Source organism: Sphingomonas sp. CFBP 13720 (genome assembly GCF_014842075.1).
Lineage (GTDB): Bacteria > Pseudomonadota > Alphaproteobacteria > Sphingomonadales > Sphingomonadaceae > Sphingomonas.
In genome coordinates, this window is sequence record NZ_JACYVA010000003.1 from 342,385 (window position 1) to 400,055 (window position 57,671).

Below are 57,671 nucleotides of genomic sequence, written 5' to 3' on the forward strand. Positions count from 1 at the left end.
CCTCGTCGGCGACCTCTTCGGCAAGCGCGACGGCCTCGGCGGGCGAGATCGGGCGCGGCACCCCCTTCTTCACGCGCGGCCCGCGCAGTCGGGGAACCGCTTCCGCCCCGGCGGCGAAGGTGACGAACCCGCGTACCGCCGACAATTCGCGCGCCGCCGATGCGTTGGACAGGCCGTCCGCACGCCGGGCAGCAAGGAACGCGCGCAGATCGGCCGCATTCAGCGCACCGAGCGCCGCCGCGTCGACCGGGCCGCCCCAATGATCCTGCAGGAACGCCACCAGCCGCTCGGCCGTCGCGACATAGGCGCGCACGGTATGCACCGACCGCCGCCGGTCGCGCGACAGATGCGTGGCATAGGCAAGGGGCAGCGGCGGGGTCATGGACACGGTGGTAGCGGCCGTCGCACGGCTGTCACGCGCTTCCTGCGTGAGAGGGAGCTTGGCGCGAGCCGAAGATTGCGGAAGGCCAGTCGGTCGGTTCCTGTCGGCGGTTTCGGGCGAGATCAGCTCGCACCGGAATTGGCTTCAGGACCCGGTGCGGGCTAGGCGTATTTGGGCAAAGCCGGGGTGGCAGCGATCGCGGCGTCGCCGGTTCCCGAACGGGTCCGGGGAGACGGCATCGCAACGGCAGACGCGCTCCTGCCGATCGCAGGAGCGCGCGCCGACGTCAGGCGATCGTCTGGCCCGACTTTGCCCAATCCGCCATGAAACCTTCGATCCCCTTGTCGGTCAGCGGATGCTTGACCAGCGCGCGGATGACCGACGCCGGGGCCGTCATCACGTCCGCGCCCATCTTCGCGCTTTCCAGCACGTGGATCGGGTGGCGCACGCTGGCGACGAGGATTTCGGTCGCGAAGTCGTAATTGTCGTAGATCAGGCGGATATCGCTGATGAGGCCCATGCCGTCGAACCCGATATCGTCGTGCCGACCGACGAACGGCGACACGAACGTCGCCCCCGCCTTTGCCGCCAGCAGCGCCTGATTGGCCGAAAAGCACAGGGTGACGTTCACCATCGTACCGTCGTCGGTCAGCGCCTTGCAGGTTTTCAGCCCGTCGATCGTCAACGGCACCTTGACCGCGACGTTGTCGGCCAGTTTGCGCAGGATCTCCGCCTCGCGCATCATGCCGGCATGGTCCAGTGCCACGACCTCGGCCGATACTGGCCCGGGGGTGATCGAACAGATTTCGCGCACGACCTCAAGGAAATCGCGGCCCGATTTGTGGATCAGCGACGGATTGGTCGTGACACCGTCGAGCAGGCCGGTTTCGGCCAGTTCGCGGATATCGTTGGTATCGGCGGTGTCGACGAAGAACTTCATGGTGGTTTCCCAACGGCTCGCTGCGGTTGCCGCCCCATCGCCGATCCGGCCCGCCGGGGCAACCTTTCGGTAAGGGGGATCAGATAGGAATATACCATGAATTATTTTACCGGCACGCTTCACGATCCGCACGCGGCGGCCGACCGGCTGCTCGAATTGCTGCGTGCCGCGCCCGATGCGCAGTTCGCGCCGATGGCGGTGATCGCCCGCGCACTGTTCGGGGCATCGTTCGCCGCGATCCGCTTGCTCGACCGGTCGACCGTCTGGACCAAGGCGTCGACGGGAATCACGCTGCCGCCGCAGCCACGCGAAATCGCGCTGTGCCATCACGTGGTAATGGAGGACACGCCGATCATCGTGCCCGACGCGCGGCACGATGCGCGCTTCGCGGAACTGGAGTCGGTCGCGTCCGGCGGCCTGCGATTCTATGCCGGGGTTCCGCTGCACGTGCAGGACCCGCAGAACGGGAAACGCATCACGATCGGCACGGTGTGCGTCGGCGACGGCGAACCGCGCGTGATCGACGAAACGCTGTTCGCGGCGCTGATCGCGCTGGCACAGCTTGCCGAAACCGTCCTCGCGGCACAGATCCATGCCGACCACGCGATCGATATCGCGATCGACGCCAATGCCGAAGCGGCGGTGCTGGCGCGGCAGGAACGGGTGTTCGGTCACGCCGAACGCATGGCGATGATCGGGTCATGGCGGATGACGCTGCCCGATCGCGGCATATACTGGTCGCCGGGGGTGCGGCGCATCCACGAAACGCCGCTCGACCACACGCTGCCGTTGGAAGAGGCGCTGACCTTCTATCCGCCCGCCGCGCTGGCGACGGTGACCGCAGCGATCGAACATACGCTGGAAACCGGCGAACCATTCGATATCGAAGTCGATTTCATCACCGCCACCGGGCGCGAACGGCGGGTGCGGTCGATCGGGGAACTGGAACGGCGCGGATCGCGCGACATCGCGATGACCGGCGTGTTCCAGGACGTGACCGACCGGTTCCGGCTGGAACAGCAGTTGCGCCAGTCGGCCGCCACCGATCCGTTGACCGGGATCGCCAATCGCGCCGCGTTCGACTCGGCGCTGGATCACGCGATCGGCCGGGCGGCGCAGGACGTGGCGCCGTGCACCCTGGTGCTGCTCGACCTCGACCGGTTCAAGGCGACCAACGACGCGCATGGTCATCTGGCGGGCGACGACGTGCTGCGCGCGATCGGCGAACGGCTGGGCGCGCCGTGGCTGGAGGGCAGTTTCGCCGCGCGGCTGGGCGGTGACGAATTCGCGCTGCTGCTGACCGACCGCGCAATGTGCGACGACATCGACGCACTGTTGCCGCGGCTGACGGCATCGCTGGCGCAGCCGGTGGCAAGCGGGGAGCACGACCTGCCCTGTTCCGCGACGATCGGTCATGCCGCCTTCGGTCCCGGCATCGCCAATGCCCGCGAACTGATCCACGCCGCCGACACCGCGCTGTACGACGCCAAGCGCCGCCGCCACGCCGCCGCCGGATGGGACCGTCGCGCGCGCTGATCCGCCGCCGCAATTCCCAACCGGCCGATCGCTCCCTATCTGGGGGCCATGTCCCGCGCCCGCGTCCTCGTCCTCAATGCCGCGCTCGGCCCGCTCGACTATCGCGTGCCGCACGGCATGACGGTCGAGCCGGGGTCGATCGTCGTCGCGCCGCTGGGGCCGCGTCAGTTGCTGGGCGTGGTGTGGGATGCCGACCGGCTGGCGGCGGAAGAGGTCGGTGACAACCGGCTCCGCCCGTTGCTGTCGGTCGCCGATGCGCCGCCGATCGCCGCGCCGCTGCGGCGGCTGGTCGAATGGACCGCCGGCTATTACCTCGCCGCGCCTGCATCGGTGCTGCGCATGTGCCTCGCCTCCACATCCGCGCTGGAAGGTGCGCGGCTGGCGGTCGAATATCGCCTGACCGGCCATGTCCCCGACCGGCTGACCCCGCAGCGACAGCAGGCGATCGACCGGATCGGCGAGCGGCGCGGGCTGGTGCGCGAACTGGCGACGATCGCCGACGTGTCCGATGCGGTCATTCGCGGGCTGGTGAAGCTGGGCGCGATCGAGGCGGTGTCGGTCGATATCGACCAGCCCTATGCCGAACCCGATCCCGGCCACGGCGCGCCTGCGCTGTCCGACGACCAGCGTGCCGCATCCGACGCGCTGGTCGCGGCGGTCGATGCGGATGATTTCCACCCGTTCCTGCTCGACGGGGTCACCGGATCGGGCAAGACCGAGGTGTATTTCGAAGCCGTCGCGGCCGCGATCCGGCAGGGACGACAGGTGCTGGTCCTGCTGCCCGAAATCGCGTTGACCGAACCGTTCCTCAAACGCTTCACCGCGCGCTTCGGCTGCGAGCCGGTGCCGTGGCACAGCGACCTTCGATCGACCCAGCGTCGCCGGGCGTGGCGCGCGATCGCGACCGGTCAGGCGAAGGTGGTGGTCGGCGCGCGATCCGCGCTGTTCCTGCCCTATGCCAACCTTGGGCTGATCGTGGTCGACGAGGCGCACGAAACCAGTTTCAAGCAGGAAGAGGGCGTGCATTATCACGCCCGCGACGTGGCGGTGATGCGCGGGCTGTTCGAAAAATGCCCGGTGATCCTCGCCAGCGCGACGCCGGCGATCGAAACCCGGCAACAGGTGGCGCAGGGGCGCTATACCGAACTGAAACTGCCCGGCCGTTATGGCAAGGCGCAGTTGCCCACGATCGAGCCGATCGACCTGATCGCCACCCCGCCGGAACGCGGCCGGTGGATCGCGCCGACGCTGGTCACCGCAATCGACGCGACGCTGGCGCGCGGCGAACAAGCGCTGCTGTTCCTCAACCGGCGCGGCTATGCTCCGCTGACCTTGTGCCGGACGTGCGGCCACCGGTTCCAGTGCCCCAACTGCACGGCGTGGATGGTCGAACACCGGCTGATCGACCGGCTCTCGTGCCATCATTGCGGTCACATTATCCCGACCCCGCGCGCCTGCCCCGAATGCAAGACGGAGGATTCGCTGGTCGCATGCGGTCCCGGCGTCGAACGGATCGCGGACGAGGTCGCGCTGCTGTGGCCGACCGCGAAGGTCGCGATCGTCACGTCCGACACCATCTGGTCCCCGGCCAAGGCGGCGGAATTCGTCGGCCGGATGGAGGCACGCGACATCGACATCGTCGTCGGCACGCAATTGGTGACGAAGGGATATCATTTCCCCGACCTGACCTGTGTCGGGGTCATCGACGCCGATCTGGGGTTGCAGGGCGGCGATCTGCGCGCGTCCGAACGCACGTTCCAGCAGATCATGCAGGTCGCGGGTCGCGCCGGTCGCGGCACGAAGCCCGGCCATGTCTATATCCAGACCACCGCCCCGAACGCTCCCGTGATGCAGGCGCTGGTGTCCGGCGACGCCGAAAGCTTCTATCTGGCCGAAACCGAGGCGCGGGCCGAAGCCGAAGTCCCGCCGTTCGGCCGCTATGCCGCGATCATCGTGTCGTCGGAGGACAAGGGCGCGGCCGATGCCACCGCCCGCGCGATCGGCCGTGCCGCGCCCGACGTGCCGGGGATGCACGTCTATGGCCCCGCCCCCGCCCCGCTGGCGATGCTGCGCGGTCGGCACCGCTTCCGCCTGCTGGTCCATGCCGCGCGCACCACGGCGGTGCAGGACGTGATCCGCGACTGGCTGGACGGGGTCGAATGGGGCACGAAGGTGCGCGTCGCGGTGGATATCGATCCGTATAGTTTCCTGTAAGCGGCAAGGGGCAGTCCGTCCGGCAAGGAACTAGACGTCCCGCAGGCCCTTCGCCCCTGCCAATGGGTTCGAAAGGACGAACGCGATCCTGCTCCCGTCGCTTGGCGCACCGTCCGCACCACCCTAACGTCGACGCGGGACCTGCCGGGGGATGGTATGATTCGGACGTTGTTGACGGCGCTGCTGCTGATGTGGCCGATGGCGGCGCACGCCGAATGGCATGAGGCGCAGTCGGACCATTTCGTCGTCTATGCCGACGACCGCGCGACGAATGTAGCGCGCTTCGCCGAACGGCTCGAACGCTTCGACACGACGCTGCGTTTCCTGACCAAGGCACCCGCGACGCCGATCGCGCCACCCAACCGCGTCACCGTCTATGTCACCGGCGACATGTCGAGCATCGCCCGGCTGGCGGGGTCGAGCAATGTCGCTGGCTTCTACATCCCACGCGCCGGTGGATCGGTCGCGTTCGTTCCGAAACGCGCTGGCGACGGCGGGCGCGACGGGATTGACGAGGAACAGGTGCTGTTCCACGAATATACGCATCATTTTATGCTGTCGCACTGGTCCGACGCGGCGTTCCCGGCATGGTTCGTCGAAGGGTTCGCGGAATTTTTCGCCACCACCCGTTTCCAACCCGACGGCACGATCGAGATCGCGCGCGCGCCGATGTATCGCGCGCGATCGTTCGCCAACGGCGTACCGGTATCGGCCCAGGCATTGCTGACCGGCGATCCCGCCCGAATCGAACGCAGCGACCTGTATGCCGGCGGCTGGCTGTTGACGCACATGCTGATCCTTGATCCCGCGCGGCGCGGGCAGCTCGACCGGTACATTGCTGCGATCGCGGCGGGAAAGACCAATGCGACGGCGGCGGAGGCGTTCGGCGACCTGCGCCAGCTCGACCGCGATTTCACGCGCTATGTCCGCACCGGGCTGCGCTACTCGAAACTGCCTGCCGCATCGGTTCCCGCCGCCACGGTCCGGGTCCGGGCGCTGCGTCCCGGCGAAGCGGCGATGATGCCGTCGGTTATCCGGTCGAAGCGCGGCGTGAGTCGCAAGGCGGGGCTGGCGTTGCTGCCGATGGTACAGCGTGCCGCCGCCCCCTATCCCGACGATGCCGCCGTGCAGGTCGAACTGGCCGAAGCCGAGTTCGATGCGGGCAATTACGCCGCCGCCGAAGCCGCCGCGTGCCGCGCCGTGGCCGCCGATCCGACGTCGATCGACGGCCACGTCTATATCGGTCGCGCACGGATGGCGGCGGCGCGCGCCGCGAAGAACGCCGATCCGCAGCTGTGGCGCGATATCCGGCGATCGTTCCTCGCCGCCAACGCGATCGAGGCCGACGACCCCGAGCCGCTGATGCTGTTCTATCAAAGCTTCGACATTCCCGGCCAGACGCCGAACGCCAACGCGCGCGACGCGTTGTTACGCGCCCACGTGTTGGGACCGCAGGACCGTGGGTTGCGGATGCAGGCGGCGCGCGTGCTGCTAGAAACCGATCGCGGGGCGGAAGCGCGGCGCATCCTCGGACCGGTGGCCTATGCGCCGCATGGCGGAGCAGCCGCGACCTTCGCCGCCGAACTGATCGCGATCATCGACCGCGACGGTGCCGCCGCCGCGCTTGCCCGGTGGCGGGGCGGTCCGCAACGCGAAGCGGGCGACGACAGCGACGCGTGAGGACAGGTTGAGAAACACGCGAACGGGCGCGCTTGCGACGGACGTCGTGACACCGCCCGCCCTTGCACCGTACGCGGCTTTGGTCGAAACGGCGCGCGTTAACGGGGAAGGACACCGATGGTTCGACTGGTGATCGCATGGCTGCTGAGCGCGACGCTGTTCCTCGCCGGTCCCGCCCATGCCGACGACGTATCGGCCGCTGCGCGCGGCGTGGTCCGTGTCGTGGCGATCGCCAGCGCGGACGGCGAAGTGGTGGAGGTGGAGCACGGCACCGGCTTCGCGGTCGCGCCCAACCGTATCGTCACCAACGCGCATGTCGTCGAACTGCTCGAACGCTTTCCCGGCGAATCGGTCATCGCGCTGGTCCCGTCCGAAGGGCAGCGATCCTATGAAGGCCGGCTGATCCGCATCGACACCGCGCGCGACCTTGCGTTGATCGAGGTGGTCGGCGTCCGCCTGCCCCCGCTGACGCTGTACACGGGCACGCTGGGCGAGGGCGATCCGCTGATCGCGCTGGGCTATCCCGGCAATGTCGATCTGGCGACGGTGCGGTCGGCCGAGGATTTCGTGACCCCGACCGCGCCGGTCCGCTCGCAGGGCGTGCTGTCGGGCAATCGCCGGCTGGAAGGGACGGCCGTGATGGTCCACACCGCCAGCATCGCGCGCGGCAATTCGGGGGGGCCGCTGCTCGACCGGTGCGGGCGCGTGCTGGGCGTCAATTCCGCGCTGACCCGCGGCGACGAAGGTGACGCCAGCTTCGCCTTCGCCATCGCCGACAGCGAGCTTGCCGCGTTCCTGCGCGAGGCGCAGCAGCCGGTGGCGACGATCGCCGCGCCGTGCGTGACGCTGGCCGATGCCGATGCGCGCGACCGGGCGGAAACCGAACGGCAGGCGGTCGAGGACCGCGAACGCGCCCGCGCCGCCGCCGAACGCGCGCGGGAAGATCGGCTGGGCGCGCTGGAGGCGGCGCGCGCCAGCAACGTCGAGACGCGCGAGAACATGATCGCGGGCGCGGCGCTGCTGCTGGCGCTGGCGGTGCTGGCGGCGGGGGGTGCGGGGTTTCTGGCATCGCGGGGACAACGACGCGGTGCGACGCTGGCCGGGATCGGCGGCGGCGTGCTCCTGACCGGTGCGATCGCGTTGTTCGTACTGCGGCCGACCTTCGATCCGACATCGGTCCCGGAAACGGAGGCGACCACCGCCGACACGCGCAGCGCGCCGCTGGCCGGGTCGCTCGAATGCGCCCTCATTCCCGAACGCAGCCGAATCATCGTCTCCCCGGTCGAAACCGTCCGGTTCGACTGGCGGAACGACGGCTGCATGAACGGCCGCACGCAATATGCCGAGGCACCGGGCGGCGGATGGGAACGAATCCTCGTTCCCAATGGCGATGCCACCGTGTCGGTCCTGCGCTTCGATCCCGCCAGCGGCAGCTATACCAACACACGGTATCTGCTGTCGGCCGACGCGATGAGCCGTGCGCGCACCATGCGCGGACAGGTGCAGCAGAAATCCTGCGCCGCCGACACGGGCGCGCGCGCCGCGCTGGCGACGCAGCAGTCCGCGCTGCGCACCGCGCTTCCGGCCGAAGCGAACGAGCGGCTGGTCTATCGCTGCACGCCGCGCGGGAAGTAGCGGACTGTTCCACGTGCCGAATCCGCAATGCTTGCGAAAACGTGACACCAATGCTAGCGGCCCCGACGACCCATCGGGGGCGAACGGGCCGAATCCATTGACGACATGTGTCGCGACGGTGGCCGGCGTGCCGCCCCCTTTCCGCATGGGACGGCGAAGTTGACCCCAGACTAAGGAACCCGCGCGCGTGGAGATATCCGGCGGAAACAGTGGCAGCGTTTCGATCCAGGCCAGCCTGAGCGGTCGTTATGCCACCGCGCTGTTCGATCTCGCCCGCGAACAGGCGGCGCTGACCCAGGTCGAATCGAGCCTGAAGACGCTGACGCAGGCGCTGGGCGAATCGGACGATCTGGCTGCGCTGATCCGCAGCCCGCTGGTCGGGCGCGAGGCGGCGGGCAAGGCGATCGCCGCCGTCGCGCCGATGCTCGGCCTCGATCCGATCACCACCCGGTTCCTCGGCGTGCTGGCGCATAATCGCCGCCTGTCCGATCTTCCCGCGATCATCCGCGCGTTCCGCGATCTGGCTGCGCGCAGCCGGGGCGAGATGAACGCCGACGTCGTCTCCGCGCATCCGCTGGACGACGCGCAGGTGGACGCGCTGCGCCAGCAGTTGCGCCACCGCGTCGGCCGCGAGGTCGCGATCGACCTCAAGGTCGACCCTTCGCTTTTGGGCGGCCTGATCGTCAGGATCGGCAGCCAGATGATCGACAGTTCGATCAAGACCCGTCTGAACACGCTCGCGCACGCGATGAAAGGTTAAGTCATGGATATCCGCGCCGCAGAAATCTCGAAGGTCATTCGCGACCAGATCGCCAATTTCGGCACCGAAGCCCAGGTTTCCGAAGTCGGCCAGGTGCTGTCGGTCGGTGACGGCATCGCCCGCATCCACGGCCTCGACAACGTCCAGGCGGGCGAGATGGTCGAATTCTCGAACGGCATCCAGGGCATGGCCCTCAACCTCGAGGCCGACAATGTCGGCGTCGTGATCTTCGGCACCGATGCCGAAATCAAGGAAGGCGACGTCGTCAAGCGGACCGGCACCATCGTCGACGTTCCCGTCGGCAAGGGGCTGCTGGGTCGCGTGGTCGACGGTCTGGGCAACCCGATCGACGGCAAGGGCCCGATCGTCGCCGAAAAGCGCAGCCGCGTCGACGTGAAGGCACCGGGCATCATCCCGCGCACCTCGGTCCACGAACCGATGCAGTCGGGGCTGAAGGCGATCGACGCGCTGGTGCCGGTCGGCCGTGGCCAGCGCGAGCTGATCATCGGCGATCGCCAGACCGGCAAGTCGGCTGTCGCGATCGACACCTTCATCAACCAGAAGGCGGCGAACGCCGGCGACGACGAGAAGAAGAAGCTGTACTGCGTCTATGTCGCGGTGGGGCAGAAGCGCTCGACCGTCGCGCAGCTCGTCCGCACGCTGGAAGAAAACGGCGCGATGGAATATTCCATCGTCGTCGCGGCCACCGCATCGGACCCTGCCCCGCTCCAGTATCTGGCGCCCTATACCGGCACCGCGATGGGGGAGTATTTCCGCGACAACGGCATGCACGCGCTGATCGTGTTCGACGATCTGTCGAAGCAGGCGGTGGCGTATCGCCAGATGTCGCTGCTGCTGCGCCGTCCGCCGGGCCGCGAAGCCTATCCGGGCGACGTGTTCTATCTGCACAGCCGCCTGCTCGAGCGCGCGGCCAAGATGAACGACGCAAATGGCGGCGGATCGCTGACCGCGTTGCCGATCATCGAGACGCAGGCGGGCGACGTGTCGGCCTATATCCCGACCAACGTGATCTCGATCACCGACGGCCAGATCTTCCTCGAAACCGACCTGTTCTTCGCCGGCATCCGCCCCGCGATCAACGTCGGCCTGTCGGTCAGCCGCGTCGGTTCGGCCGCGCAGACCAAGGCGATGAAGAAGGTCGCCGGATCGATCAAGCTGGAGCTGGCGCAGTATCGCGAAATGGCCGCGTTCGCGCAGTTCGGATCGGACCTCGACGCATCGACGCAGAAGCTGCTGAACCGCGGCGCGCGCCTGACCGAGCTGCTCAAGCAGGCACAGTTCAGCCCGATGCCGTTCGAGGAACAGGTCGTGTCGATCTTTGCCGGTACGCAGGGGTATCTCGACACGGTGCCGGTGAACGACGTCACGCGCTACGAACAGGCGCTGCTGTCGGACCTGCGCGCCAACCATCCGCAGGTGCTGGCGAAGATCCGCGACACCAAGGATCTGGGCGACGAGGCGAAGGCGGGGCTGAAGTCCGCGCTGGAAGCGTTCGCGAAGACGTTCGCGTAATCATTGCAACAACCGTCGCTCCAGCGAAAGCTGGAGCCTCCCGGTAACGGAGAGACCCCGGCCCGTGCCGGGGTGACGCAGGTGGGAAGACCATGGCAAGCCTCAAGGCTCTTAAGGTCCGCATCGGCTCGGTGAAGTCGACGCAGAAGATCACCAAGGCGATGAAGATGGTCGCCGCCGCAAAGCTGCGTCGCGCGCAGGAGGCGGCCGAGGCCGGTCGCCCCTATGCGCAGCGCGTCGAGTCGGTCGTCGCCAGCCTGGCCAGCAAGGTGCAGGTCACCGAGGGCAGCTCGCCGCTGCTCGCCGGCCATGGTCGCGATCAGGTGCATCTGTTCGTCGTCGCGACGTCGGACAAGGGACTGGCGGGCGCGTTCAATTCGAACATCGCCCGGCTTGCCCGTCGCCGCGCGCTCGAGCTTCAGGCCGAGGGCAAGACCGTCAAGTTCCTGACGATCGGGCGCAAGGGTCGCGCGGTGCTGGCCCGCCAATTTCGCGAAGGCTTCCTGCCGCCGGTCGAACCCGGTGATCTGGGCAAGCTGACCTTCGCCGACGCAAAGCGCTATGCGGACGACCTGATCGCGCGCTTCACCGCGGGCGAATTCGACGTCGCGCACCTGTTCTATGCCACGTTCAAGACGGTGCTGACGCAGGAGCCGACCGAACGGCAACTGATCCCGGTGCAGATTCCGGTCGCGCCGGTGTCGGCCGCGCCGACGTCCGACGCGGTGGTCGAATATGAGCCGGACGAGGAATCGATCCTCGCCAGCCTGCTGCCGACCAACATCGCGGTGCAGATCTATCGCGCGATCCGCGAGAATGCGGCGTCGGAACAGGGGTCGAAGATGACCGCGATGGACAACGCTACGCGCAATGCGGGCGATCTGATCCAGAAGTTGACGATCCAGTACAACCGCACCCGTCAGGCCGCGATCACCACCGAACTGGTGGAAATCATTTCGGGCGCGGAAGCGCTCTAAAGTATCGACACGCAAGGAAGCGAAACGATGGCAACCGCCGCAGAAACCTACGCGCCGCAGGGCAGCACCAACAATACCGGCCGCATCAGCCAGGTGATCGGCGCGGTCGTCGACGTGACGTTCGACGGCGAACTGCCGGCGATCCTGTCGGCGCTCGAAACCGACAACAACGGCAACCGGCTGGTGCTGGAAGTCGCGCAGCATCTGGGCCAGAGCACGGTCCGCACGATCGCCATGGACGCGACCGAGGGGCTGACCCGCGGACAGGCCGTGCGCGACACCGGATCGCAGATCCGCGTGCCGATCGGTCCGAAGACGCTGGGCCGCATCATGAACGTCATCGGCGAGCCGATCGACGAGCGTGGCCCGATCGGCCATGAGAATACCGCCCCGATCCACGCCAAGGCCCCCGACTTCGTCGACCAGTCGACCGAAGCCGCGATCCTCGTCACCGGCATCAAGGTCATCGATCTGCTCGCGCCCTATGCGCGCGGCGGCAAGATCGGCCTGTTCGGCGGCGCGGGCGTGGGCAAGACCGTGCTGATCCAGGAACTCATTAACAACATCGCCAAGGGCCATGGCGGCGTGTCGGTGTTCGCGGGCGTGGGTGAGCGCACCCGCGAAGGCAACGATCTGTACCATGAGTTCCTCGACGCGGGCGTCATCGCCAAGGATGCCGAGGGCAACGCCACCAGCGAGGGTTCGAAGGTCGCGCTGGTATATGGCCAGATGAACGAGCCGCCGGGCGCGCGCGCCCGCGTCGCGCTGTCAGGCCTGACGATGGCGGAATATTTCCGCGACGTCGAAGGGCAGGACGTGCTGTTCTTCGTCGACAACATCTTCCGCTTCACCCAGGCGGGTTCGGAAGTGTCTGCGCTGCTCGGTCGTATTCCGTCGGCCGTGGGCTATCAGCCGACGCTGTCGACCGACATGGGCGCGTTGCAGGAGCGCATCACGTCGACCAACAAGGGGTCGATCACGTCGGTCCAGGCGATCTACGTTCCCGCCGACGATCTTACCGATCCGGCCCCGGCAACGTCGTTCGCGCATCTCGACGCGACGACCAACCTGAACCGCGCGATTTCGGAACTGGGCATCTATCCGGCGGTCGATCCGCTCGATTCGGTCAGCCGCGTTCTGGAACCGCGGATCGTCGGTCAGGAGCATTACGACACGGCCCGCGCCGTGCAGTCGCTGCTCCAGCGGTACAAGTCGCTGCAGGACATCATCGCGATCCTCGGCATGGACGAGCTGAGCGAAGAGGATAAGGTCACGGTCGCCCGCGCCCGCAAGATCCAGAAGTTCCTGAGCCAGCCGTTCCACGTCGCCGAGGTGTTCACCGGCATCAGCGGCAAGTTCGTCGCGCTGGAAGACACGGTGAAGTCGTTCAAGGCGGTGGTCGAGGGCGAATACGACCATCTGCCCGAAAGCGCGTTCTACATGGTCGGCGGCATCGACGAAGCCGTCGCCAAGGCGCAGAAGATGGCGCAGGAAGCGTAAGGCCACTGCTCCCCTCCCGCTTCGGCGGGAGGGGCCGCGGGTCGGTCGATCACCGGCGCTTCCCGTCCCAAAGCCCCACCCCGACCCCTTCCGCATCGGCGGCAGGGGGGAGTTGTCCCGATGCTGCATTTCGAACTCGTCACCCCGGAAAAGCTGCTCCGTTCGGAGTCGGTCCATATGGTCACCGTGCCTGGCACTGAGGGTGATTTCGGCGTGCTGGAAGGGCATGCACCGTTCATGTCGACGATCCGCGACGGCGAACTGCTGGTCTTCGCGACCGAGAAGGGCGAGCCGGAACGCATCGCGATCCGTGGCGGCTTTGCCGAAGTCACGCCCAAGGGGCTGACGATCCTCGCCGAACAGGCGGGCTGACCGGTCCGTCCGTACGCTGGTTTCGGCGGCGGCGGGGTGGTTAGGTAATTGTAAAAGCTTGCCGCGCTAAACGTCGATCCCATGGAATCGACGGGGTGACGGCGTGAGCGCATTCGGGCGGCGGAACGGCATGAGCGGCGGGACGGGCGGCGGCAGGCCGTCGTTCGGCGTCGCGCGACCGATGCAGGGAGCCACGCCGGCACGCCCGTCCGATCTGGATCTCGCACCGCAATTCCCGCCGATGGCGCATGTGCCATTGCCCGGCACGACGCAGGACCCGTTGCCCGGTGAGGACGCCAGCGCCGCCTTTTCGCCGCATGGCGGCGACGCGATGCAGCGCCTCGCCGACCGGCAGGCCGCATCGGGCGAGGCAGGCAACAGTCGGGTCGAAGGGTTCGAAACCTCGATCCATCGCATCAAGGAACAGGTGCTGCCGCGCCTGCTGGAACGAGTCGATCCCGAAGCCGCCGCGACGTTGAGCAAGGACGAACTGGCGGAGGAATTCCGGCCGATCGTCGGAGAGGTGCTGGCCGAACTCAAATTGACGCTCAACCGGCGCGAACAGTTCGCGCTGGAAAAGGTGCTGGTCGACGAGTTGCTCGGGCTGGGTCCGCTGGAAGAATTGCTGTCCGATCCGGCGATCACCGATATCATGGTCAACGGTCCCGAACAGACGTTCGTCGAGCGCAAAGGCAAGCTGGAACTCGCCAACATCAATTTCCGCGACGAGGAGCATCTGTTCCAGATCGCGCAGCGCATCTGCAACTCGGTCGGACGCCGCGTCGACCAGACGTCGCCACTGGCCGACGCCCGTCTGAAGGACGGCAGCCGCGTCAACGTGATCGTCCCCCCGCTGTCGCTGAAGGGCACGGCGATCTCGATCCGCAAATTTTCTGCCAAGCCGATCACGATCGACATGATGGCCGGCTTCGGATCGATGAGCACCAAGATGGCGACATGCCTGAAGGTTGCGGGCGCGTGCCGGTTCAACATCGTCATTTCGGGCGGCACGGGGTCGGGCAAGACGACGATGCTCAATGCCCTGTCGAAGATGATCGACCCCGGCGAGCGCGTGTTGACGATCGAGGATGCCGCCGAACTACGCCTGCAACAGCCGCACTGGCTGCCGCTGGAAACGCGCCCGCCCAACCTGGAGGGACAGGGCGAGATCACGATCCGCGATCTGGTCAAGAACGCGCTGCGCATGCGGCCCGACCGCATCATCCTCGGCGAAATTCGCGGCAGCGAATGTTTCGATCTGCTCGCGGCGATGAATACCGGTCACGACGGATCGATGGCGACGCTTCACTCCAACTCGCCGCGCGAATGCCTCGCGCGGATGGAGAACATGGTGATGATGTCGGACATCAAGGTGCCGAAGGAGGCGATCAGTCGTCAGATCGCCGATTCGGTCGATCTGATCATCCAGGTGAAGCGCCTGCGCGACGGGTCGCGTCGCGTCACCAACATCACTGAGGTCATCGGGATGGAAGGGCCGGTGATCGTCACGCAGGAATTGTTCAAGTTCGAATATCTGGACGAAAGCGCCGACGGCAAGATCATCGGCGAATACCGGTCGATGGGCCTGCGCCCCTACACGCTGGAAAAGGCCAAGCAATATGGCTTCGACCACGCGCTGCTGGAGGCGTGCCTGTAACGTCGCAGCCCCCTGTGCGGGGCGGGCAGTCCGTCCTACATCCCCGGTCGTGATGGTCCGATTCCTCCTTGCGGCGCTGCTGGTATGCGCCGCGCCCGCCGCCCGCGCGCAACAGCTTGCCGCAGATGCCGAGACGCGCTGGGTGCCGTTCACGCTGACCGCCGCGAACCATCTGCGGTTCGACATGACGATCGACGGAAAGCCGGCGGTGGCGCTGCTCGATACCGGTCTCAATTACTCGGTGGTCAGCCGCGATTTCGCACGCCGTGCCAGGCTGGCGACGGGCGAAAAGGGTCCGGCGCAGGGCGTCGCGCTGGGCGGATCGGTCGCGGTCGAATGGGCGGCGACGCGATCGGTGGCGTTCGGCGCGCTGACCCGCACCGGCGGACGGGTGGCGGTGATCGAGCTGCCGCGCCTGCTGGCCAACGCATCGACGCAGGCCGACGTACTGGTCGGCACCGACCTGTTATCCGCGCATGCGCTCGATATCGATTTCGCCCAGCGCCGGTTCCGGTTGCTGCCCAGCGGCCGCATGCCGTTCGCCGGGACGCGGGTGCCGCTGTCGATCCAGCGCAGCAGCGGGCTGTACCTGACCGAAGCGGTGCTGGGTCGCCGCCGGATCGCGCCGCTGCTGGTCGATACGGGCGATGGCAGCGCACTCAACATTTCGCGCGCGACATGGCGACAGGCGAACGTCCGCACCGCAGGCGTAACCTCGACCATCGCCTTCGGCGCGGGTGGCGTGGTGGAAGCCGGTCTGGCGGTGTCCGATGCGATGCGCCTTGGCGGGCGACCGACCGGCCCGATCGAGGTGCGGATCGAGGCGGATGGCGGCTTCGGACGACAGGTGCGGGTCGTCGGGCGGATCGGCACCGGGTTGCTGATGCGCCATCGCGTCCTGCTCGATCCGCAGGCTGGACAGATGGTCCTCCAGCCGGTCGACGCGCCGCCGCCGCTTCCTTTGCGCTCCACCAGCGGTCTGCTGCTCGGCTATGACCGCGCGCGGCTGCGGGTGCTGCATGTCATGGCGGGCAGTCCGTCGGCAAAGGCCGGGTGGAAGGCCGACGACCTGATCTGCGCGGTCGATGGCGCGCCGGTCGCACTGACCCCGGAAGGCGGCATCGACGTGCGATGGGGCACCGGCACGCCCGGCCGCGTCGTGCGCCTGTCGCTGTGCGACGGCACCGAACGGCGGCTGACGCTGGCCAGATTCTACTGAATCCGCATATGTTCGAGCGTGACCGTTCTTCCCGAACGCGACTGTCCGCCGGCTACTGACCAACGATCCATCACGTTCGTGCGGTCGGATCTATTCCCCGGTCAGCGCGAGCGCGACCGACAGTACCGTCGCGAGGATCGCAAGCAGTTGCACCAGCGTCCATGGCATGAACCCGACCCGATCGGGATCGCGGCGGCGTGCACGGCGTTGTTCGGCCAGCATCGCCGTCACGAAGATCGTGGCGCAGACCGCCGCGATGATCCAAGCTGTCGTCCGCAATTCCATACCCTGTCGCCGGAGAGCCTTATGCGTCGCACCGTCCTGATCCTGCCAATGGTGTCCGCCGCGCTGATCGCGTTGGCACCCGCCCCCGCGCGCGTCCAGTCCCGACCGGGTCCGGTTGCCGCGGCGGTCGCGTCGCCGTTGCGCACGCCGGCCAACGTCGCGCGCGACCGGTATCGTCACCCGGCGGAAACGCTGGCGTTCTTTGGTGTACGGCCGACCGATACCGTCGTCGAAATCTGGCCGTCCGGGGGGTGGTACGCCGAAATCCTCGCGCCGTTGCTGCGTGATCGTGGCGCCTATTACGCCGCGACGCCGCTGCCCGACGGTGCGAAGGGCATCGCCGCGTTGCAGGCGCGCGACGCGACCGCGTTCGGCAAGATCCGTACCGCCGCGTTTCCCGTGCAGCCGGGACAGATGGGCGTACCCGACGGCGTGGCGGACAAGGTGCTGACGTTCCGCAACGTCCACAACTGGCGCTTCGGCGGTGCAGACCGTGCACAGGCGGCGTTCGATGCGATGTTCCACATGCTCAAGCCCGGTGGCACGCTTGGCGTGGTCGAACACCGTCTGCCCGAAACGCGCGACGCCACCGCTGAGGAAAAGTCGGGCTATATGAAGGAAAGCTCGGTCATCGCCTTTGCGACGAAGGCCGGGTTCCGGCTGGCCGGACGGTCGGCGGTCAACGCCAATCCGAAGGATACCGCCGACTGGCCCGCCGGCGTGTGGACGCTGCCGCCCAGCTATCGGCTGAAGGACGTCGACCGCGCGAAATATGCCGCGATCGGCGAAAGCGACCGGATGACGCTGCGCTTCGTCAAGCCGAAGTGAGCGAAACGGGGCGGCGGCGCACCCGCCGTCGCCCCCCGCACGTTCAGCCGAGCTTGTCGACCTTGTCCTGCAACCGCGCGAGTTCGGCGCGCAGCGCGGCCATGTCGTCAGCCTTGGTCGCGGGCACGTCCGGCGTTTCGCCCGGGTTGGTCCCCGGTTTGAACGCATGCGCCGCCGCTTCGAACATCGCGAGGTTGCGCTTGGTCATCTCCGCGAAGGGAGAATGGGCGAACGCACCCTCGACCGCTGTCTTGAACTGTTCCTGGTTACGGCGAAAACTGTCCATCGACGCTTCGAGATAGCCCGGCACCATCGCCTGCATCGAATCGCCGTACAGCGTGATGAGCTGTCGCAGGAAGCTGACCGGCAACAGCGTCTGTCCCCGGCTTTCCTCCTCCATGATGATCTGCGTCAGCACGTTGTGCGTGATGTCGTCGTCGGTCTTGGCGTCGACGACCTTGAAGTCGCGATGCTCGCGCGTCATCACCGCCAGATGCTCCAGCGTGATGTAGGACGACGTCTCGGTATTATAGAGACGGCGGTTGGCGTATTTCTTGATAATGACGGGGCTGCCGTCGGCCGCTGCCTTCTTCATGCGAAGTCCTTGCGCGAAAGTTTGTATGATGGGTACACAGGTTGATACCGCGCCGCAACACGGGCCAAGGCCACTTCCCTTGTTTCTCGCAATGTTGCGCAGCGAAACCGCAACAGATGCCGACCGGCGGCGACGGGCGCTAGCGGGGCTGAGATCGTATCAGGACGCGCCGCGCCCGCCACGTCCCGCCCGGCGCGATGCATTGGCGCACGACGGGCGAATCGCGCTGCGCGATTACGGGGGGAGCGGGCGGACGGTGGTGGTGGTTCCGTCGCTCATCAACCCGCCGTTCGTCCTCGACCTGTCGCCCGACAACTCGCTGCTGGCATGGCTGGCGACGCAGGGGTTGCGCGTGTTGCTGGTCGATTGGGGCAACCCGACCACCGCCGACCGATCGATGGACCTTGGCGATCATGCGCAGGCGGTGGCGCGGCTGTGCGCGACCCTGCCCGAACCGCCGCTGCTGGTCGGCTATTGCCTTGGCGGCACGATCGCGCTGGCGGCGGCGGCGTTCGCGCGGGTCGCGGGACTGGCGCTGATCGCGACGCCGTGGCGCTTCTCCGGCTTCGGCGACACCGCACGCACCGCCATCGCCGATCTGTGGACGGCCGCCGAGCCGACCGCCGACCGGCTGGGCCTCGTCCCGATCGAGGTGTTGCAGGCGGCTTTCTGGCAACTCGATCCGGGACGCACTATCGACAAGTTCGTGCGCTTCGCCGATCTCAACCCCGCAAGCGACGCGGCGGCGGCGTTCGTCGCGCTGGAAGACTGGGCCAATGCGGGTGCTCCCCTTCCCTATGCCGCCGGGCGCGAGATGTTCGACGACCTGTTCGATGCCGACCTGCCCGGCACCGGCCGCTGGCAGGTGGGCGGGCGCAAGATCGCGCTGCCCGACGTGCCGATGGTCGAATTCGTCGCGGCCGACGACCGCATCGTGCCGGCGGACAGCGCGATCGGCCTGCCCGACCGGCGGATCGTCGCGGCGGGGCATGTCGGCATGGTCGTCGGGCGGCGGGGACGTCCGTTGCTGTGGGAACCGCTTGCACGCTGGCTAACTGCCCCGGTCCACCCTAAGTAACCGGCAAACACAATTGGGAAAGGATAGCCGCATGTCCGATATCGTCATCGTAGCCGCCAAGCGTACGCCCGTCGGCAGTTTCTTGGGCGCATTTGCCGGGGTGCCGGCGCATGAACTGGGGCGGCAGGCGATCGCCGCGGCGCTGGAGCAGGCCGGGATTGCGCCGGAGGACGTGTCGGAAGTCATCCTCGGCCAGGTGCTGACCGCCGCACAGGGGCAGAATCCGGCGCGGCAGGCGTCGATCGCGGCGGGCTTGCCCAAGGAAGTGCCGGCATGGGGCATCAATCAGGTGTGCGGATCGGGGCTGCGCGCCGTCGCGCTGGCGGCGCAGGCGGTGGCGACCGGCGATGCAACGATCGTCGTCGCGGGCGGACAGGAAAGCATGTCGCTGTCGGCGCATGCCGTACCGCTGCGCGCGGGCACCAAGATGGGTGACGCCAGCCTGGTCGATACGATGATCAAGGATGGCCTGACCGACGTCTTCAACGGCTATCACATGGGTATCACTGCCGAAAATCTGGCGGAGCAATATCAGGTGACGCGCGGCGAGCAGGACGCGTTCGCCGTCCGCTCGCAGAACCGCGCCGAGGCGGCACGCAGCGAAGGCCGCTTCGCCGAGGAAATCGCGCCGGTCACGATCAAGGGCCGCAAGGGCGACACGATCGTCGATCAGGACGAATATATTCGTGCCGGCGCGACCGTCGATGGCATCGCCGGGCTGCGGCCGGCGTTCAAGAAGGACGGATCGGTCACCGCCGCCAACGCATCGGGTCTGAACGACGGTGCGGCGGCACTGGTAGTCATGTCCGCCGACGAGGCCGCGAAGCGTGGGCTGGAGCCGCTGGCGACGATCGTCAGTTGGGCATCGGCCGGCGTCGATCCGTCGATCATGGGCATCGGCCCCGTCCCCGCGTCGCGCCGCGCGCTGGAAAAGGCGGGCTGGACCGTCGACGATCTCGACCTGATTGAGGCGAACGAGGCATTCGCCGCGCAGGCGCTGGCCGTCGGCAAGGACATGGGCTGGGACGCGGAGAAGGTGAACGTCAACGGTGGCGCGATCGCCATCGGCCATCCGATCGGCGCATCGGGCGCGCGGGTGCTGACGACCCTGCTGTACGAGATGAAGCGCCGCGACGCGAAGAAGGGGCTGGCGACGCTGTGCATCGGCGGCGGTATGGGCATCGCGATGTGCGTGGAGCGGTAATCGCCATCGCGTAACAAAGTATTGCTGCGCAGCATTATTACAATAAAAATGATATTTATTGTATATAATATCATCGCTGCGCAGCAACGTTGCGTTCATGTGACATTCATGTCACAATCGATTGTACGTTATTTCTGGGTGTGCTGGCGGCACTTGTCAGTGCTGTGATAATCGATTTTTTGTTGCCTCGGACCGGGTTTGCCGGGTCGGAATAACGGGGCATTTTCATGAAACCATACCGTCTTCTCGGGGCGACCGCATTGGCCGGTGTCGCGCTGATGCCATTTGCCAGCTTTGCACAGTCGGCCGGCACGACACAGTCAACGCTACCTGTAGACTGCGTCGTGGGCGATACCCGCCCCCAGTGCGACCCGGAGGCTGACGAAACGGACCGGGGAGCGACGATCATCGTCACCGGCTCGCGCATTCGTAATCCCAACCTGACGTCGCCCGAGCCGATCACGACGTTCAGCAGCGCGCAGTTGCGGGAACGCAATTTCACGAACGTCGCTGATGCGCTCAACGAACTCCCGGGCATCCGCGGCAGCGTTACACCTGCTGGTGGGCAGGGTTTCGGACAGGGCACGAATTTCATCAACATCCTTGGCCTGGGGTCGAACCGTACCCTGACGCTGTACAACGGCCGGCGTTTCGTTAGTTCGAACGTCGCCACGATCTTCGCCAACGCCGGTGCCGGAACGCAGGTCGATACGAACATCATCCCCAGCATCCTGGTGGACAGTATTTCGCAGCTGAACATCGGTGGCGCCCCGATCTATGGATCGGATGCGATTTCCGGTACGATCGACATTACGCTCCGTTCGCGCTTCAAGGGGCTGGAAGTCAGCGCAACCAGCGGCATTTCGGAACAAGGCGACAACCAGAATCTGAACTTCTCGGGTATCGCTGGACGCGATTTCCTCGACGGTCGTCTCAACATTACGGTCGCCGCTTCGCACGACGACCTGAAGGGCATGGTATATAACGACCGCGAATTCCTGCGGCGTCGTATCGGCGGAGCCACCAATCCTTCCGCAGCGCAGTCGACGTCCCTGCGTCCGGGCGGCATCGGAGCGGGTGGCGATGGCCGCCTGAACCCGGGTTACGGTTTCAACAATTCGCAAACCGATGGTAATCCCGGCACGGTCCTGATCCGCAACGTCAACATTCCGTTCCTGACCGCAGGCGGCCTTATCACCGCGACCAATCTTGCCGGAACGGACGCGCGTAACCCCGCCGTGCCCTTCGGCGTAGCAACCTCGAACGGCCTGCAGTTCGCGTCGGACGGCAACCTGGTTCCATTCAATCAGGGCATTTTGTTCCCAGGGACGTCGGGATCGGGCGGTGACGGGTTCCGCTTTGCCGATTATACGCAGATCACGTCGGATCTCCGTCGTACGACGTTGAACGGATTCATCACCTTCAAGGCCACGGACCAAATCGAACTGTTCGCCGAAGGGACGTATTTCAAATCGCGCGCGGATGAACTGACGCAACAGCCGACGTTCAATTCGTCGCTGTTCGGCGGCCTGAGCGGGCCCGTCAACTATAGCGTCAACAACCCTTTTCTGAACGATCAGGCACGCGCACAGTTGGCGTCGCGCGGCGTCACGACGTTTCAGGTGTCGCGGGCATCTGACGATCTGGCCGACCTTACGGGCTACAACGAAACCGACGTCATATATGGCGTCCTTGGCGCGCGTAGCGAGTTCCGCTTCCTCGGGGGCGATTTCGATGCGGAGTTGTATGGTTCCTACGGCCGCACCCGTAGCAACGATTACGGGCAGGATCTGAACGCACAGCGCTTCATCAACGCCACGAACGTCGCCCGCGATGCTGCCGGCAACATCGTCTGCACCACGGCGCCTACCCGTACCGGTGGCAACGGCTTCGCCGCCCCGGGCGGCACACCGATCGCCGACGCAGCATGCGCTCCGTTGAACCTGTTCGGCCGTGGCGCTGCTTCGGACGCTGCACGGGCCTATGTCGTCGAACAGTTCGTAACCCGTAGCGAGCAGGAACAGCAGGTGTTCAACTCCAGCCTGTCGGGCACGACCGGCGACATCTACGGCTCCGGGGGGATCGGCCTGAACATCGGCTATGAATATCGCCGTGAACAGGCGAGCTTCACGCCCTCGAGCTTCCAGCAAGAAGGCCGTGGTCGATCGGTTCCGATCACCGCCCTGTCCGGCGAATATGAACTGAACGATATTTTCGGTGAAATAGTCCTGCCTCTGATCTCGCCCGACCTTGACCTCTCATTTATCGAACAGCTGCAGTTGACCGGGCGTGGTCGTTACTCGCATAATTCCATCAACGGGGGGTTCTTCGCCTACACCGGCGGTGTCAACTTCGCGCCCGTCACGGACGTCATGTTCCGAGGCACCTATACGCGTTCGTTCCGGTCGCCCGGTATCACCGAACTGTTCCTGCCGCAGGTCAACACCTTCGCGACCGTTCCCGACCTTTGCCAGCCAGCAAGCCGCAACGGCGGACCGGCGCCTGCCGTTCGGGCCGCCAATTGCGCGGCGTTCATCGCCGCATTTCCCGGCACCGATTTCAACACGCCCGATTCGGCATCCCTGGCAACCGTTCCGGCGCGTTCAGGGGGCAATCCGAATCTGGACAACGAGGAAGCCCGCAGCTTCAGCTACGGCGTAGTGCTCCAGCCGCGATTCCTGCCCCGGTTTTCGGTCACGGTGGATTACACCAATATTTCGCTACGGGGCCCGATCGCCAACCTGACGATCGCGCAGATCGCTTCGGGCTGCTTCGACAATTCTTCGTTCGATACCAGCGATGTGTTGAATGCGAACAGCTTCTGCTCGCAGATCGCCCGCGACCCGGCGACCGGGCGGGTCATCAACAACCCGGCAACACCCGCAGCGACAAGCGGTTTCGTGAACGGCCAGCGTCTTGAGGTAAGCGGAATTCAGAGTTCGCTGAATTATGCGTTGCCGATGTCGGGAGCGGGATTGGATGGCACACTTACTTTCGCAGCCGACCTGCAGTATATCGATCGTCGCCTCAACGATATTACCGGTGTTGCGGCGACAAACTCGCAAGGGGTGATCGGCGATCCTCAGATTTCCGGACAGTTCCGTGTTCGCTATGTCGAACGTAACTTCGGATTGAATACCACCGTCAATTTTGTCGGTCAGCAACTGTTCAGCCGCCTGAACCGTGTTCAGGGCGTTGCCGGCAGCGGCACCGATGCTCGCGAGTTGGACAAGCTCGATCCCTATGCGGTCGTCAACCTGGGTGTCTTCTTCGATCCCGCAGACAATTTCCGTTTCACTATGGCGGTCAACAATCTGTTCAACCGGCAGGGTCAGGATTATTATGGCGAACTGCATCCCAGTTCGTTCAACGATCTGATCGGTCGCCGCTTCAATGCCAGCGTGCGGGCCAGTTTCTGACCCGCGCTGACGAAAGCGATAATGAGGCCGCCTTCAACGAAGGCGGCCTCTTTTTTTGTATTTGATCCTTCGAAATGGCAAAGGCGATAACAGGCAAGCTGCGAGCGCAGGGGCAGGATATGACCATCCAATCATCGTCACGTGACATCGACATTGCCGGAATGGGCCGCGTAGCGCGGACGGCAGCGTCGTTTCTGGCTACTACCCCCACCGCGACCAAGGCCGCCGCGTTGCGCGCCGCCGCCACCGCAATCCGTGACGATGCCGCCGCCATCCTCGCGGCCAACGTGCAGGATATGGCCGCTGCGCAAACCAACGGCCTGTCGGAGGCGATGCTCGACCGGTTGCGGCTGGATGCGGCGCGGCTGGAGGCCATGGCGGCGGGGGTCGAGGCGGTGGCGGGGCTGGCTGATCCGGTCGGCGATGTCATCGACCGCAGCGAACGGCCCAACGGACTGACCATGACGCGCGTACGCGTCCCGATCGGGGTGATCGGCATCATCTATGAGAGCCGGCCCAACGTGACTGCCGATGCCGGGGCGCTGGCGGTGATGGCGGGTAATGCCACGATCCTGCGCGGCGGCAGCGAGGCGATTCGCAGCAACCGGGCGATCCACGCCGCGCTCGACCGGGGCCTGCGCGACGGCGGCCTGCCCGAGGGCGCGGTGCAACTGGTGCCGACGACCGATCGCGCCGCCGTCGGCGCGATGCTGACGGCCGAGGGGCTGATCGACCTGATCGTGCCGCGCGGCGGCAAGAGCCTGGTCGCGCGGGTGCAGGCGGAGGCACGGGTGCCGGTGCTGGCGCATCTCGACGGGCTGAACCACAGCTATGTCGACGGTGCCGCCGATCCGGCGATGGCGCAGGCGGTGGTCGTCAACGCCAAGCTGCGCCGGACCGGGGTGTGCGGCGCGACCGAGACGCTGCTGATCGACCGCGCCTATGCCGATCCGCTGCCCATCCTGACGGGGCTGATCGCGGCCGGGTGCGAATTGCGCGGCGATGCCGAGGTCCGCGCGCTGCATCCCGACATCGTCGAAGCGAATGCCGACGACTGGGATACCGAATATCTGGACGCGATCCTGTCGGTGAAGCTGGTCGACGGGGTCGACGACGCGATCGCGCATATCGCCGCGCACGGATCGCATCACACCGATGCGATCATCACCGACGACGCGGCGACCGCCGAACATTTCCTCGCGCGGGTCGATTCGGCGATCGTGATGTGGAATGCATCGACGCAGTTCGCCGATGGCGGCGAATTCGGGCTGGGCGCCGAGATCGGCATCGCCACCGGCCGGCTGCACGCGCGTGGGCCGGTCGCGCTGGAGGGACTGACGACGTATAAATGGGTCGTGCGCGGTTCGGGCCAGATCCGGCCTTGACCGCCCGGCGCATCGGCCTGCTCGGCGGGTCGTTCAACCCGGCGCATCGCGGCCACCGTCGGGTGTCGCTCGCCGCGATACGGGCGCTGGCGCTGGACGAGGTATGGTGGCTGGTATCGCCGGGCAATCCGTTGAAGCCGGAGGCGGGCATGGCGCCGTTGCCCTCGCGACTGGCGTCGGCGCAGCGGGTCGCGCGGCACGCGCCGATCCGCCCGACCGCGATCGAGCGCAGGCTGGGCACGCGCTACACGGTCGATACGGTGCGCAAGCTGGTGCGGATGTACCCGCAGCATCGCTTCGTCTGGTTGATGGGCGCGGACAATCTGGCGCAGTTCCATCGATGGCGCGACTGGCGCGGGATCGCACGGACGGTGGCGATTGCGGTGATCGCGCGTCCGGGCTATGACGGTGCCGCCCTCGCTAGTCCTGCGATGGGCTGGTTGCGGCGCCATGCGCGGCCCGCAGGCCAGGCGAGACGATGGACGATGTGGAGTCTGCCGGCGCTGGTCCGGTTGCGCTTCCGTCCCGATCCGACCTCGGCGACCGCGATCCGCGCCGCCGATCCCGCCTGGCACCGACGGGCAATCCTGCCCGATCGATCCGGCGCACAGGCACCTGAAAGCTGATGACCTTGCCTACCCCGACCGACACGACCACCCCCGGAATGAGCGAAGTCGATGCGCTGCATCGCATGGTGCTGGCCAGCCTCGACGACGACCAGGCGGTCGAGACGGTATCGATCCCGCTCGCCGGCAAATCGACCATCGCCGATTACATGGTGATCGCCAGCGGCCGGTCGAGCCGGCAGGTGGCATCGATGGCGACCAAGCTGGCCGAACGGGTCAAGGCCGAGTTCGGCCGCCCGTCGCGGATCGAAGGGCTGCCGACCGCCGACTGGGTGCTGATCGATACCGGCGACGTGATCGTCCACCTGTTCCGTCCCGAAGTCCGCACCTTCTACAATCTGGAACGGATGTGGGCGTTCGGCGACACGCTGAACCCGACCGCGCACGCCTGATTCCCCGCCCGTGCTGCTGCATATCGTCGCGCGCGGGCGAATCGGGCGCAGTCCTGAAAGCGAGCTGATCGATCGTTACCTGAAACGCGTCGGCTGGCCGGTGCGGATCACCGAACTGCCCGATACCGGGGGCAAGATGCCACCGGTCGACGGCGCGACGCGGATCGTGATGCTCGATGAAAAGGGTCGCGACCTGCCGTCGCTGACATTCGCGACGCAACTTGGGCGATGGCGCGACGACGGCGTGCGCGAAACGCGCTTCCTGCTGGGGGCCGCCGACGGGTTCGACGATGCGCAACGGGCGACCGCGGACCTGCTGCTGGCGTTCGGGCGAGCGACATGGCCGCATCTGATGGCGCGCGCGATGCTGGCCGAACAATTGTGGCGCGCGACCAGCATCCTGTCCGGCCACCCCTATCACCGCGAAGGATGAGTCGCAGACTGGCCCTGTGCGCGACGCTGGCTGCGCTCCCCGCGCTGGCGGGTGCGGCGGCGTGGGCGCAGGATGATCCGGTCACGCTGGCGCGCCAGCGGCTGACCGCCGCACGGTCGGCGGCGGCAGCGGCGACCGCGCGGTCGCAGGCGCTGGACCGTGCCGCGCAGGCCGCGCGTGCCGGCATCGACCGGGCGCGTGCCGCACAGGCCGCGATCGCCGCGAGGATCGTCGCAGCGGAAGCGGATCGCAGCGCCGCGCAGGCACGGGTGACGCTGATCGCCGGGCTGCTGGAGCGGCGGCGCGGCGCGCTGGCCGACCGGCGCGAACCGATCGCGCGGCTGGTCGGCGCGCTTCAGTCGCTGGCGACGCGCCCGGCATGGCTGGCCATCGCGCAGCCGGGGTCGACCAGCGATCTGGTTCATGTCCGTGCGGTGCTGGGAACGGTGGTGCCGGTGATGCAGCGACGCACGCTTGCCCTGCGGGACGACGTGACGCGCGCGTCACGGTTGCGCGATCAGGCCGGCGTGGCGGTCGCGGCACTGGCGGCGAGCAACGCGGCGCTGGAACGACAGCGGCTGGCGCTGGTGCAGGCGGAAGCGGAACAGCGGCTGCGGTCGCGACGGCTGGCGCGCGGCGCGATGACCGAATCGGACCGCGCAATCGCGCTGGGCGAGCAGGCCCGCGATATCGTCGACCAACTGGCCGAACTGGACGTCGCGGAGGATCGGCGCGCGGGTCTGGCCGCGCTGCCCGGACCGCTGCCGCACCCCGACGCGACCGGTGCGCCGGTCGCCTTCGCGCATCCCTATCGCCTGCCCGTCACCGGCCGTGTCGCGACCGGTTTCGGCGAGATCAGCGACAGCGGCGTCCGGGCGCGCGGGGTGACGCTGACGGTCGCGCCCGGCGCGGACGTGCGGGCGCCGGCCGCCGGTACGATCGCCTATACCGGGCGATTCCGGGGATATGGCCGCATCGTCATCCTCGACCATGGCGATGGCTGGACGACGTTGGTCACCGGGCTGTCGGCCAGTATCGCGCCGGTCGGCGGGCGTGTGCCGGCGGGCATGGCGATCGGGCGCGCGGGCACCGGACAGGAAGGCAACGTGACGATCGAACTGCGTCGACGCGGCGTTCCGGTCGATCTGGCCGCAATGCTGTGAACGTCCATTCACCGTTCATCGCGACGCGCCTTTGATCGCCGCATCTTTTCCCGCTAGTGTCGCCATAATATCGCAGTCGAAAGCCATACGCGCATGTCCCGTTCGTTCCTTAACGCCACCGCCATCGTCGGCGCCCTCGCGCTGGTTCCCGTCGCGACGGGTGCGATGGCGCAGGCCGATGCCGGCAGCTTTCGTGAACTCGACACGTTCATGGACGTGTATAACCGGGTGAAGGCGAGTTACGTCGACAAGGTCGACGACAAGACGCTGATCGAAGGCGCGATGCGCGGCATGCTCGCGGCGCTCGACCCGCATTCCAGCTATCTGGACGCCAAGGATTTCGAGAATCTGCGCATCGCGACCACCGGCAATTATTCGGGGCTGGGCCTGTCGGTGACGATGGAGGACGGTGCGGTAAAGGTCATCAGTCCGACCGAGGATACGCCGGCGGCACGGGCCGGCATCAAATCAGGCGACTATATCACCCATGTCGACGGCAAGCTGGTCGTCGGCGGCACGCTGGACGAAGCGGTGGCGCAGATGCGCGGGCCAACGGGATCGAAGGTATCGCTGACCATCGTCCGCCCCGGCCGCGACAAGCCGATCGACCTGACGCTGGTCCGCGGCACGATCGTGCAGAAGCCGGTGAAGTGGGAGGTCAAGGACGGCGTCGGCATCATTAACATCAACACGTTCAGCGAGACGACCGGTGCCGATACCCGCGCCGCGATCGCCGCGATCGACCGCACGCTGGGACACAAGCCGCGCGGCTATATCGTCGACCTGCGCGACAATGGCGGCGGCTTGCTGACGCAGGCGATCGAAGTGTCGGACACGTTCCTGAGCCGCGGTGAAATCGTGTCGCAGCGCGGGCGCGACAAGAGCGAGACCGAACGCTATTTCGCCGAGGAGATGGTGCCGGGCGATCTGGCGCAGGGATTGCCGATCATCGTGCTGACCAATCCCGGCACGGCATCGGCGTCGGAAATCGTCGCCGGCGCGTTGCAGGATCATCACCGCGCGATTGTGATGGGCGAGCGCAGCTTCGGCAAGGGATCGGTCCAGTCGATCTTCGACCTGTCGAAGGACACGGCCGTCCGCCTGACCACCGCGCGCTATCACACGCCGTCGGGCCGGTCGGTGCAGGAAGGCGGCATCGACCCCGATCTGAAGGTGCCGCAAATCTCCGATCCCGATTACAAGACCCGGCCGGTGTACCGCGAGGCCGATCTGCGACGCCACCTCGTCAACGAAGTCGGGATCGACGACAAGGCGCTGACCGAGGATGCGAAGACCGATCCGCGTTTCGCCGAGAGCGCCGAATCGCTCAAGAAGCGCGGTGTCGAGGACTTTCAGCTTCACTACGCGCTCCAGACGCTGGGCCGGGTCGGGCCGCAGACGCGGATGGCGGGGGTCCCTGCCCCCGCCGCTGCGCCAAAGACGGCAAAGCGCTGATCGCATGCGCGCCAACGACCTGCCGCTTGCGCGCTGGATAGCGCTGCTGTTGCCCATCCTGCTGATCGTCGGAGCGTTGGGGTCGCAATATCTGGGCGGACTGTATCCGTGCGAGATGTGCCATTGGCAGCGATGGCCGCATTATGCGGCGATCGTGCTGGCCGCGCTGTCGTTTTTTGTACCGCGTACGCGGGCCAAGCGTGCGCTGGTGATCATGGCCGCGCTGGCGGTGCTAGGCAGCGGGCTGATCGGCGTGTTCCATGCGGGCGTCGAATATCACTGGTGGCCCGGCGTTACCGCCTGCGCCAACCATCTGAACCTGTCGGGCGGGGATTTGCTGGCCGCGATCGTCCGTGCACCGATCGTCCGGTGCGACGTCGCGCAATGGAGTTTCCTCGGGATCTCGCTCGCCGGATTCAATGCGATCCTTTCGATCGCTGGTGCGTTAATCATCCTGAAGCTGGCGATACGGAAGCGGAGACGGCGATGAAGCGGTGGCGACCCGGCGATGCCCGGCCCGGCGGAGTGCGATCGATGATCCGCGTCGACCAGGCGGGTGAATATGGCGCGACGCGCATTTATGCCGGGCAACTGGCCGTGATGGGCGACCGTAGCCCGTTGTCCGCATCGATTCAGGGCATGGCGTTGCAGGAGGCCGAGCACCGCGCCTATTTCGACGCGCTGATCGCCGAACGCGGCGTGCGGCCGACGCTGATCCAGCCGATCTGGGATGTCGCGGGCTTCGCGCTGGGCGCGGTGACGGCGGCGATCGGACCGGAAGCGGCGATGGCGTGCACCGCGGCGGTCGAAACCGAAATCGATAAGCATTACGAAGACCAGCTGACCGAACTGGGCGACGACGACCCCGAACTGGGCGACGCGATCCGCCGGTTTCAAGCCGAGGAACTGGAACACAAGGAAGCGGCGCTGGCGCACGGCGCCGAACGTGCCCCCGCCTATCCGCTGCTGGCGGGGGCGATCCGTGCCGGATGCCGGCTGGCGATCGAAGTATCGAAACGCATTTGAGCCGTCCGGCGTTGTGCCGGCTAGGGAGACGAACATGATCCGCTATCTTCTGGCCGGGGCCGCCACCATCGCCGCCTTCGCCGTTCCCGCGTTCAACGCGCCTGCCGATGCGCAGGTGCAGAACGGCACGCTGGTCATCTATGGCAATGACCGCTGTCCGACCAACGCGGACGGCGAGGAAATCGTCGTCTGCGTCCGTCGCAGCGAGCGCGAGCGGTTCCGTATTCCCAAGGAACTGCGCGACGTCGAAGTGACCGCCGACAAGGAAAGTTGGGCGGTCCGTGCCGATTCCGCGCTGACCGCAGGTGCGACCGGCGTCGGAAGCTGCTCCACGGTCGGGGCGGGTGGCCAGTCGGGCTGTTTCGTCCAGCGGGCAAATACCGCGCGCGCCGAGTCGCGCGCACGCCGTGCCGAAGAAGCCGGCGTACCGCTGCCCTGAATCGATCCGTCCCCTGAATCCGGTGTCGCGGCCGCGCGCCGGATCGGCTAGGAGCGCCGCGCCCTGCTCCTTCGTCGGGAACCGGGCCGGGCGCGAAGCTGTCATACTTGGACGCTACGCCCCGTTATCGTTCTGACGGGGAATTTACGATGACGAGCGCAGCGCTGGAGCGGGATCACCGCCCCGGCCCGAAACTGGACGACGGGCTTGGACGCGCGGGAACCGCCGGATTCGCCGCCGCGATCGTTGTCACGATCGGCTATGTCGTGTTCAACGTGTGGCGCGATGCGGCGGCGGCAAGCGTCGATCCATTGACGCTGTTGCCGTTCCTGCTGCTGTTGCTGGCGCTGGTGATCGCGCTGGGGTTCGAATTCGTCAACGGATTCCACGATACCGCCAACGCGGTCGCGACCGTCATCTACACTAATTCGATGCCCGCCAACGTCGCGGTGGTCTGGTCGGGTTTCTTCAACTTCCTCGGCGTGCTGTTGTCGACCGGCGCGGTGGCGTTCGGCATCATCTCGCTGCTGCCGATCGAACTGATCCTTCAGGTCGGATCGTCGTCGGGCTTTGCGATGGTGTTCGCGCTGCTGATCGCGGCGATCCTGTGGAACCTGGCGACGTGGCGTCTGGGAATCCCGTCGTCCAGCTCGCACACGCTGATCGGGTCGATCATCGGCGTCGGCGTGGCGAATGCGATCATGCAGGGGCGCAGCGGATCGGCGGGCGTCGACTGGGGCAAGGCGAGCGAGATCGGGCAGGCGTTGCTGGTATCGCCGCTGATCGGATTCGGGCTGGCCGCGCTGTTGTTCCTTGCGATGAAGGTGCTGATCCGCAACCGTACGCTGTACGAGGCCCCGGTCGGCGACACGCCGCCGCCCTTATGGATCCGGTCGCTGCTGATCTTTACCTGCACCGGCGTCAGCTTTGCGCACGGTTCGAACGACGGACAGAAAGGCATGGGCCTCATCATGCTGATCCTGATCGGCACGGTGCCGACCGCCTATGCACTCAACCGCGCGGTGCCGGCGCAGTACGAGGCGCAGTTCGCCGCCAACAGCACCGCCGCCGCACGCGTGCTGACGCCGCGCGCCCCCCCGGTGCCCGTGATCGACGAGGCGACGGCGCGCGCGCGCACGGAACGCTATATCGGCGAACACCTGCTGACCCCCGGGACGGTCCCGGCGATCGCCACGCTGATCGGTACGATCGACCGTCAGGTGCGCGAGTACGGCACGCTGGCCAAGGTGCCCGCCGCCGCGAGCGAGAACATGCGCAACGACATGTATCTGACGTCGGAAGCGATCAAGCGGCTGGGCAAGGAACCGTCGCTGGCGCTGTCGGATGCCGATGCTACAGTGCTGACCGAATATCGCGGGTCGCTGGATGCCGGCACGCGCTTCATTCCATTGTGGGTGAAGGTCGCGGTGGCGTTGGCGCTGGGGCTTGGTACGATGGTCGGATGGAAACGGATTGTCGTCACGGTCGGCGAAAAGATCGGCAAGACCCATTTGACCTATGCGCAGGGCGCATCGGCCGAACTGGTGGCGATGGCCACGATCTTCGGCGCGGACACCATGGGTCTGCCGGTGTCGACCACGCACGTCCTGTCGTCGGGCGTGGCGGGGACGATGGCGGCCAACCGGTCGGGGTTGCAGTTGGCGACGGTGCGCAACCTGTTGATGGCGTGGGTGCTGACGCTGCCGGTATCGGTGCTTCTGTCGGGATCGCTGTACATGCTGCTCAACCGGATCTTCTGATTTGGTGGCGACGACCCCGCCCGATGCGGGCGGTACGATGACCGGGCCGGTAAAGCTGCGACACGATCGCGTGGCGTGGCTGATCCTCGCGCTCGTATGGTTTTCGTGTGCGTGGTTCGGATCGTGGGAGTTCAATCCCAATAATGCGGTGCGCATGTTCGCCACGCTGTCGCTGGTCGAGGACGGCGACGCGACAATCGACGAATTCGCGCCGCTGACGATCGACAAGGCAAAGTTCGGCGACCATTATTATTCGGACAAGGCACCGGGCATCACGTTGTTGTCGGTGCCGGTCGTCGCCGCCGCCGACGTGGTGTCGGGGCAATCGTCGCATGATTTCATCCCCGGTTTCGAGAATCGCGAATTCAACCGGTTTCTGAAAATCCGCATCCGGCTGGTCGCGGCACTGGTCTGCGCGCTGTTCAGCGCAATCGCGGCGATGTTGCTGTACGATCTGGTCGCGCGGATGACGCGCAGCGTGGATGCCGGGGTGGTCACAGCACTGTCCTATGCGCTCGGCACCACGATCTGGGGATGGTCGACGACGATCTTCGGCCATGCCGTCGTCGCGGCGCTGCTGGTGGTCGCGACATGGGCGGTGTGGCGGGGCACCGGCGGTGGTCGCGTTCCCCGACGCTATCCGCTGATCGCCGGACTGGCACTGGGGCTGGCGGTACTGGTCGAGCATTCCGCGCTGATTGCCGGCGCACCGGTCGCCGGTCTGGCATGGTGGCGGACGCGCGGCGTGTCGCCCGGCGAACGCGGCCGGATCGTTGCCGTCGCGCTGGCGGCGGGCATGGTGTCGCTGGTCGCGCTGCTTGGCTATAACCTGCTGGCGTTCGGGACGCCGTTCCGCCTCGGCTATTCGGGCGTGACCGATTTCGCGGGGATGCAGCAGGGGCTGTTCGGGCTGACCTATCCCAAGCCGGTCGTCCTATACGAACTGGTGTTCGGCGAGCGTCGCGGAATCTTGTGGGTCGCGCCGATCCTGATCGTCGCACCGTTCGGACTGGCGGCGATGATCCGGTCGCCGTCGATGCGGGCAATGGGCTGGTTCGCGGTGATCGCCGCCGTGCTACCGTTCTGCATCAACGCATCCTATTATTACTGGGACGGCGGCAACGCCACCGGCCCGCGTCACGCGGTGCCGGCGATCGGGTTCCTCGCGATCGGCATCGGCGTGTTCTGGGCGCAGGCGACACGCTGGTCCCGCGTCGCGACGGCGGCGTTGCTGGCAGGGTCGATCACGATCAACATGGTCATCGCCAGCGCAGAGATCACCGCGCCGGGGGGCGAGCCGCAGGCGCTGCGCAAGGCGGTGATCGCCGACCGGTTCGCGCCCGGATATCTTCGCACGGTCGCCGACGAATGGTGGGGATATACGCCGTGGCAGGGGCTGGCGATCTGGGCGGTCGTTGCCGGGCTATTGGCCGGGCTGATGCTGTTGGCGACATGGCGGGCACAGGTGCGGACGCCGACGCGATCCTGACGCCCGCCTGCGTCGCCCGGTCGCTTTTCCCTGCGCTCCCATGGACTTGGACGGCCCGGGAACATATATTGAACATATGGCGCAACTGGACACCCGCGAGAAACTGGCGATCCTTGCGGACGCCGCGAAATATGATGCGTCCTGCGCGTCGTCGGGAACGGCGAAGCGCAATTCGCGCGACGGCAAGGGGATCGGATCGACCGAGGGCATGGGCATCTGCCACGCTTATGCCCCCGACGGGCGCTGTATCTCGCTGCTCAAGATCCTGCTGACCAACAGCTGCATCTTCGACTGTCACTATTGCATCAACCGCAAAAGCTCGAACGTCCGCCGCGCGCGCTTTACCGCGCAGGAAGTCGTCGCGCTGACGCTCAGCTTCTATCGCCGCAATTATATCGAGGGGCTGTTCCTGTCGTCGGGGATTATCGGATCGTCGAACTATACGATGGAACAGATGGTGGAAGTCGCGCGGTCGCTGCGCGAGGATCATCATTTCCGGGGCTATATCCACCTGAAGACGATCCCCGATGCAGATCCCGAACTGGTGCGGCAGGCGGGGGTCCATGCCGATCGCGTGTCGATCAACGTCGAACTGCCGACCGCGAGCGGCCTGAAGCGGCTGGCGCCCGAGAAGTCCGAAGCGCGGATCGAAGGCGCGATGGGCGCGATGCGCGAATCGATCGAGGACGGGCGCGATGCGAAGCGCCGGTATCGCTCCGCCCCCAAATTTGCGCCGGCGGGCCAATCGACGCAGATGATCGTCGGTGCGGATGCCGCGACCGACCGCGATATCGTGGGCAAGGCGGCGACGCTGTACGACCGGTTCGGATTGCGCCGCGTCTATTATTCCGCGTTTAGCCCGATCCCGGAAGCGTCGGCGGTGCTGCCATTGCAACGCCCGCCGTTGATGCGCGAACATCGCCTGTACCAATCGGACTGGCTGATGCGCTTCTATGGCTATCAGCCCGGAGAGGTGCGCGCGGCGGCCGACGACGCGACCGGCATGCTGCCGCTGGATATCGATCCGAAACTTGCCTGGGCGCTGAAATTCCGCGACCGCTTTCCGGTCGACGTCAATCTTGCGCCGCGCGAGATGTTGTTGCGCGTACCCGGGCTGGGGGTGAAGGCGGTGCAGTCAATCCTGTCCGCGCGACGCTGGCGGCGGCTGACGCTGGCCGATGTCGGGCGGCTGACGGTGTCGATCGCCAAGCTGCGCCCGTTCCTGATCGCGGCCGACTGGCGCCCGGTGGTGTTGTCCGACCGCGCCGAACTGCGCCCGATCGTTGCGCCGAAGCGCGAGCAGCTGGAACTGTTCGCCGCCTGACGCGACCGGGCGTTCATTAGAACTACTCTTTTCTCCGCGCCTTCGCGTAGGCCATTCCTGTTTTGTCGAAAAGAGGGTTTCACGCTAAGGCGCGGAGACGCGAAGGGGTTGCGTCTGTGACAGGCGTATCTTGTACGAATGCGGGTTAAGGAAAAATGTTGCGCTGATCTGCTGGCCGTCTGCAAACCGCTCGCAGGTGAAACCTTGCCGCGTCTTCGCCGGTTGCTCCCCTCAGTCGAAACGAGGAACGAACCATGGCCGATGCGCGAATCTATGCCGACCTGAAAGCGGATCACGACCGTCACCGCGCCCTGCTCCGCCAGATCGGCGATGCGAGCGGGGACGAGCGCGCCACGCTGTTCGAAACCTTCCGCATCGAAGTGTCGGCACATGCTGCCGCCGAGGAGGAAGCGTTGTACGCGACGATGCTGGCCAACCCCGATCTGCGCGACGAGGCGCGGCATTCGGTGTCCGAGCACAAGGAGATCGACGATTATCTGGGCGAGATCGCCGGGCTGGACGTCGGCGGCAACGAATGGAATGAACGTTTCGCGGCGATGCGCCATCGGTACGAGCATCATATCGATGAGGAAGAGGAAGAGATGTTTCCCGCCGCCGCGCAGGAACTGAGCGATGCGGAGGAAGCGCGCATCGCTGCGGTGTTCGAGGATCGCAAGCCCAAGGAGCATGCGATCGCCGCCGCCACGCCGCCGGGCGACGATCGCGACTGATGCGCGTCGCCACGCTGGCTGCGGACGATGACTTCGAAGGCTGGCGGGACGCGGCGCGTAGCCTGATCGCCGAACGGGTGCCGGCCGCCGATGTCGTGTGGCAGGTCGGGCAGCAGCCGACCGACCTGTTCGGCGACGAGGCGATACTGGATACCGGCGCGCCCGCATTCCGCGTTCCGCGCGGGTTCGTCGACCTTGCCAAGACCGTCGTGCTGCATGCCGATCCGTCTCGGTTCGCGCTGCTGTACGCGATGCTGGAACGGTTGATCGTGCAGCCGCGACTGATCGACGACAAGGCCGACCCGGCGCTCCGACGGCTGGAGGAAATGGCCAAGGCAGTGCGTCGCGACGTGCACAAGATGCGCGCGTTCCTGCGCTTTCGCGAGGTGCCGGAGGGCGAGACGACGCGCTTCGTCGCGTGGTTCGAGCCCGATCATCATATCGTCCGGGCCAATGCACCGTTCTTCGTCGATCGCTTCGGCTCGATGCGCTGGTCGATCCTGACGCCGGACGTGTCGCTGTTCTGGGACGGCGCGACGCTGAGCGAAGGTCCGGGGGCGACCAAGGCGGATGCGCCCGACGGTGACCCAGTCGAGGACGTGTGGAAGACCTATTACGCATCGATCTTTAATCCCGCTCGGCTGAAACCCGGCGCGATGCTGAAGGAGATGCCGCGCAAATACTGGAAGAACATGCCCGAAACCGCGCTGGTCCCGGCGCTGATCGCGGGCGCACAGGCGCGGGAGGCGCAGATGATCGAACAGTCAAGGGCCGCGCCGTTGGGTGGCAACAGCGACGGCGCGTGGGCGGCGTTGCGCGACGAGGCGTCGGCGTGCCGCCGCTGTCCGCTATGGCAACCGGCAACGCAGACCGTCTTCGGCGAAGGGCCGGTCGATGCGGAAATGATGGTGGTCGGCGAACAGCCCGGCGATCAGGAGGATCTGGCGGGGCGGCCGTTCGTCGGCCCGGCGGGACAGGTGTTCGACCGGGCGATGGCAGCGGCGGAAATCGACCGGACGCGGGTATACGTCACCAATGCCGTCAAACACTTCAAGTTCGAACCGCGCGGCAAGCGGCGCATCCATTCGAAGCCGGTCGCCGGAGAGATCGATGCATGCCGGTGGTGGATCGAACACGAACGCGGCATCATCCGCCCGAAGATGACGATCGCGCTGGGCGCGACGGCGGCACGATCGCTGCTCGGCCGCACCGTCACGATCGTGCGCGAGCGCGGACGGGTGGTGCCGCTGGCCGATGGCGGGGCGGGATGGATCACGGTGCACCCCAGCTACCTGCTGCGTCTGCCCGACAAGGCGCAGGCGGAAGACGAGTTCGCCCGGTTCGTCGAGGATTTGCGGCAGGCGGCGGCACAGATCGCCTGACCATCGGAAGCAGTCGGCCGGTCGTTGCACCGGGACCGGCAGCCATCGATCGATCCGGTACGGACGGCGGCTACCGTGCACCGCCAAAGCGGCGTTCCGCCGCTATCCGAACGGCCGGTCGATCGACGGCTGCGGTTGGGTGAACCAGCGTGCGCCGGTGTCGGTGACGTGGAAATGATCCTCCAGCCGGACGCCGAACCGGTCCGGCACGACGATCATCGGTTCGTTCGAGAAACACATGCCGGGCTGCATCGGCGTGGTATCGCCGCGCACCAGATTGGCGGGTTCATGGATCGACAGGCCGATGCCGTGGCCGGTACGATGCGGCAGTCCGGGCAGGCGATAGTCCGGCCCCAGCCCGGCCCCCTCCAGCACGGCACGCGCGGCGGCATCCACCGCTTCGCACGATATGCCGGGCGCGGCGGTCGCGAACGCCGCCGCCTGCGCGGCATGTTCGATGTCCCAGATGTCGCGCACGTCCTGTTCCACATTACCGAACGCATAAGTGCGGGTGATGTCGGAATGATAGCCATGGACGCGGCAACCGGTATCCACCAGCACCAGTTCGTTTTCGTGCAGCGACTGGTCGCCCGGCAGCCCGTGGGGAAAAGCGGTGGCACGGCCGAACTGCACCGCGCAGAAGAACGACCCGCCGCCGCCGATCGCGCGATGCGCGGCATCGACGAACCGGATCACCTCGCTGGCGGTGATGCCGGGGCGCAGGATCGCGGCGGCACGCGCCTGCACCTCCAGCGTCATCGCCTTGGCTTCGGACAGACATGCCAGCTCGGCGGGCGATTTCACCATCCGGCATCCGTCGATCACCCCGGCACCGTCGACCAGCGTCGCACCCGTGGCGCGCAGCCGTTCGCCCCACCCGAACGGCAACAGCGGATCGACCGCGATCCGCCCCGCGCCGCGCGTGGCATCGGCGACCAGCGCGACCGGGCTTTCCTCCTCCTCCCACAGGCGGACATCGGCCGCGATCGCCAGTGCGGCGTCGAGCGATCCGCGTTCGAACCGGGGACAGATCAGGATGGGATCGCCCGACAGCGGCAGCACCAGCGCGACCATCCGCTCGGTCGCTTCCCACGGCACGCCGGTGAAGTAGCGCAGCGACGATCCGGCATGGACCAGCAGCGCGTCGGCCCCCGCCGCCGCCATCCGCGTCCGGGCCTGCGCGATCCGCGTGGCATATTCGGCCGCAGCGATCGGCGGTACGCGAACCGCCGGAGGAACGATCGCCGCCAGTTGGGTTGCGGCGTCGGAAGTGCCGACAGTCATGGAACGTCCTTTCAGAAGCGGTCGAGGTCGAACGGTGCCGGATCGACGACGGGAGCTTCGCCGGTCAGCAACGCCGCCACCAACTCGCCCGTCACCGGTCCCAGCGTCAGGCCGAGATGCTGATGTCCGAATGCGTAGAACAGATTGTCGGCACGGGTCGAGCGGCCGATCGCGGGCAGATAGTCGGGCAATGTCGGCCGCGCACCCATCCAGCGGGTGAACGGACCGTCGATCGGCAGCGCCAGATCGGCGACATGCCGCTCCAGCCGGTCCCATTTGCGCGGGTCGGGGGCGGCATCCAGGCGCGACAGTTCGACGAACCCCGCGACCTGCACCGTATCGGCATAGCGGGTGACGATGATCGACGGGTCCTCGAACACGACCGGCGGCATGGCGGCGGGCCAGCGGGTCGCGCTGCCACGGATATGATAGCCACGCTCGGCGATCAGCGGCACGCGGTGCCCCGCCGCCGCCATCAACGGCCGCGCGCCGATCCCGGCCGCCACCACGATCCGGTCCGCGACGACGCCGGGGATCGTGATTCGTCCATCCCGACACACCAGTGTGGCCGATAGCGGATGGCGTACGACACCCGCCGCCGCCAGTGCATCGTCCAGCGCCATCGCCAGCGCGTCCAGATCATGGATCTGCCCGCTGCCGCCGAAGCGGATCGCGCCCGCGACCTGCGGCGACAGCGCGCGCAGCCGTTGCAGTTCGTCCGGCGCGGCATCGACGATGCGGGCAGCTCCGATGTTCGTCGTCGCCCATGCCGCCTTGCCTGCCCTCGCGCGCGCATCATCGGGCCAGACGACGAAATGTCCGTCTTCCCGCAACAGGTCGGGGCGTGCCAGCATCGTCGCCAGCCGCCGCCATGCGGGCATGGCGTGCGCCAGCAACCCGCCCAGTGCCGCCAATCCCGCGCGAAACCGCCATGGTGCGGACGCCGCCAGCATCCGTGCGGCGAACGGCGCCCATGCGCGCATCTGCCCCGGCGGAAGGTCGAGCGCGCCGCCGCGCACGAACAGGCGGCGCGGTACGCTCCGCAGCGTCGCGATCGATGCCAGCGGTGCCACCTGCTCGGTCGCAATATGTCCCGCATTGCCCCATGATGCCGCCGACCGGTCGCGCATGTCGTCCACCAGTACGACCCGCTCGCCACGTCCGGCCAACGCCAGCGCGATCGACCTGCCGACGATACCGCCGCCGATCACCGCGATCCGATCGCTACCGCGCTGGGGCATATAATGTCCTGAACCGACCATATCGGAAGATATTGTATACTATCCGGTGCTGGAGGCTCGCTCTTTTTTACGCCTGCCCCGATGATTCGCCGCATCTGGACCGGTTCCAGAGGAGCGTTCGTCGCGAATGGGCCTGTCACCATCGTAACGCGGGAAGCATGCATGCCAACTGGTCACCGGGATGGTCGGCGTTCTGACGCAGATGTTGGCTCGCGATTGGGAAGGGGGCTGCCGACGCGCGAACCGTGGAACGCAAACGTTCGCGTTCGAAGGCGCCCCATCATGCGCGTCCAAATGTGCCCAGGTCGATTTGCACCGGCGCAGTCCCGTAGGCTAGTGCCCCAAGCGCAGGAGATTGCTCATGAAAACAGCGCCAGTCGCCATTCTGTATCAGGCGCTTTCCCCGCCGGTCATCGACGGGTTGCGCAAGGACGCCAAACCCGGCGGATATTCCGATGGCGGTGCCGACATCGCCTATGCGCTGAAGGTAGCAGGTGTCGACATCGTGACGCCGGTCGCGTCCCCCGATCCACGCACGGCGCTCGATTGGGTATTTCCCGATACTGCCGAAGGGATCGATGCGGCAGGACGGGCGGGAGCGTCCGTTCTGTGGGCGAATACCGTGTTGTTTGCGGGGCATCCGCTGGAAACCGTACTGACCGACTTCGCGATCGTCGGTCAGCTTCCAGCCGCCATGCAGGCGTTCGACGACAAGTTCGAAACGAACCGCATGCTGGCGGACGCCGGGCTGCCGGTGGCGCGGTCGTTCCTGCTGTCCCGAACCCCGCGCACGGACGTCTGCGGTCTGGACGATGTCGAAGAGGCCTGTGTCGAGCGCAACATGGTCTTCCCGCTGATCGTGAAGCCGGTCCGTGGCCGCGGCAGTCAGGGCGTCACGCTGGTCGACGATATCGGCGCGTTGCGGCAGGCGGCCGCAGCGTTGATCGACGCTGCGACCTTCGGCGACATGCTGATGGTCGAGGAGTTTCTGGATGGCGACGAAATGACGGTGACGGTGATGCCGCCCGCCGCCCCCCGCCCCGACGGGATGCCGTCGCCGCGCCATTGGGCGCTGCGGCCGGTCTATCGGTTCGATCAGCATGGCGGCGTCGCGCCGTATAATGGCGACGTCCCGGTGACGGCCAACAGCGTGGCGATCGACGCGCAACGGCTGCGCGATCCGGCGATCGAAGCGATGATCGATGCTTGCGTCGCCGCCGCCGCGCTGGTCGATGCGCGCACGGCGATCCGCATCGACTGCCGGACGGACCGCCAAGGGACGTTCAAGCTGTTCGACCTGAACATGAAACCGAACATGACCGGCCCGGGCCGGCCCGGACGCGACGATCAGGACTGCCTGTCGGCGATCGCCGCCCGCGCCGATGGCTGGGGCTATGTCGATCTTTTGCACGCGATGCTTGCCGGCAGATGGGGACCGGCATCCGGCTGACGAAGGTCCGACCAGACACTGCGTCGCCGGCGGTTGCCGGCAGGGGAACGTTCGGGGTACGCCTGCCATCGTCAATCGAGGCAGTTGCGCCTTTCAGCGGAGATGAGAATGCGCGTGCTGATGGTTGGCGTGGGCGACATTGCCCGCAAGGCATATCTGCCGGTATTGTCCGCCCGGCCCGATGTCGAACTCCATCTGGCCACCCGCAACCGTGCCGTGCTGGAAGACGCCGGGCGGACCTTTCGCGTCGCGGATCGTTATACGAGCGTCGCCGAGGCGCTGTCCGCCACGACGTTCGACGCCGCGTTCGTCCATGCGGCGACACCGGCACATCCCGAACTGGTCCGCACCCTGCTCGAACACGACGTTCCCACCTTCGTGGACAAACCGCTGGCGGACAATATCGCGGATGCCGAAGCGCTGGTCGCGCTGGCGCTGCGCCGCGACACCCCGATCATGGCAGGATTCAACCGGCGCTTCGCCCCCGATTACGTCGCGCTTCGTACCGTCGACGCCGACCTTTTCATCATGGAAAAGCACCGCCACGGCCAGCCCGATCTTCCCCGGCGGGTCGTGTTCGACGATTTCATTCACGTCGTCGACACGCTGCTGTTCCTGACGCCCGCACCCGTACTGCGCCGGACGATCGAGACTCATGTCGAGCGGGGCCTGCTGCATGCGGTTACGCTAACGCTCGCGGGCGACGGCTTCACATCCATCGGCACGATGCATCGCGACAGCGGTCTGGACGAGGAACGTCTGGACGCAATCGGCCGTGGCGCACGTCGCACCGTGCTGAACCTGTCCGATCGCGTCGACGCCGCCGGCACGCAACGGCATCACCGCCGTGGCGACTGGACCCCGGTCGGACGGCAACGCGGGTTCGAAGCGATGTGCGACGCCTTCCTCGACATGGCACGGGAACGCCGCCCGGCCGATGCCGCGGCGATCCTGCAGACGCACGAACTGTGCGAAGCGATCGTCCGCCACACGCAGTCGTCGTCCGTAGCCGGTCGTGCCGCGTCGACGGAATCGCCCGGTCGTTGAGAATGCCTGCCGTCGGGCGAAGCCGTCGGACGCATCCGGGCGAACGACATGGATACCGACGAATCGACGACCCGATACGAAACTCAGGCGTCGCCGTCGCTGCTTCGTCGTCGTACGGGTTCCTGCCGCCGCAGCGGCATCAACCCGTCCGTCCGGTTATTTGGCAGCCTTGCGGGCGGCGTACCGGGCGTCGCGTGCGGCCTTGAGCTCGGCTGCGGTCGGCACCTTCGGACGCCGCGCCTTTTCGGCTTCCGCTTCGGCAAGCGCAGCGGCTTCGGCGGCGGCAGCGGCTTGCTCCGCAGCTTCCTTGGCCTGTGCGATGGCGGCCAGCTTCGCGGCCTGGCGTTCGGCCTGCGCGGCTTCGCGTGCCTGACGCGCAGCCTGCCGCTTGGCCACTTCGGCGGGGTCCGGCTCGGGCCGTTCGCGATACTGCTTCAACGCCTGTTCTTTTGCTGCCCGAGAAGCTGCAGCGCGCTCATGTAAACCAGGGACCTTGAATGCCGGCATCAATACGTTCCATCAAAGGGGCGAGTTTGCCCTCATGGGGCATATAAGGCGCGGCGGCGTCGATAGAAGGGATATTCCTCTGGCGCGGCAGCCGAGCTGGCATCATCGCTCCGATGTTCGACTGGCGAGCATGCGGCGACGCGGACGATCGATTGCTTCCGGGCAGGCCCCGACCGGACCGGCACGGCCTGCCGGTCACGCGGTAGCGGGCGGTTCCGACAGCGGGCCGTTCGGCGCTTCCTCCACGGTCGGCGACGGGCCCGAACGGACGACCCATTTCGGATAGCCTTCGGGCGTCATGACAATATCGGGATGGCCGACGGGATCCTGTCCGGTCTCGATCCAGCCCGCGCCATGGCACCGTTCGCAGATCGCCCGTTTGCAGCGGAAACTGACCAGATCGATCTCGACGTTCCATTGCCCGTGTCCACGGCAGACCGGGCAGCGTGCATCGAGCGCACCGTTCCTCGGCTGAAGCGGAATGATGTCGAAGGCATGCGGGCTTTCGGGGCCGGCGCATAGGACGATGTTACTGGCGTGGGGCATGTCGCATCTCCTGACGGCCGGGCCGCACGATGGCAATTGCGCACGTCGGTGTTCGTTCCCGGCGTGCACGATCGATTGGCGGTGCCGCCTGTCTTCCACGACGAAAAGCACGGACAAGCCCCGGAATACCGGTACGACGGAAGAACTTGTCGCCGTGTTTCTGATCGACTGAAACGGTTGGCGCGTTGCGCGTTGAGGCCCTTTACAAGGAAGCACCATGCCGTTTGATCCCTCGTACGTCGCCGCGCCCACCCGATATGACAGCGGCATGCCCTATCGCCGCACCGGCCGGAGCGGTCTGAAACTCCCGGCCATCAGCCTCGGGCTATGGCAGAATTTCGGGGGGAACGACGTGTTCGAAACGGGGCGTTCGATCCTGCGCCGGGCCTTTGATCGTGGCGTGACCCATTTCGATCTCGCCAATAACTATGGCCCGCCATACGGGTCCGCCGAGGAGAATTTCGGCCGCGTGCTGGCATCCGATCTCGGCACGCATCGCGACGAACTCGTCATCTCGACCAAGGCCGGCTGGGACATGTGGCCCGGTCCGTATGGCGATATCGGTTCGTCGCGGAAGTATCTGATCGCAAGCTGCGACCAGAGCCTGAAGCGGATGGGCCTCGACTATGTCGATATCTTCTATTCGCACCGGGTCGATCCCACGACCCCGCTGGAAGAGACGATGGGCGCGCTGGTGCAACTCCACCGGCAGGGCAAGGCGCTGTATATCGGGATATCGTCCTATGCCCCGGAACTGACGCGCCGCGCGGCCGAGATCCTTGCCGGGGAAAAGGTGCCGCTGTTCATCCACCAGCCGAGCTATTCGATCCTGAACCGCTGGATCGAGCGCGAACTGCTCGCGACGCTGGACGATCTGGGCACCGGGTGCATCGCGTTTTCACCGCTGGCGCAGGGTATGCTGACGAACCGGTATCTGTCCGGCGTGCCGCAGGACGCGCGGGCGAGCCGTGGCGGATCGCTGTCCCAGAACTTGCTGACCGAACAGAACATCGCTGCCATCCGGGCGTTGAACGATATCGCGACGGCGCGCGGGCAGACGCTGGCCCAGATGGCGATCGCATGGGTCCTGCGCGACCTGCGCGTTACGTCGGCGTTGATCGGCGCACGCACGGTGGCGCAGCTCGACGATTCGCTCGACGCGACGAAGAAGCTCGACTTCTCCGCCGACGAACTCGCGGCCATCGATCGGGCGGCCGAAGACGGCGGGATCAACCTCTGGTCGGAATCTTCCGACATCGCCAAGCTTCCCGCACCGCAGGGCGTACCCGCAGAATAAGAGGGGGCAGGCATGCGAAGGCACCTGATCGATCGATCGTTCAGGTGCCGACGTCGCGCATCCGAACGCGGTGGTAGTGCCTTGTTACCGACAGCGTAGCGCCTTCCGTTCGGTCGTCGGGGCGGACCGGCCATATCGGCACCCGTCGAACCCTTGGTCGCGACCTGCACGGACCGCCTTCGTCGCCCGGACGCTCCGGTGGAGACCCGGGGTTTGCGCCGATGCACCATGACGGTCCGGGATCGGACACTTATCCCCTCGGCCCGGGCGTCTGCGCCGGACCGGGCAAGCGGCAGGGACGGATCGCGGCGGGTTCGGGCCGCGGTCCTTCCGCTTCGAACACCGCGATATAGCCGCCTGCCGATGCCATGCGCTGCATCTCGACCTGTCGATATCCGACCGCCGCGAATTCGCAGCGCAGCAGCGCGGGCGGCGTCCCATGATTTTGCGTCGGGCGATCGGCATCGACCACCACCACGCGCCCGCCGCGCCGCAGGCCGGGACGGAGTTTCCACAGGAACGCATACGGCTCCGCGATCTCGTGATACATGTGGACCATCAGCACGCGATCGAAACTGTCGGCGGGCAGCTTCGCATCGTCCGGCTCGCCCAGCCGCACGCTGACATTGTCGAGCCGTTCGCGCGCGACCCGCTGCGCCAGCGCGTCGCGAATACCGGGGATGATGTCCTCCGCCAACACGCGCCCTCCCGGCCCAACGCGCTGCGCCAGACGGATCGTGTAATAGCCTTCGCCCGCGCCGATATCCGCGACGGTCATTCCCGCCGCGATGCCGGCACGGTCCATCACCGCTTCCGCCTCGTTCAGCCGATCGCGTGCTTCCTCGGTCGACCAGCGCGCCGACACGATCGTCGCCACCGGCCGGTCGGCGCGCGGAAAGCGCGGCGCGTTGCGTTCGGGTTCGTCCGGCACGGTGCGCGGCTGGGTGGCATCGCACCCGCCGAGCAGTATCAGGCCGAGCAGGACGGCGGCGCGCATGTCAGTCGACATCCTCGACTTCGACCGTTTCGCCGGTCACACGCTGCGACAGCGCCGCCGCCATGAAGGGGTCAAGCGCGCCGTCAAGCACGTCGCCGGGAGCGGTGGAGACCACGCCGGTGCGCAGATCCTTCACCATCTGATAGGGTTGCAGGACATAGGACCGTATCTGGTGACCCCAGCCGATATCGGTCTTGGTCGCGTTCTCGGCACTCGCTTCCGCCTCGCGGATTGCCAGTTCGCGTTCGTACAGCCGCGCGCGCAGCTGGTTATAGGCTTCGGCCTTGTTCTTGTGCTGCGAACGCTGGTTCTGGCACTGCACGACGATGCCGGTCGGGATGTGCGTGATCCGCACCGCCGAATCGGTGGTGTTGATGTGCTGCCCGCCCGCGCCCGATGCGCGATAGGTATCGATCCGCAGGTCGCTTTCGTTATATTCGACCTCGATATTGTCGTCGATCACCGGATAGACCCACACGCTGGCGAACGACGTATGCCGCCGTGCCGCGCTGTCATAGGGGCTGATTCGCACCAGCCGATGCACGCCACCCTCGGTCTTCGCGAAGCCATAGGCGTTCTCGCCCTTCAACAGCAGCGTGGCGGACTTGATCCCCGCCTGTTCGCCCGAATGCTGATCGACCAGTTCGACCTTCATCCCCCGCCGTTCGGCCCAACGGGTGTACATGCGGCTGAGCATCCCGGCCCAATCCTGGCTTTCGGTCCCGCCCGCGCCCGCGTTGATCTCGATATAGGTATCGTTACCGTCGGCCTCGCCCGACAACAGCGCCTGCACCTTGTCATGATCGGCACGCCTTGCCAGTTCGGCCAGCGCGGCGACGCCCTCCTCGGCCATCTCCGCGTCGCCTTCGGCATCGGCCATTTCGATCAGCTCGGCGGTGTCCGACAATTCGCTTTCGATCGCACGCGTCGCGCTGATCGCTTCGTCCAGCCGGCGGCGTTCGCGCATCACGTCCTGCGCGGCCTTGGGATCGCTCCACAATGCCTGATCCTCGACGCGTGCGTTCAGCTCGTCCAGCCGGCGCAGCGCCCGATCCCAGTCGAGGAAGCGGCGCAGCAGGGCCAGCGCGTCGTTGATCTTGTCGATATGGGCTTGCGCTTCGGCGCGCATGGGGAAACTCCAGTCAAAATCGGTATCGATAGCAATATGGGGGCGGGCGCTAGTAGATTCCGCCTTCGCGTTGCAAGAAGTCGCTGTCGCGCGGCGGCGGTGCGACACGTGGCCCGGCAGCGCGGGTCGGATCGCGGGTCACCGGCGCCGCCGCCGTACCCAGCCGGCCGGTGGCGCGACGCGGTTCGCTTTCAGGCTTGAACGCTTCCCAGATCACCGCCGCCTTCGGTTCGGTGGTCGGCCATGCGCCATAGACCGGACGTCCGCTGCCACGATCGATTCGCACCATCCGCACCCCGGCGGGCGCACGGAACGGCAGTACGTCCACGTCCTTGTACGCCCGTTGCGCGAACGCCTTGTAGATCGGCGCGGCGATCGTGCCGCCCTGCGCATATCCGCCAAGATTGCGGGGCGAATCATAGCCGAGATACAGGCCGGCGATCATCTGGGGCGTACCGCCGACGAACCACACGTCGGTCGGTCCCGTCGACGTCCCGGTCTTGCCCATGATCGGACGGTTCAGGTCGCGCAGCGTGGTGGCCGTGCCGCGCTGGATCACGCCTTCCATGATGTGCACCATCTGGTACGCGCTCATGGCGTCCATCACCTGCCGCGTGCGGACCTGCGGACGCGGCATCGGCTTGCCGTCCCAATCGGGCGCGTTGCACCGGTCGCACGCGCGCCAGTTTTCAGGAAGGATCACCTTGCCGCGCCGGTCCTGCACGAAATCGATCACCGTCGGTTTCAACTCGCGCCCCTGGTTCACGAGGATCGAATAGGCGTTGACCATCCGCGTCACGGTCGTCTCACCCGCGCCCAGCGCATAGGACAGATAGGGCGGGAATTTCTGGTCGCTGATGCCGACGCGCTGGATCAGGCCGTTGACCTTGTCCATGCCGGTCTGCGCCGCCGCGCGCACCGTCATCAGGTTACGCGACTGTTCGATGCCCCAGCGCATGGTATGCGGCCCCGATCCGCCGCCGCCGAAATTGCGGAAGCACTTGGTGCTTAGCCGCCCGCCCTGGTTTACGCAGAACGGACCGTCGACGATGATAGATGCGGGGGTCATGCCGGCTTCCAGCGCGGCGGCATAGACGATCGGCTTGATCGTCGATCCCGGTTGGCGCATCGCCTGCGTCGCGCGGTTGAACGACTGGATACGACTGTCGAACCCGCCCTGCATCGCAAGAATGCGTCCCGTGCGCGGATCCTCGACCACCATGCCGCCCGACACGCGCGGCACCGATCGCAGCGCCCAAGCCCCGCCCGACGGCGCGACCGCGACGATATCGCCCGGCTCCAGCGCGGCGAACGCGGTTCCGCCCAGCCCACGCGCGGGCATTGCTGCCGCGCCGCGCGGCAATTGACCGGTCCGGCCGTCGACGAACCCGATCCGTGCGGAGGTCGCCGACTTGTCGATGACGATCGCCGCCTGCCAGTCCTGATAGTCGATGCCGATATTGGTGCCCTGCAACGCCGCCAGCCACCGGTCGCCCTCAATCTTCGTACGAGGTTTGTTGAGTGGCCCCGACCAGCCGCGTCCGCTGTCGAACCGGATCAGCCCCGCGCGCAGCGCGTCCTGCGCATGGGCCTGCACCGCCGGATCGAACGAAGTGCGCACCCACAAGCCGCCCGCATAGACGCTGTACGGGCCGCTCTTGTCATCGGTGCCGAAGCGGTCGAGCAACTGGCGGCGGACTTCCTCGATGAAATAGCCGCCGACCGGATCGACGCGCGCGGTCCGCCGCTCGATCGTGCCCAAAGGCTGCGCCACCGCGTCCGCACGCTGCGCAGCAGTTATGAAATTGTTGCGCAGCATTTCGCCCAGCACCCAGTCGCGCCGGGCGATGGCCCGGTCATAACCGCGTTCCGGCGTATAGTTCGACGGCCCCTTCGGCAAAATTGCCAGATACGCCATCTGGGGCAAGGTCAGTTCGCGCAGTTCCTTCCCGAAATAGGCATTGGCCGCTGCCTCGACGCCGAACGCGTTCCGGCCCAGCGCGATCTGGTTGAGATAGAGTTCGAGAATCTGCTGCTTGGTCAGCACATTTTCGATCCGATAGGCGAGCAGCGCTTCCTTCGCCTTGCGGACGTAACTGACCTCGTTGGTCAGCAACAGGTTCTTGGCCACCTGTTGCGTGATCGTCGATGCACCGATCGGGCGACCGTCGTTGCGCAGATTGGTCAGCATCGCCGATGCGATGCCGGGATAATCGACCCCATGATGATCGAAAAAGGTCCGGTCTTCCGCCGCAAGGAACGCCTTGACCAGCAACGGCGGGTATTCGGCATAGGAAAGCTGCACGCGCCGTTCGCGTTCGTAGCGGTGCACGGGCGTCCCGTCGATCGTACGGACGTTGGTCGGCAACGGCGGCTCATAGGCGCGCAGCGTTTCGACCGAAGGCAACGTCCGCCACAGCAGCAGCCAGATCAGGAACACCCCGATTCCGGCGAGCAGCGCGAGGAATGCCGGAATACGGAACCACCAACGCCGACGGACCTGGCGAAAGCGTGCCCGCCATCCCCCATGTGCGGATGGGGGGACGGGAGTGGGGTCGGTACTGGATACGCTCATCGCCCGCGCGGTTTAGCAGGTTTGGCGGTGGGGGAAAGCGCTCGTCGGACCGCGCGGTGCCGCAGGACGGGTCAGTCCGGTCCCCCGCCCCGATGATCTGCGTCCAGCGCATCCGCCAGCAACGCATGGATACGGCGCAGCAGCGCCACGTCCTCCGCCCGGTAATAGCGCCGGTCGCCCGCCCGCGTCAGCGGGCGAAGCTGCGGAAACCGGCCTTCCCAATAGCGCAGCCGATGCTGCGGCACCCCCAGTTCGCGCGCAACCTCACCGATCGTACGATAGGCATCGGGGGATTTATCGGAAGGCGTGGGTCGTCCCCGTTCAGTTGGTGGCGAGGATGCGGTCGCGCATCATCTGGCTCGCGCGGAACGTCAGCACCCGGCGCGGCGCGATCGGAACCTCGACGCCGGTCTTGGGATTGCGGCCGACGCGCTCGCCCTTGTCGCGCAGTACGAAGCTGCCGAAGCCCGAGATCTTGACGTTCTGCCCATTGGACAGCGCCTCGCACATGTGCGTGAGCAGCTGTTCGATGATCCGGGCAGAATCGGCGCGTGACAGTCCAATCTCGCGATGCATTTCCTCAGCGAGATCGGCGCGGGTCAGCGTGCCTGTGGATTCCATGATCGTCCCCCTGTGTAAAACCAGATGCCCGACTAGCACAGCGTATCGCAGCGTTCAAAAATCCGAAAGGATTACCAACGCACTACCGCAGCGCCCCAGGTGAAGCCGCCGCCCATCGCTTCGAGCACCACCAGATCGCCGCGGCGGATACGCCCGTCGCGCACCGCAGTGTCGAGCGCCAGCGGCACCGACGCCGCGGAGGTATTGGCATGCTGGTCCACCGTGACCACGATCTTGTCGGGGGACAGCCCCAGCTTGCGCGCCGTCGCGTCGAGGATGCGGGCATTGGCCTGATGCGGCACCACCCAGTCGACATCGTCCGACGTCAGTCCGGCCAGCGCCAGCGATTCGCCCATCACCGCCGCCAGATTGACCACAGCGTGGCGGAACACTTCCTTGCCCTTCATCCGCAGCTTGCCGACGGTGCCCGTGGTCGACGGCCCGCCATCGACATAGAGCAGACCATTGTGACGGCCATCGGCATGCAGCCGGGTGGCAAGGATACCCTGTCCGCTGTCGCTGTCGTCCGCCTCCAGCACGATCGCGCCCGCCCCGTCGCCGAACAGGACACAGGTCGTCCGGTCTTCCCAGTCGAGAATACGGCTGAACGTCTCCGCGCCGATCACCAGCGCACGGCGATGGACGCCGGTGCGAATCATGCTGTCGGCGACCTGCACCGCATACAGGAAACCCGAACACACCGCCGCGACATCGAACGCCACGCAATCGTCGATGCCCAGCATCGCCTGCACCTTCGTGGCGGTGGCCGGGAAAGTCTGGTCGGGCGTGGCAGTCGCCAGCACGATCAGGTCGATCGTCCCCGCATCGACGCCCGCCGCCTCGATCGCGCGGCGCGCGGCATCGGCGGCCAGCGTCGCGGTCGTCTCCCCCTCGCCCGCGATATGCCGAAACCGGATGCCGGTACGCTCGACGATCCATTCGTCGGAGGTATCGACGGTTTCGGTCAGTTCGGCGTTCGATACGCGGCGTACGGGAAGCGCCGATCCGGTGCCGGTGACGATCGCGCGGATCATGCCGCCCGTGCCTCGATACCCGCCAGATCGGATGCGATGCGCCGGGTCAGGTCGTCGCGCACCATCTTTGCCGCGACCTGGATCGCGTTCGACACGCCCGCCTCGTTCGCGCTGCCATGGCTTTTGACCACCAGCCCGTTCAGGCCGAGGAATACCGCGCCGTTATGGTTGTTGGGGTCGAGATGATGCCGCAGCAATTCGGTCGCGGGGCGCGAGATCAGGAACCCGATCTTGGAACGCACCGACGACCGGAACGCGCGTTTGAGCAGATCGGCGACGAATCGCGCCGTTCCTTCGGCCGTCTTGAGCGCGATATTGCCCGAGAATCCGTCGCACACGACGACATCGACCTGTCCCCGCGACAGGCGATCACCCTCGATATAACCGGTAAAGGCCATGGGCAGGTGCGGCGACGATCGCAGCATCGCTGCCGCTTCGCGCACGCTGTCGATCCCCTTCGAATCCTCGGTGCCGATGTTCAGCAGCGCGACCCGCGGCAGTTCGAGGTCGAGCGCGGTGCGGGCATAGGCCGCACCCATCACCGCGAACTGGACGAGGTTGCGCGCATCGCACTCGGCATTGGCGCCGAGGTCGAGCATGACCAGATCGTTTTCGCCCAGACTGGGCAACAATGCGGCCAGCGCCGGGCGATCGATGCCGGGCATCGTCCGCAGGCTGACCTTCGCCATCGCCATCAGCGCGCCGGTATTGCCCGCCGACACCGCGGCGGCCGCCCGGCCCTGTTTGACGAGGTTGATCGCCACGCCCATCGACGTCGTCTTCGAACGCCGGATCGCCTGGCTGGGCTTGTCCGACGATCCGACGACCTCTGGCGCGTGGACGATTTCCGACGCCGCGCTTAGATTCGGATGGGTCGCTAGACCGGTGCGAATCGCAGTCTCGTCGCCGACCAGCAGGAACCGCATCGCCGGATGACGGTGCCGCGCATGCGCGACACCCGCCAACATGGTGGCAAGTCCTTCGTCACCACCCATCGCGTCGATGGCAATCCACGACCCGTCAGCCATGCGTCCTTCCCGGTCCGGCGCGATGCTTACGCTTCGACCGAGACGACTTCGCGACCGTTATAGTGGCCGCATGCGTTGCACAGATTGTGCGGACGCTTCAGTTCGCCGCAATTCGGGCATTCCTGGAACGACTCGACGCTCAGCGTGTCGTGGCTGCGCCGCATGCCCCGCTTGGAGGGCGACGTCTTTCTTTTGGGAACTGCCATTTCGGCACCTTTACAACAATTGGATCGGTTGGATTCGCCACCAATTGCAAACGCGGCCCAGGCAAGCGTCGGACCCTGTCAGGACCGCCGACCCGCCGGACCGGCAGACAGGCTGGTCGCGAAACGAGCCGCGCCTATAGCGTTTTATGGCCGCGGTGCAAGCATTACCCCGCCAGAACGCGGTCGCCGACGAACGGATTGGTCGCGCGTTCGTGCGCAAAGGTGCTGCCTGGGCCATGTCCGGGGACGAACGCGGTGTCATCGCCCAGCGGCCACAGCTTCGTCACCACCGACCGGATCAACGCATCGTGATCGGACAGCGGAAAATCGGTACGCCCGACCGATCCCTGGAACAGCACGTCGCCGACCAGCGCGAATCGCGACGGCGCATGATGAAAGATCACATGGCCCGGCGTGTGGCCCGGCGTTTCGTACACGTCGAGCACCGCGTCGCCGACGGTCACCGTGTCGCCTTCCACCAGCCAGCGTGTCGGTTCGAACGGCACGCCGCGCATGCCCCAGCGTTTGCCGTCCTCGTCCAGCCGTGCGATCCAGAATCGGTCGGCCTCATGCGGACCCTCGATCCCGACGCCCAGCTGGTCGGCAAGCGGCTTGGCTTCGCCGCAATGGTCGATATGGCCGTGGGTCAGCAGGATCTTTTCCACCGTCACGCCGTGCTGCGCCGCCGCCGCGACCAACAGCGGCAGGTCGCCGCCTGGATCGACGAACGCGCCGCGCATCGTCGCGGTACACCAGAGCAGCGTGCAATTCTGTTGCAGCGGCGTGACGGGCACGATCGCCGCGCGAATGGGGGACGGGGTCATCGCTCCGCCCTAGCCGCAGCCGCCGCGCGACGCAAAGCCTTGCCGAGAATGCTTGCCCCCGACGGTCGCACGCGGCAAGTCGGCGCGATGTTCGACGCGACCCGGCCTTTCGTGCTGTGCGACGATGCCCGGCCGGGCGGATGCGCGCGCCTGTATCACGCGCCGCGCCGGATCATTCGCGCGGATCGGGTGGCCGATATCGAACCGGCGATGGACGCGGTGCGGGCGGCCGTTGCGGGCGGCGCATCGGTCGCGGGGTTCGTCGGCTACGACGCCGGGGCGGCATTCGTTCCGGGCGTACCCCCTCGCCTGTCACCGCTGCCGCTGCTGTGGTTCGGCGTGTTCGACGGCTATGAACCGGTCGCGCCCGAACGGCTGCTGCCCGATCCCGACGGGGCATGGATCGGCCCGGTCGTCCCCGATATCGACCCGGCGGCGTATCGGGCGCGGTGCGAGGCAGTGCTCGCGCTGATCGCGGCAGGGGACATCTATCAGGCGAACCTGACCTTCGGCGCGACGGTGGCGGTCGCGGGCGATCCGCTGTCGCTTTATGCCCGCATCCGGCCTCGGGCCGCCGCCGGTCATGGCGCGCTGGTATGGACCGGGGACGACTGGCTGCTGTCGTTCTCTCCCGAATCGTTCTTTGCGATCGAAGCGGGCCGGATCACGACCCGCCCGATGAAGGGCACCGCCCTGCGCGATCCCGATCCGGTGCGCGATCGCGATGCCGCGCGCGCACTGGCGGACGATCCCAAGCAGCGCGCCGAAAACCTGATGATCGTCGACCTGATGCGCAACGACCTGTCGCGCGTCGCCGTGCCAGGCAGCGTACGCGTGCCCGAACGGTTCGTCGTCGAAACCTATCCCAGCATCCACCAGCTCATATCGTCGGTCACCGCCACGCTGTTGCCCGGTCACGATGCGGTCGACGCGCTGGCGGCGCTGTTCCCGTGCGGGTCGATCACCGGCGCGCCCAAGCGCCGGGCGATGGAAGTAATCGATTCGGTCGAGGATCGCGCGCGCGGCATCTATACCGGCGCGATCGGACGGATCGATGCCGATGGCGACGCAGCGTTCAACGTCGCGATCCGCACGCTGCACCTGAGCGACGGCGCGTCCGGCGCGACGATCGGGCTGGGATCGGGCATCGTCGCTGATTCGGCGCCCGCCGACGAATGGCGCGAATGTCTTGCCAAGGGGCGGTTCCTTGCCGAAGATTCGCCGCGCTTCGACCTGCTGGAAACCATGGCGTTCGATCCGCTGGCCGGCATCCCGCTGCTCGAACGCCATCTCGAGCGCCTGCGCGACAGCGCCGCGCGACTCGGCTTCGGCCATGACCGGCACGCCATCCGCAACGAATTGCAGGCCGCGATCTTCCGGCTGCGCCATCCGTCGCGCATCCGGCTGTTGCTGTCACGGTCGGGGGCGATCTCGGTCGACGTGACGCCCCTGCCCCCCGCGCCCGTCGCCCCGGCGGCGGTCGCGGTCGCGCCGTTGCCGGTATCGCCGCGCGATCTTCGCCTGACGTACAAGACCAGCGACCGGCGGTTCTGGCCGGCCCCGCCGCCGGACTGTTTCGAAACGATCTTCACCGATGCCGACGGCCGGCTGACCGAAGGCAGCTTCACCTCGATCTTCGTCGGACCGGAAGGCGCGCAACTGCTGACCCCGCCGCTCAGCCGCGGGCTGTTGCCCGGCGTCCTGCGCGCCGAGTTGATCGCACGTGGCGATGCGGTCGAAATGCCGTTGACCGTGGCCGATCTTGCGCAAGGATTTTACGTCGGCAACGCCGTACGCGGATTGATTCGTGCGCGATTGGTTGCGGAAGGGGACGCGCAAGGCTAAGGGCGCCGCCAGTATTCCCTGCCAGCATCGGACGTCCCATGAAGCCTTCCGCCGCGCTCGACCGCATCAATCCGTCGCCGACGCTCGCCATCACGTCCAAGGTCCTCGAACTCAAGCGGCAGGGCGTCGACGTCATCGGTCTGGGTGCCGGGGAACCGGATTTCGACACGCCCGATTTCGTCAAGGAAGCCGCGATCGAAGCGATCCGCGCGGGCAAGACGAAATACACCAACGTCGACGGCACCGCGGAGCTGAAGGCCGCGATCGCCGCGAAATTCGCCCGCGACAACGGCCTGACCTATGCTGCGGACCAGATCAGCGTGAACGTCGGCGGCAAGCATACGCTGTTCAACGCGCTGGTCGCCAGCGTCGATGCGGGCGACGAGGTGATCGTGCCGGCCCCCTATTGGGTCAGCTATCCCGATGTCGTGCAGTTCGCGGGCGGCACCCCGGTGTTCATCGCGGCGGGCGCGGACCAGGGATACAAGATCACGCCCGAACAGCTCGATGCCGCGATCACCGCGCGGACGAAGTGGGTCATCCTCAATTCGCCGTCGAACCCGACCGGCGCGGGCTATACCCGCGACGAACTGCGGGCGCTGGGACAGGTGCTCGAACGGCATCCGCACGTGTGGATCTTCGCCGACGACATGTACGAACACATCGTCTATCCCGGTTTCGAATTCGCGACGATGGCGCAGGTCAATCCGGGGCTGTACGACCGGACGCTGACGGTCAACGGCTGTTCCAAGGCCTATGCGATGACCGGCTGGCGCATCGGCTATGCCGGCGGCGCATCGTGGCTGATCAAGGCGATGGCCAAGCTTCAGTCGCAATCGACCAGCAACCCGTGTTCGATCGCACAGGCCGCCGCCGTCGCCGCGCTGAACGGCGACCCGTCGTTCCTTGCCGACCGCAATGCGGCGTTCCAGCGGCGGCGCGACATGGTGGTCGCCGATCTCAACGCGATTTCGGGCATCACCTGCCCGACGCCCGATGGTGCCTTCTATGTCTATCCCGAACTGTCGGGACTGATCGGCCGGACCACGCCCGGTGGCAAGCGGATCGAAACCGACGAGGATTTCGTCGGCTATCTGCTCGAAGACGCCCGGGTCGCTGCGGTGCAGGGCTCGGCGTTCGGCCTGTCGCCTGCGATGCGGATCAGCTACGCGACGTCGGACGACCTGTTGAGGGAAGCATGCGCGCGGATCGCGACTGCCTGCGACGCACTCAAGTAGCGCCAGGTACGAACGGAGTATTCATTATTCTGGATTAGTGTAGCTACGTTCCTTTCGGAAAGACGGGCTGCCTTGATCGACCTGACGACCCTGTACATTCTGGCGGCGCTCGGTTCGATCGTGGCGGGGATCGTCCATGTCGTGCCATGGGCGACCGGCCGGTTCGGGGGCTGGGCGGCATGGTGGGGTTTCGGCCATGTCGCGATGGGCATGACCGCCGTGGCGGCAGTGTTGCGGGATCATGGGGCAGAGGACTGGATCATCCGGCTGGGCAACCCGCTCGCGATCCTGTCCTATGCCGCGATCTTTGCCGGAATGCGCAGCTTCGGTGACCCGCGCGCCCGCAATCTGCCGATGATCGCGCTGGCCGGACTGATTGCGGCACCCCTGTTCTTCTGGGTCGATCCCGCCGATTTTCCGCAGCGTGTCGCCTATCTTTGCGTGTTCCGTTCGCTGTTCGATCTCGCGACCGTCGTGCTGGCGGTGCGGATGGCCCGGCGCGAACATCTGCACACCGGCTGGATCGTCGCGACCCTGTTCGCGATCACCGTGCCGCTGTTCCTCGTCAGGGGCTGGTTGAGCGCTACCGATCAGATCGGCGGCAGCCTGACCGGCCGACACGACGATGCCGGCGCGTGGCTGGCGGCAGCGCAGATCGCGTTCATCCTGTTCCGGGGCTTTTCGCTGTTCGTGATGGAGGCGGAGCGGGGACAGCGGACGCTGGCCGACCTTGCCGACCGTGATTCGCTCACCGCCGCACTCAATCGCGGCGGGTTTCAGCGGCGGCGCGATCGCTGGCAGGGCGATGGCGCGGTGATGATGATCGATCTCGACTGTTTCAAGCAGTTGAACGACACCTGCGGCCATGCGGCGGGCGACGCGATGCTGCGCCTGCTCGCCGATGTGGCGCGCGATGCGATGCCCGCCGATGCCGCGTTGTGCCGCTGGGGCGGGGATGAGTTCGTCTGCGTCCTGCCCGGCATGTCGGCCGACCGCGCGCCGGACGTGGCGGCACGGATCACCGCGCGGTTCGCGGCAGACGGCGCACGGATCGCACCGGCCGTGATCGGCGTGGTGCCGAGCATCGGTATCGCTTTCGGGTCGCTGGCAGAAATGACGACGTTGCTCGCCGAAGCCGACATGCGGATGTATGCCGAAAAGGCGCAGCGACGGTCGTGGCGCGACGAGCATCCGACCCATGACGATACATGGCAACGCAGCGTTGCCGAAAACGACCCGACCATCGGCTTGATTTCGCACGTGCAACATGGTTGAGGGGCTGCATCGGGGATGAACGGACGCGCCAGCGTCGGTTCACTGCCCACCTATTACATCCTGCCCCGGACGATCGGGCGGTGCCTTTCTTCGGGAAGGTCGCTGCCG

General features: G+C 66.6%; 51 protein-coding genes and 1 pseudogene (1 of these 52 running past the window's edge). 35 read left to right on the top strand and 17 right to left on the bottom strand.

Translation table 11 applies throughout. From position 1 onward, the window contains the following. Both IFT55_RS09175 and fsa read right to left on the bottom strand, forming a co-directional pair. Positions 1-382, bottom strand: the 5' end (the start) of a protein-coding gene (locus IFT55_RS09175; protein WP_192091281.1) for a tyrosine recombinase XerC. It extends 506 nt beyond the left edge of the window; 382 of the gene's 888 nt are visible here — the first part of the coding sequence; the start codon lies at positions 380-382; the stop codon falls past the left edge of the window. A 286-nt stretch (positions 383-668) separates the two neighbouring features. Further along, the gene (fsa, locus tag IFT55_RS09180) at positions 669-1,322 is read right to left on the bottom strand and encodes a fructose-6-phosphate aldolase (protein ID WP_192091283.1); all 654 of its coding nucleotides are present in this window, start codon (positions 1,320-1,322) and stop codon (positions 669-671) included. Between the two features lie 96 nt (positions 1,323-1,418). On the opposite strand from fsa, the gene IFT55_RS09185 reads away from it, so the two are divergent. From IFT55_RS09185 to IFT55_RS09235, 11 genes are all read left to right on the top strand, one after another. After that, complete coding sequence (locus tag IFT55_RS09185; RefSeq protein WP_192091288.1) at positions 1,419-2,858, top strand: sensor domain-containing diguanylate cyclase; 1,440 nt, start codon at positions 1,419-1,421, stop codon at positions 2,856-2,858. A 48-nt stretch (positions 2,859-2,906) separates the two neighbouring features. Further along, complete coding sequence (locus tag IFT55_RS09190) at positions 2,907-5,072, top strand: primosomal protein N' (RefSeq protein WP_192091290.1); 2,166 nt, start codon at positions 2,907-2,909, stop codon at positions 5,070-5,072. A 156-nt stretch (positions 5,073-5,228) separates the two neighbouring features. After that, positions 5,229-6,752: a hypothetical protein gene (locus tag IFT55_RS09195; protein ID WP_192091292.1), complete on the top strand. Its 1,524-nt coding sequence runs from the start codon at positions 5,229-5,231 to the stop codon at positions 6,750-6,752. 117 nt (positions 6,753-6,869) lie between these two features. Beyond that, a complete protein-coding gene (locus tag IFT55_RS09200; RefSeq protein ID WP_192091294.1) occupies positions 6,870-8,387 on the top strand; it encodes a trypsin-like peptidase domain-containing protein in 1,518 nt (505 codons plus the stop codon). A gap of 187 nt (positions 8,388-8,574) precedes the next feature. Beyond that, positions 8,575-9,147, top strand: coding sequence for a F0F1 ATP synthase subunit delta (locus IFT55_RS09205; protein WP_446740717.1), 573 nt, complete (start codon positions 8,575-8,577; stop codon positions 9,145-9,147). Positions 9,148-9,150: 3 nt separating this feature from the next. Beyond that, a complete protein-coding gene (atpA, locus tag IFT55_RS09210; RefSeq protein WP_192091296.1) occupies positions 9,151-10,680 on the top strand; it encodes a F0F1 ATP synthase subunit alpha in 1,530 nt (509 codons plus the stop codon). A 92-nt stretch (positions 10,681-10,772) separates the two neighbouring features. Continuing rightward, a complete protein-coding gene (locus IFT55_RS09215; protein WP_192091298.1) occupies positions 10,773-11,657 on the top strand; it encodes a F0F1 ATP synthase subunit gamma in 885 nt (294 codons plus the stop codon). A 27-nt stretch (positions 11,658-11,684) separates the two neighbouring features. Next, on the top strand, positions 11,685-13,157 hold the full coding sequence (atpD, locus tag IFT55_RS09220; RefSeq protein ID WP_192091300.1) for a F0F1 ATP synthase subunit beta: 1,473 nt from the start codon (positions 11,685-11,687) through the stop codon (positions 13,155-13,157). Between the two features lie 120 nt (positions 13,158-13,277). Further along, positions 13,278-13,529 (top strand): ATP synthase F1 subunit epsilon, encoded by a 252-nt coding sequence (locus tag IFT55_RS09225; RefSeq protein ID WP_192091302.1) that lies wholly within the window; start codon positions 13,278-13,280, stop codon positions 13,527-13,529. A 130-nt stretch (positions 13,530-13,659) separates the two neighbouring features. Further along, a complete protein-coding gene (locus tag IFT55_RS09230; RefSeq protein ID WP_192091541.1) occupies positions 13,660-15,186 on the top strand; it encodes a CpaF family protein in 1,527 nt (508 codons plus the stop codon). 52 nt (positions 15,187-15,238) lie between these two features. Continuing rightward, positions 15,239-16,405, top strand: a complete 1,167-nt coding sequence (locus tag IFT55_RS09235; RefSeq protein WP_192091304.1) for an aspartyl protease family protein — start codon at positions 15,239-15,241, stop codon at positions 16,403-16,405. Between the two features lie 90 nt (positions 16,406-16,495). Here the strand turns inward: IFT55_RS09235 and IFT55_RS09240 are convergent, their stop codons facing one another. Next, positions 16,496-16,684, bottom strand: coding sequence for a hypothetical protein (locus IFT55_RS09240; RefSeq protein ID WP_249403714.1), 189 nt, complete (start codon positions 16,682-16,684; stop codon positions 16,496-16,498). A 27-nt stretch (positions 16,685-16,711) separates the two neighbouring features. Here IFT55_RS09240 and IFT55_RS09245 point away from each other — a divergent pair, with 27 nt between their 5' ends. Next, positions 16,712-17,518, top strand: coding sequence for a class I SAM-dependent methyltransferase (locus IFT55_RS09245; protein WP_192091308.1), 807 nt, complete (start codon positions 16,712-16,714; stop codon positions 17,516-17,518). A 43-nt stretch (positions 17,519-17,561) separates the two neighbouring features. On the opposite strand, the gene phaR is transcribed toward IFT55_RS09245, so the two are convergent. Then, a complete protein-coding gene (phaR, locus tag IFT55_RS09250) occupies positions 17,562-18,113 on the bottom strand; it encodes a polyhydroxyalkanoate synthesis repressor PhaR (RefSeq protein WP_192091310.1) in 552 nt (183 codons plus the stop codon). A 79-nt stretch (positions 18,114-18,192) separates the two neighbouring features. On the opposite strand from phaR, the gene IFT55_RS09255 reads away from it, so the two are divergent. From IFT55_RS09255 to IFT55_RS09335, 17 genes are all read left to right on the top strand, one after another. Continuing rightward, positions 18,193-19,191, top strand: a complete 999-nt coding sequence (locus tag IFT55_RS09255; protein WP_249403715.1) for an alpha/beta fold hydrolase — start codon at positions 18,193-18,195, stop codon at positions 19,189-19,191. A 31-nt stretch (positions 19,192-19,222) separates the two neighbouring features. Next, entirely contained in the window at positions 19,223-20,395 is a 1,173-nt protein-coding gene (locus tag IFT55_RS09260; protein WP_192091311.1) for an acetyl-CoA C-acetyltransferase, read from the top strand. A 227-nt stretch (positions 20,396-20,622) separates the two neighbouring features. Further along, a complete protein-coding gene (locus tag IFT55_RS09265; protein ID WP_192091313.1) occupies positions 20,623-23,814 on the top strand; it encodes a TonB-dependent receptor domain-containing protein in 3,192 nt (1,063 codons plus the stop codon). 119 nt (positions 23,815-23,933) lie between these two features. Next, a complete protein-coding gene (locus IFT55_RS09270; RefSeq protein WP_192091315.1) occupies positions 23,934-25,199 on the top strand; it encodes a glutamate-5-semialdehyde dehydrogenase in 1,266 nt (421 codons plus the stop codon). Further along, entirely contained in the window at positions 25,163-25,825 is a 663-nt protein-coding gene (locus IFT55_RS09275; protein ID WP_192091317.1) for a nicotinate-nucleotide adenylyltransferase, read from the top strand. The genes IFT55_RS09270 and IFT55_RS09275 overlap by 37 nt, the downstream gene beginning before the upstream one ends. Next, positions 25,825-26,217, top strand: a complete 393-nt coding sequence (rsfS, locus tag IFT55_RS09280; RefSeq protein WP_249403716.1) for a ribosome silencing factor — start codon at positions 25,825-25,827, stop codon at positions 26,215-26,217. The genes IFT55_RS09275 and rsfS overlap by 1 nt, the downstream gene beginning before the upstream one ends. Before the next feature lie 10 nt (positions 26,218-26,227). Then, positions 26,228-26,650 carry a 23S rRNA (pseudouridine(1915)-N(3))-methyltransferase RlmH gene (locus IFT55_RS09285; protein ID WP_192091319.1) on the top strand — a complete coding sequence of 141 codons (423 nt, stop codon included), beginning with the start codon at positions 26,228-26,230 and terminating at the stop codon, positions 26,648-26,650. Further along, positions 26,647-27,813 (top strand): murein hydrolase activator EnvC family protein, encoded by a 1,167-nt coding sequence (locus IFT55_RS09290; RefSeq protein ID WP_192091321.1) that lies wholly within the window; start codon positions 26,647-26,649, stop codon positions 27,811-27,813. Before IFT55_RS09285 ends, IFT55_RS09290 begins: the two co-directional genes overlap by 4 nt. 93 nt (positions 27,814-27,906) lie before the next feature. Next, a complete protein-coding gene (locus IFT55_RS09295) occupies positions 27,907-29,268 on the top strand; it encodes a S41 family peptidase (RefSeq protein ID WP_192091323.1) in 1,362 nt (453 codons plus the stop codon). 4 nt (positions 29,269-29,272) lie between these two features. Next, a complete protein-coding gene (locus IFT55_RS09300; RefSeq protein WP_192091325.1) occupies positions 29,273-29,758 on the top strand; it encodes a disulfide bond formation protein B in 486 nt (161 codons plus the stop codon). Further along, a complete protein-coding gene (locus IFT55_RS09305) occupies positions 29,755-30,294 on the top strand; it encodes a demethoxyubiquinone hydroxylase family protein (RefSeq protein WP_192091327.1) in 540 nt (179 codons plus the stop codon). The genes IFT55_RS09300 and IFT55_RS09305 overlap by 4 nt, the downstream gene beginning before the upstream one ends. A gap of 34 nt (positions 30,295-30,328) precedes the next feature. Beyond that, a complete protein-coding gene (locus IFT55_RS09310; RefSeq protein ID WP_249403717.1) occupies positions 30,329-30,733 on the top strand; it encodes a hypothetical protein in 405 nt (134 codons plus the stop codon). A gap of 149 nt (positions 30,734-30,882) precedes the next feature. Then, positions 30,883-32,493, top strand: a complete 1,611-nt coding sequence (locus IFT55_RS09315) for an inorganic phosphate transporter (RefSeq protein ID WP_192091329.1) — start codon at positions 30,883-30,885, stop codon at positions 32,491-32,493. 4 nt (positions 32,494-32,497) lie between these two features. Beyond that, the gene (locus IFT55_RS09320; RefSeq protein WP_342029272.1) at positions 32,498-33,982 is read left to right on the top strand and encodes a hypothetical protein; all 1,485 of its coding nucleotides are present in this window, start codon (positions 32,498-32,500) and stop codon (positions 33,980-33,982) included. A 76-nt stretch (positions 33,983-34,058) separates the two neighbouring features. Further along, positions 34,059-35,306, top strand: coding sequence for a putative DNA modification/repair radical SAM protein (locus IFT55_RS09325; RefSeq protein ID WP_192091331.1), 1,248 nt, complete (start codon positions 34,059-34,061; stop codon positions 35,304-35,306). A 254-nt stretch (positions 35,307-35,560) separates the two neighbouring features. Next, the gene (locus IFT55_RS09330; protein ID WP_192091338.1) at positions 35,561-36,037 is read left to right on the top strand and encodes a hemerythrin domain-containing protein; all 477 of its coding nucleotides are present in this window, start codon (positions 35,561-35,563) and stop codon (positions 36,035-36,037) included. After that, positions 36,037-37,419, top strand: coding sequence for a UdgX family uracil-DNA binding protein (locus IFT55_RS09335; protein ID WP_192091339.1), 1,383 nt, complete (start codon positions 36,037-36,039; stop codon positions 37,417-37,419). The genes IFT55_RS09330 and IFT55_RS09335 overlap by 1 nt, the downstream gene beginning before the upstream one ends. Before the next feature lie 102 nt (positions 37,420-37,521). Here IFT55_RS09335 and IFT55_RS09340 read toward each other — a convergent pair whose 3' ends face one another. Together IFT55_RS09340 and IFT55_RS09345 are read right to left on the bottom strand one after the other, a co-directional pair. Beyond that, complete coding sequence (locus IFT55_RS09340; protein ID WP_192091340.1) at positions 37,522-38,703, bottom strand: M24 family metallopeptidase; 1,182 nt, start codon at positions 38,701-38,703, stop codon at positions 37,522-37,524. 11 nt (positions 38,704-38,714) lie between these two features. Then, positions 38,715-39,944 (bottom strand): NAD(P)/FAD-dependent oxidoreductase, encoded by a 1,230-nt coding sequence (locus IFT55_RS09345; RefSeq protein ID WP_192091341.1) that lies wholly within the window; start codon positions 39,942-39,944, stop codon positions 38,715-38,717. Positions 39,945-40,305: 361 nt separating this feature from the next. On the opposite strand from IFT55_RS09345, the gene IFT55_RS09350 reads away from it, so the two are divergent. Next, on the top strand, positions 40,306-41,394 hold the full coding sequence (locus IFT55_RS09350) for a biotin carboxylase (protein WP_192091342.1): 1,089 nt from the start codon (positions 40,306-40,308) through the stop codon (positions 41,392-41,394). Positions 41,395-41,502: 108 nt separating this feature from the next. After that, positions 41,503-42,441 (top strand): Gfo/Idh/MocA family protein, encoded by a 939-nt coding sequence (locus IFT55_RS09355; RefSeq protein ID WP_192091343.1) that lies wholly within the window; start codon positions 41,503-41,505, stop codon positions 42,439-42,441. Positions 42,442-42,597: 156 nt separating this feature from the next. Here the strand turns inward: IFT55_RS09355 and IFT55_RS09360 are convergent, their stop codons facing one another. Continuing rightward, on the bottom strand, positions 42,598-42,948 hold the full coding sequence (locus IFT55_RS09360) for a DUF6481 family protein (RefSeq protein WP_192091344.1): 351 nt from the start codon (positions 42,946-42,948) through the stop codon (positions 42,598-42,600). Positions 42,949-43,143: 195 nt separating this feature from the next. Continuing rightward, complete coding sequence (locus IFT55_RS17405; RefSeq protein WP_249403718.1) at positions 43,144-43,605, bottom strand: hypothetical protein; 462 nt, start codon at positions 43,603-43,605, stop codon at positions 43,144-43,146. 106 nt (positions 43,606-43,711) lie between these two features. On the opposite strand from IFT55_RS17405, the gene mgrA reads away from it, so the two are divergent. Beyond that, positions 43,712-44,791, top strand: a complete 1,080-nt coding sequence (mgrA, locus tag IFT55_RS09370) for an L-glyceraldehyde 3-phosphate reductase (RefSeq protein ID WP_192091346.1) — start codon at positions 43,712-43,714, stop codon at positions 44,789-44,791. A gap of 250 nt (positions 44,792-45,041) precedes the next feature. Here the strand turns inward: mgrA and IFT55_RS09375 are convergent, their stop codons facing one another. From IFT55_RS09375 to IFT55_RS09415, 9 genes and pseudogenes are all read right to left on the bottom strand, one after another. Then, positions 45,042-45,800, bottom strand: coding sequence for a class I SAM-dependent methyltransferase (locus IFT55_RS09375; protein ID WP_249403719.1), 759 nt, complete (start codon positions 45,798-45,800; stop codon positions 45,042-45,044). Beyond that, complete coding sequence (gene prfB / locus IFT55_RS09380; RefSeq protein WP_192091348.1) at positions 45,790-46,917, bottom strand: peptide chain release factor 2; 1,128 nt, start codon at positions 46,915-46,917, stop codon at positions 45,790-45,792. The genes IFT55_RS09375 and prfB overlap by 11 nt, the downstream gene beginning before the upstream one ends. A gap of 49 nt (positions 46,918-46,966) precedes the next feature. After that, positions 46,967-49,492 carry a penicillin-binding protein 1A gene (locus IFT55_RS09385; RefSeq protein ID WP_192091349.1) on the bottom strand — a complete coding sequence of 842 codons (2,526 nt, stop codon included), beginning with the start codon at positions 49,490-49,492 and terminating at the stop codon, positions 46,967-46,969. A 116-nt stretch (positions 49,493-49,608) separates the two neighbouring features. Then, positions 49,609-49,764, bottom strand: a pseudogene (locus tag IFT55_RS09390) (MerR family transcriptional regulator); the annotation flags it as partial. 49 nt (positions 49,765-49,813) lie between these two features. Further along, the gene (locus IFT55_RS09395; protein ID WP_192091351.1) at positions 49,814-50,113 is read right to left on the bottom strand and encodes an integration host factor subunit alpha; all 300 of its coding nucleotides are present in this window, start codon (positions 50,111-50,113) and stop codon (positions 49,814-49,816) included. A 71-nt stretch (positions 50,114-50,184) separates the two neighbouring features. Beyond that, positions 50,185-51,147: a beta-ketoacyl-ACP synthase III gene (locus tag IFT55_RS09400; protein WP_192091352.1), complete on the bottom strand. Its 963-nt coding sequence runs from the start codon at positions 51,145-51,147 to the stop codon at positions 50,185-50,187. After that, entirely contained in the window at positions 51,144-52,175 is a 1,032-nt protein-coding gene (gene plsX / locus IFT55_RS09405; RefSeq protein ID WP_192091354.1) for a phosphate acyltransferase PlsX, read from the bottom strand. Before plsX ends, IFT55_RS09400 begins: the two co-directional genes overlap by 4 nt. 26 nt (positions 52,176-52,201) lie before the next feature. After that, positions 52,202-52,381 (bottom strand): 50S ribosomal protein L32, encoded by a 180-nt coding sequence (gene rpmF / locus IFT55_RS09410; RefSeq protein WP_192091356.1) that lies wholly within the window; start codon positions 52,379-52,381, stop codon positions 52,202-52,204. Between the two features lie 164 nt (positions 52,382-52,545). Next, positions 52,546-53,205 (bottom strand): MBL fold metallo-hydrolase, encoded by a 660-nt coding sequence (locus IFT55_RS09415; protein ID WP_192091358.1) that lies wholly within the window; start codon positions 53,203-53,205, stop codon positions 52,546-52,548. 87 nt (positions 53,206-53,292) lie between these two features. Here IFT55_RS09415 and pabB point away from each other — a divergent pair, with 87 nt between their 5' ends. From pabB to IFT55_RS09430, 3 genes are all read left to right on the top strand, one after another. Beyond that, positions 53,293-55,050, top strand: coding sequence for an aminodeoxychorismate synthase component I (gene pabB / locus IFT55_RS09420; protein ID WP_192091360.1), 1,758 nt, complete (start codon positions 53,293-53,295; stop codon positions 55,048-55,050). Between the two features lie 38 nt (positions 55,051-55,088). Further along, positions 55,089-56,288: a pyridoxal phosphate-dependent aminotransferase gene (locus IFT55_RS09425; protein ID WP_192091362.1), complete on the top strand. Its 1,200-nt coding sequence runs from the start codon at positions 55,089-55,091 to the stop codon at positions 56,286-56,288. Positions 56,289-56,360: 72 nt separating this feature from the next. Next, positions 56,361-57,563: a GGDEF domain-containing protein gene (locus IFT55_RS09430; protein ID WP_192091364.1), complete on the top strand. Its 1,203-nt coding sequence runs from the start codon at positions 56,361-56,363 to the stop codon at positions 57,561-57,563. Positions 57,564-57,671 lie beyond the last annotated feature (108 nt).

Bases quoted from the DNA above. Each gene is read 5' to 3' on its own strand.
- IFT55_RS09185 (WP_192091288.1), top strand. From the start codon at position 1,419: ATGAATTATTTTACCGGCACGCTTCACGATCCGCACGCGGCGGCCGAC.
- IFT55_RS09260 (WP_192091311.1), top strand. From the start codon at position 19,223: ATGTCCGATATCGTCATCGTAGCCGCCAAGCGTACGCCCGTCGGCAGT.
- phaR (WP_192091310.1), bottom strand. From the start codon at position 18,113: ATGAAGAAGGCAGCGGCCGACGGCAGCCCCGTCATTATCAAGAAATAC.
- IFT55_RS09325 (WP_192091331.1), top strand. From the start codon at position 34,059: ATGGCGCAACTGGACACCCGCGAGAAACTGGCGATCCTTGCGGACGCC.
- IFT55_RS09350 (WP_192091342.1), top strand. From the start codon at position 40,306: ATGAAAACAGCGCCAGTCGCCATTCTGTATCAGGCGCTTTCCCCGCCG.
- IFT55_RS09265 (WP_192091313.1), top strand. From the start codon at position 20,623: ATGAAACCATACCGTCTTCTCGGGGCGACCGCATTGGCCGGTGTCGCG.
- IFT55_RS09295 (WP_192091323.1), top strand. From the start codon at position 27,907: ATGTCCCGTTCGTTCCTTAACGCCACCGCCATCGTCGGCGCCCTCGCG.
- prfB (WP_192091348.1), bottom strand. From the start codon at position 46,917: ATGCGCGCCGAAGCGCAAGCCCATATCGACAAGATCAACGACGCGCTG.
- IFT55_RS09215 (WP_192091298.1), top strand. From the start codon at position 10,773: ATGGCAAGCCTCAAGGCTCTTAAGGTCCGCATCGGCTCGGTGAAGTCG.
- IFT55_RS09270 (WP_192091315.1), top strand. From the start codon at position 23,934: ATGACCATCCAATCATCGTCACGTGACATCGACATTGCCGGAATGGGC.
- IFT55_RS09345 (WP_192091341.1), bottom strand. From the start codon at position 39,944: ATGCCCCAGCGCGGTAGCGATCGGATCGCGGTGATCGGCGGCGGTATC.
- IFT55_RS09190 (WP_192091290.1), top strand. From the start codon at position 2,907: ATGTCCCGCGCCCGCGTCCTCGTCCTCAATGCCGCGCTCGGCCCGCTC.
- IFT55_RS09275 (WP_192091317.1), top strand. From the start codon at position 25,163: ATGGGTCGTGCGCGGTTCGGGCCAGATCCGGCCTTGACCGCCCGGCGC.
- IFT55_RS09300 (WP_192091325.1), top strand. From the start codon at position 29,273: ATGCGCGCCAACGACCTGCCGCTTGCGCGCTGGATAGCGCTGCTGTTG.
- IFT55_RS09245 (WP_192091308.1), top strand. From the start codon at position 16,712: ATGCGTCGCACCGTCCTGATCCTGCCAATGGTGTCCGCCGCGCTGATC.
- IFT55_RS09310 (WP_249403717.1), top strand. From the start codon at position 30,329: ATGATCCGCTATCTTCTGGCCGGGGCCGCCACCATCGCCGCCTTCGCC.
- IFT55_RS09400 (WP_192091352.1), bottom strand. From the start codon at position 51,147: ATGATCCGCGCGATCGTCACCGGCACCGGATCGGCGCTTCCCGTACGC.
- IFT55_RS09415 (WP_192091358.1), bottom strand. From the start codon at position 53,205: ATGACCCCGTCCCCCATTCGCGCGGCGATCGTGCCCGTCACGCCGCTG.
- IFT55_RS09335 (WP_192091339.1), top strand. From the start codon at position 36,037: ATGCGCGTCGCCACGCTGGCTGCGGACGATGACTTCGAAGGCTGGCGG.
- pabB (WP_192091360.1), top strand. From the start codon at position 53,293: ATGTTCGACGCGACCCGGCCTTTCGTGCTGTGCGACGATGCCCGGCCG.
- IFT55_RS09395 (WP_192091351.1), bottom strand. From the start codon at position 50,113: ATGGAATCCACAGGCACGCTGACCCGCGCCGATCTCGCTGAGGAAATG.
- IFT55_RS09290 (WP_192091321.1), top strand. From the start codon at position 26,647: ATGAGTCGCAGACTGGCCCTGTGCGCGACGCTGGCTGCGCTCCCCGCG.
- IFT55_RS09375 (WP_249403719.1), bottom strand. From the start codon at position 45,800: ATGTCGACTGACATGCGCGCCGCCGTCCTGCTCGGCCTGATACTGCTC.
- IFT55_RS09230 (WP_192091541.1), top strand. From the start codon at position 13,660: ATGAGCGGCGGGACGGGCGGCGGCAGGCCGTCGTTCGGCGTCGCGCGA.
- plsX (WP_192091354.1), bottom strand. From the start codon at position 52,175: ATGGCTGACGGGTCGTGGATTGCCATCGACGCGATGGGTGGTGACGAA.
- mgrA (WP_192091346.1), top strand. From the start codon at position 43,712: ATGCCGTTTGATCCCTCGTACGTCGCCGCGCCCACCCGATATGACAGC.
- IFT55_RS09195 (WP_192091292.1), top strand. From the start codon at position 5,229: ATGATTCGGACGTTGTTGACGGCGCTGCTGCTGATGTGGCCGATGGCG.
- IFT55_RS09225 (WP_192091302.1), top strand. From the start codon at position 13,278: ATGCTGCATTTCGAACTCGTCACCCCGGAAAAGCTGCTCCGTTCGGAG.
- IFT55_RS09360 (WP_192091344.1), bottom strand. From the start codon at position 42,948: ATGCCGGCATTCAAGGTCCCTGGTTTACATGAGCGCGCTGCAGCTTCT.
- IFT55_RS09315 (WP_192091329.1), top strand. From the start codon at position 30,883: ATGACGAGCGCAGCGCTGGAGCGGGATCACCGCCCCGGCCCGAAACTG.
- IFT55_RS09355 (WP_192091343.1), top strand. From the start codon at position 41,503: ATGCGCGTGCTGATGGTTGGCGTGGGCGACATTGCCCGCAAGGCATAT.
- rpmF (WP_192091356.1), bottom strand. From the start codon at position 52,381: ATGGCAGTTCCCAAAAGAAAGACGTCGCCCTCCAAGCGGGGCATGCGG.
- IFT55_RS09330 (WP_192091338.1), top strand. From the start codon at position 35,561: ATGGCCGATGCGCGAATCTATGCCGACCTGAAAGCGGATCACGACCGT.
- atpA (WP_192091296.1), top strand. From the start codon at position 9,151: ATGGATATCCGCGCCGCAGAAATCTCGAAGGTCATTCGCGACCAGATC.
- atpD (WP_192091300.1), top strand. From the start codon at position 11,685: ATGGCAACCGCCGCAGAAACCTACGCGCCGCAGGGCAGCACCAACAAT.
- IFT55_RS09235 (WP_192091304.1), top strand. From the start codon at position 15,239: ATGGTCCGATTCCTCCTTGCGGCGCTGCTGGTATGCGCCGCGCCCGCC.
- IFT55_RS09200 (WP_192091294.1), top strand. From the start codon at position 6,870: ATGGTTCGACTGGTGATCGCATGGCTGCTGAGCGCGACGCTGTTCCTC.
- IFT55_RS09425 (WP_192091362.1), top strand. From the start codon at position 55,089: ATGAAGCCTTCCGCCGCGCTCGACCGCATCAATCCGTCGCCGACGCTC.
- IFT55_RS09340 (WP_192091340.1), bottom strand. From the start codon at position 38,703: ATGACTGTCGGCACTTCCGACGCCGCAACCCAACTGGCGGCGATCGTT.
- rsfS (WP_249403716.1), top strand. From the start codon at position 25,825: ATGACCTTGCCTACCCCGACCGACACGACCACCCCCGGAATGAGCGAA.
- IFT55_RS09305 (WP_192091327.1), top strand. From the start codon at position 29,755: ATGAAGCGGTGGCGACCCGGCGATGCCCGGCCCGGCGGAGTGCGATCG.
- fsa (WP_192091283.1), bottom strand. From the start codon at position 1,322: ATGAAGTTCTTCGTCGACACCGCCGATACCAACGATATCCGCGAACTG.
- IFT55_RS09385 (WP_192091349.1), bottom strand. From the start codon at position 49,492: ATGAGCGTATCCAGTACCGACCCCACTCCCGTCCCCCCATCCGCACAT.